The sequence below is a fragment of the Agromyces sp. NPDC055658 genome, from assembly GCF_053618155.1.
The window spans coordinates 1-57,671 of record NZ_JBSHHD010000007.1 but is presented as its reverse complement, the minus strand read 5'-3'; the positions used below and the strand labels follow the sequence as shown (position 1 = coordinate 57,671).

The following is a 57,671-nucleotide window of genomic DNA, read 5'->3' as shown; positions in this document are numbered from 1 at the left end:
GCGGCCGAGGCGGATGAGCTCGGTCGTGTGCGCGGGCGCGACCTCGAGGCCGAGCGATGCGGCCGGCAGCGTCGCGTAGACGGCGCCGCCGAAGACGAGGTCGACCTCGACGTCGCCGCGGCTCGTCGTGAGCGGGATGCCTCGTGCGAGCACGCGGGAGGCGACGTTGCGGAACACGACCCCGGTGGTGACGCCCGCGGAGCGCTGCACGCGCGCCTGCACCCGCCCGCTCGGCACGTCGATGGTGACGATCGCCTCGCCGTCGTCGGGCGCGGAGACCCGCCCCGTCGCGACGGCCCACGCGCCGAGCGCCATCGTGCCATGCCCGCATGCGGTCGAGAACCCGTCCTTGTGCCAGAACAGCACGCCGAAGTCGGCGCCGTCATCGTCGGGCGGGGTGACGAACCCGCCGTACATGTCGTCGTGGCCGCGCGGCTCGAGGCAGAGGAACCGGCGCACCCGGTCGGGTTCGCCGGCCATGGCGTGCACGCGTCGTTCGGCGACCGTCGCGCCCTCGGTCGCGACGCCCTCGACGATGCGGAACGGCTCGCCCGCCGTGTGCCAGTCCTCGGTGGTCCACCGCATCACGCGCCTCCGTCTCCGTCGAGCGCGGCCTGTGCGACCGCGAGGTCCTGCCATCCCATGCCGCACGTCTTGACGACGCGGGGCCGGTCGTGCGCGACCTCCACGACGCCGGTCGCGATGCGTGCCATCGGCACGATATCGGCGGGGGAGAGGTGCCCCTCGTCGAACGCCATGATGACGTCGCCCGCCTCGGTGCGGGCGACCCGGTCGGTCTCGACGATCACCTGCGCCCGACCGAGCAGCTCGCCGGGCAGCTCGCGCACGCCTCGCTCGTGCGAGCCGACGGCGACGAGTGCGGCGCGGTCGCGCACGAGGTCGGCGTCGAAGAGCGGCTCGCGTGCGGTCGTCGCGCAGACGACGAGGTCGGCCTCGGCCACGTCGCCGGCGTCGCCGACGGCGATGTCGAGCCCGGATGCCGCGCACTCGGCCACCGCGCGCAGCGCCTTCGCCCGATCGCGGCCGATGAAGCGCACGCGTTCGATCGGCCGGATCGCGCGCATCGCCTCGACGTGGCGGATGCCCTGCGGACCGGTGCCGAACACCACGAGGCTCGTCGCGTCGGGCTCGGCGACGAGGTCGAGCATCGCCGCCGACATCGCGGGCGTGCGCAGGCTCGTGAGCTCGGTGCCGTCGAGGAGCGCGACGGGGGTGAGGCTCTCGGCGTCGAGCACGACGTAGACCGCCTGGATGCGCTCGAGCCCTCGGGCGGGATTCGAGGGAGCGACGGTCGCGAGCTTCTGGCCCGCGTAGCGGCCGAGGTCGGCAGGCATGAGCAGGAGCTGCCCGTGCCGCACGTCGACGATCGATCGGGGCGGGTCGTCGTCGGGATCGAACCCGGCGCGAAGCGCGGCCTGCAGGGCTCGGACGGCGCGGGGCATGTCGATGCGCGCGCGGAGCGCGGCGGCATCGAGGATCCGCATGGCGGCGATGACATCGGACATGCACCAAGCCTACTATGTGATGCGTAATACATCACCTCGATGCGAGCGCGCGAAGCAGCGCAGAAGGAGCGGACATGCACGCCGACGAAGGCGCCGCCACGATCAACCCCGTCGATCGCACCGAGGCCGGCGCGGCGCCCGGGCCCGCGCGCTCGATGCCGCAGGCGCCCGAGCCCGATCCGCGGATGCCGCGCCTTGCCGGGTCGCCCGGATTCCGCGAGTTCATGCAGCGCGGCTGGGCCGACGCCGACCGCACGCCCGTCATCCCCTCCGGCGCGCCCGCCGCCGCAGCACGGCACCGCGAGCGGCTCTCGGCGGCCGCCGGGGGACGGGTGATCGCGATCGCGGCCGGCCGGGCGCCGATGCGCGTCAACGACAACGCGCACGAGTTCCGCGCCGACAGCGACTTCCTCTGGCTCGTCGGTGCGGGGGTGGAGGACGCCGTGCTCGTGCTCGAACCGGCGGGCGGCGGCCACGATGCGACGCTCTACCTGCCGTCGCCCTTCCGCCCGGGCGACGAGGGCTTCTTCGCCGACCCGCTGCGGGGTGAGCTGTGGGTCGGCCCGATGGCCGGCCTCGCCGAGTACGCCGACGTGCTCGGCGTGCGCACGCGGCGCATCGAGGAGCTCGACCTGCCGAGCGGCGCCCTCCTCGCCGGCACGCCTCCGACGACGGGTCCGGGTGCCGCGATCGCCGCTCACCCGCGGTCGGGCGAGCTCGCGCGCGTACTGGCCGAACTCCGCATGGTGAAGGACGACTGGGAGCTCGCCGAGCTGCGCGCCGCGGTCGACACCACGGTCGACGGCTTCGCGGCCACAGCGTTCGAGATCCCGGCCGCGGTGCGCCGCGGTGGCGAGCGATGGCTGCAGGGCACGTTCGACCGGTACGCGCGCACCTTCGGTGCGGGCACGGGGTACGCCTCGATCGTCGGATCCGGCGCCCACGCGCCCGTCCTGCACTGGGTGCGCGCTGAGGGCGACGTCGACCCCGAGGCGCTGCTGCTGCTCGACCTCGGCGTCGAGCGCCGGTCGGGCTACACGGCCGATGTCACCCGCACGCTGCCCGCGTCGGGCTCGTTCTCGACCGCCCAGCGCGAGGTGCACGACCTCGTCGAGGCCTCCCACCGCGCGGGGCTCGCAGCCGTCGGGCCGGGTCGTGACTGGGCCGACTTCCACACGGCGTGCATGGAGGTGCTCGCCCGGGGGCTCGCCGACTGGGGCCTCCTGCCGGTCTCGGTGGACGAGGCGCTCTCGCCAGAGGGGCAGCAGCATCGCCGATACATCGTGTGCGGCGTCGGCCACCACCTCGGCATCGACGTGCACGACTGCTCGGCCGCGAGCCACGCGGCGTACCAGGGCGCGAAGATGCGGCCGGGCATGGCGCTCACCGTCGAACCCGGGCTCTACTTCCACGCCTTCGACGAGACGGTCCCGCCCGAGCTCCGCGGGCTCGGCGTGCGGCTCGAGGACGACGTCGTCGTGACCGCCGACGGCGGCGAGGTGCTCTCGCGCGGGCTCCCGATCGACGCCGCGGGCATCGAGGCGTGGATGGCCGGGCTCCGCTGACACGTCGCGGGATCGGCTCCGCCGACCGTGCGGCGCCGGTTCGCGGCATCCGCCCCGATCTGGCAGAATAGGGGGTTGGATCGCCGCCCGACCCTCTATCAGGCCGCGGTCCGACCATTTCGAGCTTCCGCCGGGTGTGCACCCCACGCTCCAGGCGATCGGTTCAACCTTTCTACACATTCAGGAGAATCGTGGCTGTCAAGATCCGTCTCAAGCGTCTCGGCAAGATCCGTGCGCCGTACTACCGCATCGTCGTCGCCGACTCGCGCACCAAGCGCGACGGTCGTGTGATCGAGGAGATCGGCAAGTACCACCCCACCGAGCAGCCCTCGTTCATCGAGGTCGACTCCGACCGCGCGCAGTACTGGCTCGGCGTCGGCGCGCAGCCGACCGAGCAGGTGCTCGCCATCCTCAAGCTCACGGGCGACTGGGGCAAGTTCAAGGGCGACGAGAACGCCGTCTCGAAGGTGCAGACGAAGGACGCCAAGGCCGAGTTCGTCGCCGACGAGAAGAAGAAGCCGGTGCTGAAGCCCAAGGCCGAGAAGCCGGCCCCCAAGGCCGAGGAGCCCGCCGAGGCCGAGGCCGAGGCTGCGGAGACCGCGACGGACGAGGCGTAAGGCCTTGCTCCAGTCCGCGCTCGAACACCTCGTCAAGGGGATCGTCGATCACCCTGACGATGTGAAGGTCGTCTCCGCGTCGAGCGCACGCGGCGAGGTCCTCGAGGTTCACGTGAACCCCGAGGACCTCGGCCGTGTCATCGGCCGGGCCGGTCGCACCGCAAAGGCCCTCCGCACGCTCGTCACGGCGCTCGCCGACGGCCGCCGCGTGCGGGTCGACGTCGTCGACACCGACGACTGACGTGGCCGAAGCACCGAAGTCGCAGCTCCGGGTCGGTCGCCTCACGAAGGCGCACGGCCTGAAGGGCGCGATCAAGCTCGAGCTCTACACCGACGACCCCGAGCGACGTTTCACGCCCGGGGCCGAGTTCTCGCTGCAGGTGCCGAAGGAATCGCCCTGGCACGGCAAGCACCTCGTGCTGCGCGAGCTCCGCTGGTACAACGGGCACCCCGTCGGGTTCTTCGAGGGTGTCGACGACCGCACCGCGGCCGAGACCCTCATCAAGGCGATCCTCTGGGTCGAGCACGCCGACGACGAGGCGGCCGAGCCCGACGCGTGGTACGACCACCAGCTCGTCGGGCTCGCGGTCGTCCGCGACGGCGAGCGCATCGGCGAGGTCGTCCATGTCGACCACCTCCCCGCGCAGGACCTGCTCATCGTCAAGACCGCGGGCGGCGAGGTCATGGTGCCGTTCGTCTCCGCGATCGTGCCCGAGGTCGACCTCGAAGCCGGCACGCTCACGGTGACCCCGCCGGCCGGGCTCTTCGAGGAGATCCCCGAGACGGGGCAGCAGGATGCCTCGGCCGACGAGTCGGCCGACGCCGGCGCCGGGCTGCCCGGCGACGAGCCCGCCGCCGGCGACGAGCCCCGCGCGTAGGAGCGGGTCCGTGCGCGTCGACATCGTCACGATCTTCCCCGAGTTCTTCTCGGTGCTCGATCTCTCGCTGCTCGGTCGTGCGCGGGAGTCGGGCCTGCTCGAGATCACCGCGCACGACCTGCGAGACCACACGCACGACCGGCACCGCACCGTCGACGACACGCCGTACGGCGGCGGCGCGGGCATGGTCATGAAGCCCGAGCCGTGGGGCGAGGCACTCGACGCGATCGTCGGCGAGGGCGAGTCCGATGCGCTGCTCGTCGTGCCGTCGCCTGCGGGCGAGCCGTTCACGCAGCAGCTCGCTCGCGAGCTCGCGGCCGAGCCGCACGTCGTCTTCGCGTGCGGGCGGTACGAGGGCATCGACCAACGCGTCGTCGACCACTATTCGACGCGCATGCGGGTGCGGCTCATCTCGCTCGGCGACTACGTGCTCAACGGCGGCGAGGTCGCGGTGATGGCGATGATCGAGGCGGCGGGCCGTCTCGTGCCCGGCGTCGTCGGCAACCCCGAGTCGCTCGTCGAGGAGTCGCACGAGAACGGGCTCCTCGAGTACCCGAGCTACACCAAGCCCGCCGAGTGGCGAGGACTCGAGGTGCCGCCGGTGCTGCGATCGGGCAACCACGGCGCGGTCGCCGCCTGGCGTCACGAGCAGCAGCTCGAGCGCACCCGCCGGGTCCGACCCGAGCTGCTCGCCGGAGGCGATGGCGCCGACGGCGACGCGTGAGCCGTTCTTCACCCGTTCGAAACACCCGGAACGCGTCCGCGTAACACCGCCTTCCTACCGTCGAAGCCGCGGGTGCCCTGATCCCCGCGGGAGGCGGGGTTCGAACATGGCCGTCACGAGTGCGGGTTCGCCCGCGATGCGGGCATCGACCCGCAGCCTGCGACTGGTCGCGGTGACGCACGGCCGGCCGACGTCGGCGAACCGAGCGGCCATCATCCGGCTCGTCGACGCCGTGGCCTCGTCGCGCCCGGCACTCGACGTGTCGATCGCCTTCATCGACGCCCGCGCTCGAGAGCCGATCGAGCTCGTCGCCGACCGCGATGAGGGCGCGGTCATCGTGCCGCTCGTCCTCTCAGCCGGATTCCACGTGCGAACGGGGCTCGAGCTCGGCATCGCCCACTCGCGATCGCACGCCGGGCTGGCCGCCGGGCTCGGTCCCGACGATCGCATCGTCGACGTGCTCGCGAGGCGACTCGACCGGACCGGGCTCGACGACGACGACGTCGTCGTGCTCGCCGCCGCCGGCTCGAACGACCCGCGGGCGGTGCGCGAGTGCTTCGAGACCGCCCGCCGGCTCGGGCTGCGACTCGGTCGGCCCGTCACGGTCGGTTTCATCGCCGCGGGGCTGCCGCGGCTGCGCGACGCGATCGAGATGATCCGCGAGCTGCACCGCGGCCGGCGCGTGGTCGTCGGGCCCTACCTGCTCGCGCCCGGGCAGTTCTACGACGCGATCCTGACCTCCGGCGCGGACGTCGTCGCCGATGCGCTGCTCACACCCGACGCGTCGGCGCCGGCCGAGCTCGTCGACCTGGTGCTCGCCCGCTTCGACGAGACCCGGCCCGACACCCTACCCGGGGCCTGACTCGGGCAGCGCTCCGCCGCACCTGCTCGGGCCGACGGTGCGCGTGGGCCGGGCCGCTCGCACCGGTGACCGCACGGTCCGCCGTCAGCCGGCCCGGCTCGGTGCGTCGTCGGCCTCGAACGCGCGGGCGAGCAGCTCCGCGATCCGGCCGCGACAACCACCGCAGCCCGTGCCGGCACGGGTGTCGCGCCCGATCGCATCGACGGTGGCGTTGCCGCAGGCCGCCGACTCGGCGATGCGCCCGGCCGTGACCCCGTTGCACCAGCACACCGTCGCGGCGGGGGCGAGCCCAGCCGAACCGGTGCTCGGGTCGTCGTCGGGGCCGTCGAGGCGCAGCAGCAGCGAGCGGTCGGCGGGCAGCTCGGCCCGTCGTTCGAACAGCAGCGTGAGCTCGGCGGCGGTGCGCGGCATCCCGACGCTCGCGAAGGCCGTGAGCACGCCGTCCTCGGTGACCATTTTGACGTATCGGTCGTGCTCCGGGTCGGCCCACTGGGCCACCCGCCGACGCGGGCGTTCGCGGTCGTCGTCCCACGGGTCGGCCGACACGTCGCCCACGGCGACCACGTCGAGGTGCTCGGCCTTCAGCATGACGATGGGTTCGCGTTCCGGCGCGAGCGCCTCGTCGGCGGCGATGGGCGGCGACCCCGGCGCGGCCGGGACGGCCCCGAGCGGCGCCAGATCGGACGATCGGGCCGAGCGCGCCGCCGCGACGAAGCGACCGGCGAGCCAGGCCGCCTGGCGCCATCCCGGGCCGATGAGGCCGGCGGGGGCGCCCGGGACGATCCGGTCGGAGCCGTGCCCGGCCGAGTCGGCGATCTGCGCGCAGTCGCCGATCGCGTGGATCGCCGGGTCGGTCCACGTCTGCAGTGACGGGTGCACGACGATGCCGACCGCGGTGCGCAGGCCGGCGAGCGTCGCGAGCTCGTTGCGCGGGCTCACACCGCACGAGAGCACGAGGAGGTCGCCGCGGAGCTCCTTGCCGTCGGCGGTGATCAGCCGGTCGAATCGGCGCTCGTCGTCCGCTCCGCGGAATCCGATCGCCTCGGCGCGGGAGTTCGCGACGACCGCGATCCCGCTTCGGCGGAGAGCTGCCCGGAGCACGAGTCCGCCTCCGCGATCGAGGTTGCGCGGCATCGGGTGCTGACCGTGGTGCACGACGCAGACCTCGGCTCCGGCGTGCGCGGCCGCGAGCGCGAGCTCGAGTCCGAGCACGCCGGCGCCGAGCACGATGATCCGCTTGCGCTCACGTACCGTGGCGAGCACCCGTTCGGCGTCGTCGAGGTCGCGGAGCGTCGTGACGCCGGCCGGCAGGTCGCCGTCACGACCGACGAGCGCGGCGCCGTGCCGCTCGAGCGACGTGAGGTCGCGTCGCGGCCGGTCGACGCCGTCGAGCGTCGGCACGTTGGCCCGGGCGCCCGTCGCCAGCACGAGCCGGTCGTACGGCACGAACTCGCCCGTCGAGAGCTCGACCGTCCTCGCGTCGCGGTGGATCGCGCGTGCGGAGACCCCGAGCAGCACGCGGGCGCCGGCGGCTTCGGCGGCGTCGCGGTCGCCGATGGTCATCGCACCGAGCTCGGTGGCGCCGACGGCGTACTCGGCGACCAGCACCCGGTTGTACGCCTCGACGTCTTCGCCGCCGATGACCGTGAGCTCGAGCACGCCCTCGGCGACGGCGGGGAGCAGTTCGTCGACGAAGCGGGCGCCGACCGGGCCGTATCCGATGAGGACGATGCGGTGAGGTGGGCTCATGCGACGGCTCCGTGCTCTTCGAGGCGATCGTCCCGCGCGGTCGTCGCGCCGACGCGCGGTGCGACGCGGGTGACCCGCACGTGATTGGTCTTGAATTCCGGCATCGCGGAGATCGGGTCGACGGCGTCGGAGGTGAGCAGGTTCGCGGCCTGGTCGTCGCCGAAGTGGAACGGCAGGAACACGCACTCGACGCGGACGTCGGTGGTGATCGCGGCGCGGCATCGGACGCGGCCGCGGGAGTTCTCGATGGCGACGATCTCGCCGTCGGCGACGCCGAGCCGCAGGGCGGTGGCCGGGTGCAGCGACGCGACGAGGACGGGCTGCGCGGTGAGCAGCTCGGGAACCCGGCGCGTCTGCGCACCGCTCTGGTAGTGCTCGAGCAGCCGACCCGTGACGAGCGTGAGCTCGTCGGGTGCCGGCGCCGGCCGGGCGCCCGCGCGGGGGGCGACCGCGACGAGGCGGGCGAGGCCGTCGGGGTGCGCGAAGCGCTCGGTGAACAGGCGCGGTGTCGATGTGCCGCCGCGCGGGTAGGGCCAGTACGCCGGCTCGCCCCGGTCGAGGCTCGCGTAGTCGATGCCCGAGTAGTCGGCGATGCCGCCCTCGGATGCGCGCCGCAGTTCGTCGAAGACGGTCTCGGGCTCCGTGGCGAAGCCGGTGCGGCGGCCCAGCAGGCGGGCGAGCTCCGCAAGCACCCAGAGCTCGTCGCGCACGCCCTGGGGCGGGTCGAGGGCGCGCCTCCGGCGGAGCACCCTGCCCTCGAGCGAGGTCATCGTGCCCTCCTCCTCGGCCCACTGCAGCACGGGCAGTACGACGTCGGCGAGCGCGGCCGTCTCGGACGGGACGAAGTCGCACACGACGAGGAGGTCGAGCGCCGCGAGCCCGTCGCGCACGGCTGCGGCGTTCGGCGAAGAGACGACGGGGTTCGAGCCGTGCACGAGCAGGGCCCGGACGCCGCCGGCCCGCCCGAGCGACTGCAGCAGCTCGACCGCCGGCACGCCCGGGCCCGGGATCTCGTCGGGCTCGACGCCCCACACCCGGGCGACGTGCTCGCGCGCCGCAGGGTCGGTGATCTTGCGATAGCCGGGCAGCTGGTCGCACTTCTGGCCGTGCTCGCGGCCGCCCTGGCCGTTGCCCTGCCCGGTGAGCGTGCCGTAGCCGCTGCCCGGTCGTCCCGGCAGCCCGAGCAGCAGGGCGAGGTTGATCGCGGCGGTCGCGGTGTCGGTGCCGTCGACGTGCTGTTCGACGCCTCGCCCGGTGAGGATGAACGTGCGACCGCCCGCGGCGAGCCGGCGGGCGAGATCGCGCAGCATCGCGGTGGGAACCCCCGTGACCGATTGCACGCGCGCGGGCCACCAGCTCGCGACGCTGCGGCGCACGGCGTCGTACCCCGCGGTCCGGCGCTCGAGGTAGCGGGTGTCGGCGAGCCCCTCGGCGATCACGATGTGCGCGAGTCCGAGCAGCAGCACGAGGTCGGTGCCCGGAGCCGGCTGCAGGTGCGCCCCGCGGCCGTCATCGGTCAGCCGCGCGGTCGCGGTGCGCCGGGGATCGACCACGACGAGCCCGCCGGCGGCCTGCGCACCCGCCAGGTGTCCGATGAACGGCGGCATCGTCGCGGCGACGTTCGTGCCGAGCAGCAGCACGGTGTCGGCCGCGTCGAGGTCCTCGAGCGGGAACGGCAGGCCGCGGTCGACGCCGAATGCGCGGTTGCCCGCTGCGGCGGCCGACGACATGCAGTACCGGCCGTTGTAGTCGATGCGGCTCGTGCCGAGCGCGAGCCTCGCGAACTTGCCGAGCTGGTACGCCTTCTCGTTCGTCAGCCCGCCGCCGCCGAAGACGCCCACGGCGTCGGCCCCGTACCGATCGCGGATGCCTCGGAGCCGTGTCGCGACGAGATCGAGTGCCTCCTCCCAGCTCGCCTCGTGGAGCCCGCCGTCGGCGCCGCGCACGAGCGGGGCGAGCAGTCGCGAGGGCGAGCGGAGCAGCTCGGGCGAGGTCCAGCCCTTCTTGCACAGGCCACCGCGGTTCGTCGGGAATTCGCGGCCGGCGACGATGACCGGCGCGATCGGCTCGGTCGTCGGGGGCGCGGCCGACCGCGAGGCATCCGCCGCGGTGAGGGTCATGGCGCACTGCAGCGCGCAGTACGGGCAGTGGGTGTCGGCGGCGGCTGTCGGCATCGCGGGTTCCTCACACCCGGTGCGAACGAAGCGGACGCACGTAGACGAGGGCGGTCAGGAGGAGGAGCCCGGCGTAGGCGGCGACGAATCCGAGGAACGCCGCCGAGTAGCCGCCCGTCGTCTGGAACGAGAGGTTCAGGGCCTGCGGGATGAGGAAGCCGCCGTACGCGCCGATCGCCGAGATGAGGCCGAGCGCCGCCGCCGCCTTCCGGCGACGGGCGGCGTCGTCGCCGGAGGCGCGGAGCGCGAAGACGACCGGCACCATGCGATACGTCGAGCCGTTGCCGATGCCGGCCGCGGCGAACAGCAGGAGGAACAGCCCGAGGAACGACCAGAAGCCGGCCGCGGGCACGACCGCGACGACGACGAGGGTGATGGCACCCATGGCCGCGAAGGCGCACATCGTGATGCGGGCCCCGCCGAACCGGTCGGCGAGCCGGCCGCCGAAGGGACGGGCGAGCGACCCCACGAGCGCCCCGAGGAAGGCGAGGGAGACCGACGCGCCGCCGACCGCGAAGGTCGAGAACGCGGGGAACTGGTCCGCGATGAGCTTCGGGAACACGCTCGCGAAGCCGATGAACGAACCGAACGTGCCGATGTAGAGCGAAGAGAGCAACCAGAGGTGCGGCTCCTTGAGGGCGGCCGCCGAGCCGGCGAGGTCGGCCTTCGCGTTCGAGAGGTTGTCCATGCGGCGCCAGGCGCCGATCATCGCCACGACGATGAGCGGCACCCAGATCCAGCCGGCGAGCGGCAGTTGCAGGGTCGCGCCGGCGCCGATCGTGATGATGACGGGCACGGCGAACTGCGCGACCGCGGCGCCGAGGTTGCCGCCCGCGGCGTTGAGGCCGAGCGCCCAGCCCTTCTCGCGCTGCGGGTAGAAGTACGTGATGTTCGCCATGGAGCTCGCGAAGTTGCCGCCGCCGAACCCGGCGAGCGCCGCGGCGGCGAGGAGCACGGGGAACGGCGTCGCCGGGTTCACGACGCAGACGGCGAGCGCGATCGTCGGCACGAGGAGCAGCCCGGCCGAGACGATCGTCCAGTTGCGTCCGCCGAACCTCGGCACGAGGAACGAGTAGGGGATGCGCAGGGTCGCGCCGACGAGGCTCGGAATCGAGATGAGCCAGAACACCTCGCTCGTCGAGAGCACGAACCCCGCATCCGGCAGCGCGACCGCGACGATCGACCAGAGCTGCCACACCACGAAGCCGAGGAACTCGGCGAAGATCGACCAGCGCAGGTTGCGGCGGGCGATGCTGCGCCCCTGCGACGCCCACTGCACCGCATCCTCGGGGTCCCAGCCGTCGATCCACCGGCCGGGCCGGGTGACGAGGTCCGGTGCGGGCTGCGCAGCGGTCGGGCTCTGGGTCGAGTGCGGTTCGGTGCTCACGGTGTCGGTCATCGGGGCCTCCGTTGCGGTCGCGGTCGGGGTTCGTGACGTCGACGCTAGTGAGCGGGTGTTTCGACCGGTCGCTGCGGTCGTGAACGCTGCGTCTCCACCTGCTCACCCGCGCGGCGGCGACGTGTGAGGGCGGTCATCAGACGTCGATCCGGTAGCCGCGCTTGACGACGGTCGTGATGAGTCCGGGAACGCCGATGGTGCGGCGCAGGCGGCTGAGCGCGACCTCGAGCGCGTGCGGGTCGGTCGTGCCGGGCAGGCCGGATGCCAGGCGGTCGCGTGCGACGACCGCGCCGTGGGCGAGGACGAGCGCGCGCAGCAGCGCGAGCGCGACGGGGGCGAGCGGCACTCGTCGATCGTGGATGTCGAGCATCGAGCCGCGGAGCTCGAGCGGCCCGTGCCGGGTGTCGAGGCGGATGACGCGCGACTGCTCGAGGTGCTCGCACACGAGGCGGATGAGTGCGCCCATCCGGTAGCGCTCCGGCGTGATCGGGGTGATGCCGGCATCCTCGAGCGGGGCGGCGGTCACGGGACCGACGGCCGCGGCGACGACGGGACCGCACATCGCGTCGACGAGCTCGTCGTACCGCCCGCGCGCCTCAGCGGCGCCGAAGAGCGCGTGCACCGCCGGCGCGCTCGTGAAGGTGATGCAGTCGAGCCCGCCCGAGCAGGCCGCGTCGATGAGCCGGTCGACGCGGTCGTCGTCGGCGTCGGTCTCCACCCAGCGGTACGGCTCGACCGTGAGCACGCGGGCGTGCGCCTCGTGCAGCCGTTCGAGCTGGAACGGCTGCAGGAAGCCGTGCAGCTGCACCGCGACGGTGAGACCCGGCGGATAGCGTTCGAGCACCTCGTCGACGAGCGACTCGGTCGTCTCCTCGGCGCTCATCCCCACGTCGCCGAGGCCCGCGGCGCGGATGCCGCCGCGCGCCTTCGGCCCGCGCACGAGGATGTCGGTCGCGGAGAGCGCCTCGACGAGGTCCTCGCCGAGCCCAGCGGCATCGGCGACCTCGAACCAGCGCCGCACCCCGTACGCGGTCGTGGCGAGCAGCACGTCGGGGCGTGCGGCGATGATCGCCCTGGTGTCGGCGATCACGGGATCGTCGGAGACCGCGTTCGCCATGCGCAGCGTCGGTGCGTGCAGCACCTGGGCGCCCCGTCGTGCGAGGGCGTCGATCAGGTCGCCCGCGCGGCGGTCGCTCGTCACGCCGATCCGGAATCCGGCGAGCTGGTCGGGCCGGAAGCCCGGCGCGCAGTCCGAGGCATCCGTCATGCGACCACCGACCAGCGGGCGGCGCGCTCCATGAGCTCGGCGGCGCTCGCGTCGCCGTCGTGCGCGAGGCGCACGACCTCGCCGACGACCACGACGGCGGGTGAGGCGACCCGGGCCCGTGCCGCCGCCTGCACGATGTCGCCGAGCGTGCCGAGCGTCGTCCGCTGCGCCGGGGTGCAGCCGCGTTCCACGACGGCGACGGGATGCCGTGCCGGGAGTCCGTGCCTCGCGAGGCCGGCCGCGAGCGACGGCAGCGTGCCGATGCCCATGAGGACGACGATCGTGCCGCCGAGCCCTGCGAGGTGGCGCAGCTCGTCGTCGGCGAGCGGGGCGTGACCCGACACGACGGTGAATGCGTGGCTCACCCCGCGGTGCGTGAGCGGGATGCCGGCGGCCGCCGGCACCGAGATCGCACTCGTGACGCCGGGCACCACGTCGACGGGGATGCCCGCGGCATGGCAGGCGAGCACCTCCTCGCCGCCGCGGCCGAGCACGTAGGGATCGCCGCCCTTCAGTCGGACGACGTGGGCGCCGGATGCCGCGTGGCCGACGAGCATCGCCTCGATCTCGTGCTGAGGCACGGCGTGGTGGCCCGGGCGCTTCCCGACATCGACGAGCAGCGCCCCCGGCGCGAGAGCTGCGAGCTCGTCGTGCGGAGCCAGCCGGTCGTAGAGCACGACATCGGCGTCGGCGAGCGCACGCGCGGCGCGCAGCGTCAGCAGGTCGACGGCGCCCGGGCCCCCGCCGACGAGCGTCACCCGGCCGGTCATCGTGCGCCCTCCCGCACGGGGATGCGCGCCCCCGAGACGAGCACCGCCCGCCCGTCGGCGCGCTCCTCGGGGGTCGCCGGGCGGAACTGGTCCCGTTCCGGTACCCGGGCGATAGACGGGTCGGGGGTGCCGGGGGCGTTGACGAACGAGCGGAAGCGCCGGAGCCGCTCGGGGTCGGCGAGGGTCGCCGCCCACTCGTCCTCGTAGTGCTCGACGTGCGCGCCGACCGCGGCTTCCAGTTCTGCTGCGAGGCCGAGCGAGTCGTCGACGACGACCTCGCGCACGTGGCCGATCCCGCCCTCGAGGTCCTCCATCCAGCGGGCGGTCCGCTGCAGGCGGTCGGCGGTGCGGATGTAGTACATCAGGTACCGGTCGATGTACCGGATGAGCGTCTCGTCGTCGAGGTCGCTCGCGAGCAGCTGCGCGTGCGCCGGCTGGAAGCCGCCGTTGCCGCCGACGTAGAGGTTCCAGCCCGCGTCGGTCGCGATCACGCCGACGTCCTTGCCGCGCGCCTCCGCGCACTCGCGGGCGCACCCCGAGACGCCGAACTTGAGCTTGTGCGGGGAGCGGAGACCGCGGTAGCGCAGTTCGAGGCGGACCGCCATGGCCACCGAATCCTGCACGCCGTAGCGGCACCAGGTCGAGCCGACGCAGCTCTTCACGTTGCGCAGTGCCTTGCCGTACGCCTGCCCCGACTCGAAGCCGGCGTCGACGAGCCGGCGCCAGATGTCGGGCAGCTGGTCGAGCCGTGCGCCGAACAGGTCGATGCGCTGGCCGCCGGTGATCTTCGTGTACAGGCCGAACTCCATCGCCACCTCGGCGATGACCGCGAGCTTCTCAGGAGTGACCTCGCCGGCGGGGATGCGGGGGACGACCGAGTAGGTGCCGTCCTTCTGCATGTTCGCCATCGCCCGGTCGTTGGTGTCCTGCAGTGCTCCGCGGCCGCCGTCGAGGATGTACGAGCCGTGCTGGGTGGCGAGGATCGACGCGATCACCGGTTTGCAGACGTCGCACCCCCGGCCGGTGCCGAGCCGCTCGACGATCTCGTCGAACGACGTGAGCCCGAGCACTCGGATCGACTCGAAGAGCTCCTGCCGGCTCAGGTCGAAGTGCTCGCACAGCGCGCGCGACGGGGTCACGCCCGACTTCACGAGCTCCGACTCGAGCAGCTTCTTCACGAGCGGCACGCAGGAGCCGCACTGCGTGCCGGCCCGGGTGCACGCCTTGAGCTCGCCGAGGTCGGTGCAGCCCGGCACGTGATCGTCGCCGGCGACCGCGCCGCGGATCGTGCCCGCGGCGACGTTGTTGCAGGCGCAGACGAGCGCGCCGTCCGGCAGCTCGTCGCCGGCGGGCGGCTCGACGCCGGCTGCCGACAGGTAGGCCGCGGGTTCGGCCGAGAGCTCCGTGCCGAGCAGCGGCCGGAGCGAGGAGTACGGAGCCGCGTCGCCGACGAACACGCCGCCGAGCAGCGTCTTCGCGTCGTCGGTCATGACGAGCTTCTGGTACAGCCCGCGAGCGGGGTCGGCGTAGACGATCTCGAGTGCGTGCTCGGTTCGCGCGAGGGCGTCGCCGAAGCTCGCGACGTCGACGCCCGAGAGCTTGAGCTTGGTCGCGTCGTCGACCGTCGTGAACTCCGCGGTCCCGCCGAGCAGCCGGTCGGCGACGACCTCCGCCATGGCGTTCGCCGGGGCGACGAGACCCGTGCACCGCCCGTCGAAGCTCGCCACCTCGCCGATGGCCCAGACGTTCGGCAGGGACGTCGCGCACGAGGTGTCGACGGCGACGCCGCCGCGCGGGCCGAGCTCGAGGCCGAGGTCGCGGGCGAGCTCGTCGCGCGGGGTGATGCCGATCGCGAAGACGATCACGTCGCAGTCGATGCGACGCCCGTTCGCGAGCTCGACGCCGACCACCGAACCGTGCTCGACGACGACCGCCGCCGGGCGGGTGCCGAGGTGCAGGCCGATGCCCTGGCCCGCCATGATGCGGCCGAGTGCGCGTCCCGCGCCCTCGTCGAGCTGGGCCGACATGAGCCAGCCGCCCGAGTGCACGACGGCCGTGTGCGCGCCGAGCCCGGCGAGCCCGCCCGCGGCCTCGAGGCCGAGCAGCCCGCCGCCTGCGACGACGACCTGGGCGGGCCTGCCTCGCTCCCGGGCGATCGCCGCGGTCTCGGCGACGAGCGCGTCGACGTCGTCGATCGTGCGGTACACGCGGGCGTGCTCGGCCCCGGGGAGGTCGGGAACCGGTGCGCTCGAACCCGTCGCGAGCACGAGCTCGTCCCACGGCAGGACCAGGCCGCTCGAGGTCGTCGCGGTGCGCGCCGAGGCGTCGACGTCGACGACCCGGTCGCCCACGACGAGCTCGACGCGGCCGTCATCCCACATCGCGCTCGGTTCGAGGGTGAGGTCCGTCGCGGCATCCGCGAGCCGGGTGCTGAGCGCGACCCGGTCGTACGGCGCATGGCGTTCTTCGCCGACGACGGTGACGCGCAGCGCGTGGTCGGCGTCGCGGGCGTGCAGGCTGTCGGCGAGGCGATGGGCCGCGGGCCCGCCGCCGACGATGACGACGTCGCGCACCGCGGCACGGCTGTTCTCGGTCATGCTGCCTCCCCGGGCTCGGATGAGGCGAGCGTAGGTGGGGGCGGTTTCGGGGCTGTTACGGCGGGGTAACCTCGGCGCACCGGCGCCGCACGCGCCCGGTCGCCGGGTGTGAGGCGGACGTCATGCGGGTGTAACGGCGACGGGAGGATCGTCGAAACAGGCGGCCGCTAGCGTCGGACGCACGCGCCGGCGCCCCGAGCGCCGCCGAGGAGAGGAGCCGCCATGTCGACGACGATCGAGTCGAGGGTCGCCTGGGTGCGGACCTGCGGCGTCGACGACCTCGAGCCGGGCTGGGGCGAGGTCGCACTGCACGGGTCTCGCCAGATCGCCCTGGTCCTGCTCGACGATCGCGAGGTCTACGCCGTCGACCACCACGATCCGCACACGGGCGCACCCGTGATGGCGCGCGGCATCGTGGGGTCGCGGGGCGAGCGCCCGACGATCGCCTCGCCGCTGCACAAGGAGGTCTACGACCTCGGCACGGGGGAGTGCTTCACCGACGGCTCGCTCGCGCTTCGCACCTACCGCACCCGGATCGTCGGAGGCATGATCGAGGTCGAGCTCGACGTGTGAACCTGTACGCCGTCGGTTCAGCCGCGCTGCGTGAGCACGATCGGGTCGCCGTCGGTGACGGCGATCGTGTGCTCCGAGTGCGCGCCGCGCGAGCCGTCGGCACTGCGGAGCGTCCAGCCGTCGGGATCGGTGAAGATCTCGTCGGTCGTCTCGAGCCACCACGGCTCGATCGCGATCACGAGGCCGGGCTTGAGGGGAAGCCCGCGACCCGGGCGCCCGCTGTTCGGGATGTGCGGGTCGCCGTGCATGGTGCGGCCGACGCCGTGCCCCCCGAAGTCGGTGTTGACGCGGTAGCCCGACGCCTTCGCGACGTCGCCGATCGCCCGGGAGATGTCGCCGATGCGGTTGCCGGGACGCGCGGCGGCGATGCCGGCGGCGAGCGCGCGCTCCGTCGAGTCGATGAGCCGCAGATCCTCGTCGCGAGGGGTGCCGACGACGATCGATCGCGCCGAGTCGGCGACCCAGCCGTTCACCGAGGCGGCGAAGTCGAGGCTCAGCAGGTCGCCGTCGCGCAGCTTGTAGTCGCGGGGGAGCCCGTGCAGCACCGCGTCGTTCACCGAGGTGCAGATGACCTTGCCGAACGGACTCGCGCCGAACGACGGGTGGTAGTCGATGTAGCAGCTCTCCGCTCCGGCCTTGCGGATCATCTCGTGCGCGAGCGCGTCGAGCTCGAGCAGGTTGACGCCGACGGCCGCGGCCTTCGACGTCGCCTCGATGACGCTCGCGACGAAGCGGCCGGCGGGCCGCATCTCCTCGATCTCGGCGGGGGTCCTCAGTTCGATCACGGTCATCCTCTCCGAGTCCATTCTGTCGGCTCCGCCCTGAGTGAACACCCGGCGCGCTCGCAGGCGGTCGGGATTAGCCTTGGCACATGCTCATCCGGCGCCTCTTCTACCGCTGGCAGTTCATCGCGATCGTCGCGCTGCCGGTGTGGTTGCTCGTGGGCTGGGCGATCTTCGGCTCGGGCGGCTGGGGCACGCTCGGGCTCGTCATCGTCGTGCCGATCGCGTTCCTCACGCTCGGGGTGGTCGCCCTGCTCGTGAACGCGAGGCCGACGGTCCGCCGCGAGCGGGCGGTCTCGTGGACCGACGTCGGCGTGCTCGGCGCCTGGCACGCCGCCATCATCGGCACCGGGTTCTACCTCGCCTCCAGCGGCGTGTTCGGCCTCCTCGCGGTGGTCGGTGCGATCGCCGCGTTCTGGGTGGTCCTGTGGGAGCTCGTGCGCGACGGCGCGAGGCGCATGAACGCGTCGATGGCCGAGTTCGAGCGGCTCGCGGCCGAGCAGCGCGGCGGCGCACCGGCGGGGGATGCCTCGGCGCGGCGTCCGCCGTTCCCGTCGACCGGCTCGGGGCGGGGCGACGACGACGGCGATGTCATCATCGTCCACGAGGTGCGCGACTGATCACCGTCGCGGCGCGGTCGAGGCATCCGTCTCGTCGCTTTGGCTGTCGGGCCGTCGGCATGGCACAATAGAGGATTGTGCCGCTGCAGGAGCGATCCTGCCGACGACTCTGCCTCCGGGGAGCATGCGACGCACGGTCACCGTGCGAGGCGGCACCAGACACTTTCCCATCAAGATCCGCGTTCGACCGGTGGCGGGCGCAGAGAGCGAATCATCATGCACATCCTCGACCATGTCGACGCGGCGAGCCTGCGTTCCGACATCCCGGAGTTCCGGGCGGGTGACACCGTCAAGGTGCACGTGAACATCATCGAAGGCACGCGCTCGCGCATCCAGGTCTTCCAGGGCGTCGTCATCGGCCGCTCGGGCGAAGGCGTGCGCGAGACCTTCACGGTCCGCAAGGTCAGCTTCCAGGTCGGCGTCGAGCGCAAGTTCCCGGTGCACTCCCCGGTCATCGACCACATCGAGGTCGTGACCCGCGGTGACGTGCGTCGCGCGAAGCTCTACTACCTGCGCAAGCTGCGCGGCAAGAAGGCGAAGATCAAGGAGAAGCGCGACGCCTGATCCGGCGCGCGTGAATCGCGGCCTGCCGCGAACTTCCGACCGAGCTCCCCACCATAGACTGGTGGGGAGCTCGGGCGGTTAAATGACAGAAGAAGACACCACCACGCGCGCAGATCGCGCGGGTACGGCAACGGCACGACGGCAGCGCAGCTTCCTCCTCTTCCTGAGGGACCTGCTCGTCATCTTCGTGGTGGCGGTGCTCGTTTCGTTCCTCATCAAGACGTTCCTCATCCGATCGTTCTTCATCCCATCGCAGTCGATGGAGGAGACGCTCGTGAAAGACGACCGCATCATCGTGAACCAGCTGGTGCCGGAGCTCACGCCGATCTCGCGCGGCGACGTGGTCGTCTTCAAGGATCCGGGGGGCTGGCTGACGTCGGTGCCCGAGCCGAACCAGCCGCCGCTCGTCGCGGCCGTCGACTGGTTCCTCGCGTTCGTCGGGCTGAGTGCGCCCGACTCGAACGACCACCTCGTGAAGCGCGTCATCGGGCTGCCGGGCGATCACGTCGAGTGCTGCAACGCGCTCGGCCAGATGAGCGTCAACGGGGTGCCGCTCGACGAGCCGTACATCTTCCTGCCGCCGGGCGACACGAAGGCCTCGGAGGTGGACTTCGACGAGGTCGTCCCCGACGACTCGCTCTGGGTCATGGGCGACAACCGCAACAACTCGAAGGACTCGCGCTACAACGCCGACACCCCGCTCAAGGGCTTCGTCCCGATCGAGAACGTCGTCGGTCGCGCGTTCGTCGTCAGCTGGCCGCTCTCGCACTGGTCGTGGCTCGACAACTACCCCGACGTGTTCGAGGGCGTCGACGAGGGTACGGGCTGATGCCGAAGCAGGCGATCCCGAACCTCAAGCTCGAGCGCGAGCTGTTCGACGAGGGGGCCCCGTTCGTGCTCGCCTGCGACGAGGTGGGCCGGGGTGCGCTCGCCGGCCCGGTCACGGTCGGACTGGTCGTCATCGACCGGACGGTCAGGCGCATGCCGACGGGGCTGCGCGACTCGAAGCTCATGACCGAGCCCCGCCGCGAGGCGATGGCGCCCCGAGCTGCCGCATGGGTCATGGCGGCTGCGGTCGGCGAGGCGTCGGCGAACGAGATCGACGCGCTCGGCATCATGGCCTGCCTGGGTCTGGCGGGGGCCAGGGCACTCGCCTCGCTGCCGGCAGAACTCGCCCCCGAGCTCCGCGGGGCGCCGCTCATCCTCGACGGCAACCACGACTGGCTGAGCCCGGCGATCGAGTACCGCGCCCGCGTGCGCACGCGCATCAAGGCCGACCGCGACTGCGCGTCGGTCGCTGCGGCTTCGGTCATCGCGAAGGTGCACCGCGACGGCGGCATGCGCCTGGCCCACACCGAGACCCCGTTGTACTCGTGGGACGAGAACAAGGGCTACTCGAGCCGCGCGCACTTCGCCGCGATCGACGAGCACGGTCCGAGCGACCTGCACCGCCGGACCTGGCTGCACGAGCGCGAGCGCGAGGCGCCGGCGTTGTTCGACCTCGGCGTAGGATGATTCGCGATGGATGAAGACGAGTTCGAAGACTACGACCGCGAGGTCGAGCTGGCCCTGTACCGCGAGTATCGCGACATCGTCGCGCAGTTCAAGTACGTGGTCGAGACCGAGCGACGGTTCTACCTCGCGAACGAGGTCGAACTCGTTCGACGCGACACCGAGCACGACTTCTACTTCGAGCTCACGATGAAGGACGTCTGGGTGTGGGACGTCTACCGAGCCGACCGTTTCGTGAAGAGCGTGCGCGTGCTCACCTTCAAGGACGTCAACGTCGAGGAGCTCGCCACCCGCGAGTTCGAGCTTCCGAAGGAGCTCGCGCTCGACGAGTGAGCCCGCGGGGGCCCGCTCCCCGGCACCGCTCCGAGAGGGCGGGGCCTCTGACTCACGGCTCATCGTCGTCGGATCCGTCGCGTCCAGAGCCCTCCGGTGTCGCGCCGGGCGTGCCCCTCGACCTCGAGTTCGGCGAGCGTGGACATGACATGTCCCGGCGACATACCGCTTCGGCGGGCCAAGTCGTCGACTCCGCGGGCCGCACGCGTGCTGAGCGCATCGAGCACGCGGAGCCCGTCGTGGCTCGGCTCGACGGGTGCGGACGTCGAGACTCGGCCGCCCGACGGGGAAGCCCCGCCGATGGCGGCGCCGAGGCCCGAGGCGAGTTCGGCCATCTGGGCCGCGTCGACGACGCAGATCGCGTCGCGTTCGCGGAAGAGCCGATGGCGGCCTGCTGACGCAGGACTCGTGACGGGCCCGGGCACCGCCCCGAGCGGTCGGCCGAGCTCGGTGGCGTGCGTGGCGGTGTTGAGCGAGCCCGACCGCAGTCCGGCCTCGAGCACGACGGTCGCATCGCCGGCCGCGGCGATGAGTCGGTTGCGCATGAGGAACCGCCACTTCGACGGCGCGGTGCCGCACGCGACCTCCGAATAGACGGCGCCCGTCTCGGCGATGCGTGAGAGCAGTGCCTCGTGACCGCTGGGGTAGTAGCGGTCGATCCCGCCGGCGAGGAACGCGACCGTCGTCCCGTCGCTCGCGAGCGCGGCCCGGTGCGCCGTGCCGTCGATGCCGTATGCGCCGCCCGAGACGATCGCGAACCCGCGGTCCACGAGCCCGGCCGAGGCCTCGGCGGTGACGTGCTGGCCATAGCCGGTGGCCGCTCTGGCGCCCACGAGCGAGATGGTGGCCTGCCCCTCGGCGAGGGCCTCCGGGCGCCCTCGCACCCACAGCGAGACCGGCGCGGCCGCGCCCAGATCGTCGATGCGCCACGGCCACTCGGGATCGCCCGGTACGAGCAGGCGCGCCCCGACGCGCGCCGCCTGCACGAGCGAGCTGGCGAAGGCCTCGTCGTCGAGGCGCGGTCGCCACCGCCCGAGCGCCTGCACGGCCGACTGCAGGGTCGCCGTCTCGCCGTCGCGGCCCAGCACCTCGGCGAGCGCCGAAGCGGGTGCCCCGCCGGCGACGAGGCCTGCGACGGCGCGGGCGCCGGCAGCGGCGACCGCCCTGCCGAGCACCCCGTCGCCGGGTTCGGCCAGGAACCCGAGCAGTGCCCGGGCCTCGGCATCGGCGCGGCGCTCGTCGCCGGTGCGGGCATGTGCGCGGACGGCGTCGAACACGGCGGCGTCGACATGGCGGAACGGGTCGGTGCTCATGCCTCTGCTCCCGTCTTGAAGAAGCTCGCGCGGCCGACGTGCTCGGCTCCGGGCGATCCGGCCCCCGCGAGATCGGCGAGGGTCCACGCGACCTTGAGGATTCGGTCGTAGCCGCGCATCGTGATGGCACCGAGCTCGAGCATCCGGTCGATGCCCTTCGTGGCTGCGCCGCCGGGATGCAGCCGGCCGGCGCCGCGCAGCCAGGTACCGGGCATCTCCGCGTTGGTGCGCCACGGCGTACCGCGCAGGCGTTCGGCCGCCGCCAGCCTCGCCTCGCCGACGCGATGTCGTGCTTCGGCGGTCGAGACGGTCGAACCGTCGCCGGCCAGGCGCATCGCCGCCACGGTGATGCGAGGCACCCGCAGCTGGAGGTCGATCCGGTCGAGCAGCGGGCCCGAGAGTCGAGCGAGATAGCGCCGCTGCACGATCGGCGCGCACGTGCAGTCGCTCGTGCCCGCATTGCCGCACGGGCACGGGTTGGAGGCGAGGACGAGCTGGAAGCGCGCCGGGAACGTGGCGACGGCGTTCGCGCGATGGATCGAGATCGTGCCCGACTCGATGGGCTGCCGCAGCACGTCGAGCACCGCCCTCGGGAACTCCGGGGCCTCGTCGAGGAAGAGCACCCCGTGGGTCGCGCGGGCGGCGGCCCCCGGACGGATCATCCGGCTGCCGCCACCGACGATCGCCGCCGCCGTCGCGGTGTGGTGCGGCGCCTCGAACGGGGGACGGAACGAGAGCGACCCGTTGGGACGGAGGCCGGCGAGCGATCGGATCGACGCGACCTCGAGCGCGGCATCGGCATCGAGATCGGGCAGCAGGCCGGGCAGCCGGGCCGCGAGCATCGTCTTGCCGGCACCGGGCGGCCCCAGGAGGGAGAGGTGGTGTCCGCCTGCGGCGGCCACGAGCATCGCATCGACGGCGTCCGTGTTGCCCGCGACGTCGGCGAGATCGCCGGGCAGCTCGCAGACGACGTCGTCGACGGCGGGGGCCTCGACCGCTGCCACCTCGCGCGGAGGGTACGCGGCGCCGTGCCAGATCGCCGCCTCCAGGAGCGACGCGACCCCGACGACGCGCACCCCGGGGACGAGTGCCGCCTCGGCGGCGTTGGCGGTCGGCACCATCACGAGGTCGTGCCCCGCCCTCGCCGCCGCGAGCACGGCCGGCAGGACGCCGTCGATCGGGCGGAGGCGCCCGTCGAGCCCGAGCTCGCCGAGATGCACGACCCGGTCGATCGACGCCGTCGGCACCTCGCCCGCGGCGCCGAGGCAGGCGAGCGCGATCGCGAGGTCGAACCCCGACCCGTGCTTCGGGAGGGCGGCAGGGGAGAGGTTCACCGTGAGTCGTCGGGTCGGCAGCGGGCACCCGGCGTTGCTGGCGGCCGAACGGACACGGTCGCGGGCCTCGCCGAGTGCGGCATCGGGCAGTCCGATGATGACGACGGCGGGCAGTTGCGAGGAGAGGTCGGCTTCGACCTCGACGATCGATCCCGTGAGGCCGAGCAGGGCGACGGAGCGCGTCCGGGCGACCGACATCAGCTCACCCCCTCGAGGTGCTCGATGACCACCGAACCGGAGGGCGGCGCGAGGACCGAGACGGCGTCGATCCTGATGAGGTCGGCGCGCGCGCCGGTCTCGTCGCACCAGGCCGCCGCGAGTCGTCGGAGTCGCGCGAGCTTGCGCGGCGTGATCGACTCGAACGGGTGGCCGTAGCCGGCCCCCGAGCGTGTCTTCACCTCGACGAACACGAGGGTCGCACCCGCACGGGCCACCAGGTCGACTTCGCCGAGCGCACAGCGCCAGTTCCGGTCGACGACCGTCATGCCGGCGCCTTCGAGATGCTCGGCGGCGAGCTGTTCGCCACGTCGTCCGAGTTCGGTGTTGTGGTTCATCGGCACCACCTCCGCGTCCAGCGTCGACTGTCGAGGACGGCGGTCCGCCGTCGACTGCCGTCGAACCGACGGATCCGTCGCACCCCGAGCTGTCGAGGAGGGGTCGCCCGCACTGTCGAGGACGGGTGCCCCGGCGCGCCCGGCGTCGTCCGGGGACGTGTCGGCGCCCACGTCTAGGCTGGCCGCGAGGAGGACCCGTGCACCCACGACTCGGCTTGTATCCGGCGGCGCGAACCGTCATCGCGCACGTGAGCGACACCCATCTGCTCGCGGGCGGCGCGCCGCTCGGCGGAGTCGCCGACACCGAGGGCGCGCTCGCGCAGGCTGCGACGCAGCTGCGGAGGCTCGGTCCGGCGCTCGACGCCATCGTGGTGACCGGCGACGTGGCCGACCTCGGCGAACCCGACGCGTACGCCCGCGCACGCGCGGCACTCGAGCCGGTCGCCGCCGACGCCGGTGCCCGCCTCGTCTGGGTGATGGGCAACCACGACGAACGTGCGCCCTTCCGTACCGAGCTCCTCGACGAGCCCGCGAGCGACGACCCCGTGCACCAGGTGTTCGACCTCGACGGGCTCCGCATCGTCGCACTCGACTCGAGCGTGCCGGGCTACCACCACGGCGAGCTGGATGCCTCGGCGCTGGCGTGGCTCGACGGGGTGCTGTCGGTGCCGGCACCACGGGGCACGGTGCTCGCGCTCCATCATGCGCCGATCCCGACCCCGCTCGTCCTCATGGACGTGCTCGAGCTCCGCGGGCAGCGCGCGCTCGCCGAGGTCGTCTGGGGTCGCGACGTGCGGCTCATCCTCGGCGGGCACCTGCACTATCCGACGCAGGGAATGTTCGCAGGGGTGCCGGTCGCGGTCGCGGGGGCGACGGCGTACACGATGGACCTCTCGGCGCCGCCGCGCGAACTCGTCGGCGTCGACGGCGGTCGCTCCTTCTCGCTCGTCCATCTCTTCGACGATGCGGTCACCAGCTCGGTCGTCCCGCTGCCACCCGGCCCGGTGGTCACTCGATTCGACGAGGCGTATCTCGCCGAGCTCGAGTCCCTCGAACCGGCCCGACGGCTCGACCGGTTCTCACGCAAGCCGGAATCATGAACCTCGACGCGGCCATCGACGACTACCTCGGCGGCGTCCGTGCGGAGCGAGGCTACTCGGAGCACACCGTCGCCGCCTACCGGGCCGACCTCCTCGACCTGGCGACGTTCGCGGAGTCGCACGGCGTCGGCGATGCGCGCGACCTCGACCTCGCGCTGCTTCGCGACTGGCTCTGGGCGTCGACCGAGCGCGGTCTCGCCCGGTCGAGCATCGCCCGGCGCGCGGCGTCGGCGCGCGGGCTGACGGCGTGGCTCACCCGCCGAGGCGAACTGGCCGCCGATCCCGGCGCGCGTCTTCGGGCGCCGCGCGCCCAGCGTGCGCTGCCGCGGGTGGTCACGGCCGATGCGCTCGCCGCCGCGCTCGCGCGCCTGGAGGCGCGCGCCGTGACGACGGGGGATCCGATCGCGGCGCGAGACGTCGCGATCGCCGAGCTCCTGTACGCGTCGGCGCTTCGAGTCTCGGAGCTCGTCGGCATCGATCGCGGCGATCTCGACCGGCGGCGCCGCACGGTCCGCGTGCTCGGCAAGGGGTCGAAGGAGCGCGTCGTGCCGTACGGCGCTCCCGCAGCGCGTGCGCTCGACCGCTATCTCGATGCCGCCCGGGGCGAGATCCTCGCCGCGGCCGACGAACGGCACGGCGGCGCGTCGTCACGTGCGCCGACGACCGAGGCCGTCTTCGTCGGCGAGCGGGGGGCTCGGTTGGGCACGCGCAGCGTGTACCGCCTCGTCGCCGGCCTGCTCGCGGAGATCCCCGGCACCGGCCCGAGCGGGCCGCACACCTTCCGGCACACCGCGGCGACCCACCTGCTCGACGGCGGCGCCGATCTTCGGGCCGTGCAGGAGTTCCTCGGCCATGCGAGCCTCGGCACCACCCAGATCTACACGCACGTGTCGGCCGAGCGCCTGAAGGAGAGCTACCGCACCGCGCATCCGCGGGCGTGAGCCGCCTTTCGAGGCGATCGTCACGACAGCGGCAGCAGCACCGACCTGGGCAATCCGCCGAAGAACAGGAAGGGCGAGACGTACTCGCCGTCGACCCTGATGCCGAAGTGCACGCAGTCGCCCTCGCAGTGGCCGCCGCGGTCGACGGCACCGATCCGATCGCCTGCGGCGAGCAGGTCGCCCTCCCGCACGAGCGCGGTGATCGGCTCGATGGAGCTGATGACGCCGTCGCCGTGGTCGATCGACACGACGCCCCGGCCCGCGACCATGCCGGCGAAGCGGACGGTGCCGCCCGCGGCGGCGACGACGGTCGCGCCGGGTGCGACCGCGAGGTCGATGCCGCGGTGTCCGGCCGAGTAGGGCGTCGGCGGAGCACGGAACGGTGCGACGACCCTGATGGGCGCCGGCGCGGGCCAGACCCACTGCAACGGCCCCCGACCCGGGCCCGTCGCCCCCGCGGGGGTCGGAGCGCGATCGAGCGCGGAAGCCGTGGGCGAGGTCGCGCCGCCCACAGCGGCGAGCAGGCCCACGACGAGGCAGGACAGTGCGGCGACGGTCCAGGCGGCTCGTCGAGGCCGCGGACGGGCCGGAACGGAACGGTCGAGATCATCCATCCACCGATCGTGCGTCGGCGGGAGGCATCCCCTCGGCGGAAGCGGCGGCTTGTGGACTGCGGTGCCCCTGCCTCGGTTGGGGAGGACGGGTGCCGATGGTAGAGTATCCGGAGCGCCTCGCATGTCGAGGTGACTACGCGTGCCCATTCGGCAGCCGACTCCATTCAGTCCGACCCGCTCATCGCGAGCGAGACCGGCGGAGCCGTGCCGGGCACCAGGGCTCCCGGCCGCCGGCCGGTTGCGACAACTGAGAACAGAAGGAGAACGGCTCATGGCCGTCGTCACCATTCGCCAGCTGCTCGACAGCGGCGTGCACTTCGGGCACCAGACCCGCCGCTGGAACCCGAAGATGAAGCGCTTCATCTTCACCGAGCGCTCGGGCATCTACATCATCGACCTGCAGCAGTCGCTCGCCTACATCGACAAGGCCTACGACTTCGTCCGCGAGACGGTCGCCCACGGCGGCACCATCCTCTTCGTCGGCACGAAGAAGCAGGCGCAGGAGTCGATCGCCGAGCAGGCGACCCGCGTCGGCCAGCCCTACGTCAACCAGCGTTGGCTCGGCGGCCTCCTCACCAACTTCCAGACGGTCTCCAAGCGCCTCGCGCGCATGAAGGAGCTCGAGGAGCTCGACTTCGAGGGCACCACGAGCGGCTTCACCAAGAAGGAGCTCCTCATCAAGAAGCGCGAGCTCGACAAGCTGCACAAGTCGCTCGGCGGCATCCGCAACCTGTCGAAGACGCCGTCGGCCCTCTGGGTGGTCGACACCAAGAAGGAGCACCTCGCGATCGACGAGGCCAAGAAGCTCGGCATCCCCGTCATCGGCATCCTCGACACCAACTGCGACCCCGACGAGGTCCAGTACCCGATCCCGGGCAACGACGACGCGATCCGCTCGGTGAGCCTGCTCACCCGCATCATCGCCGACGCCGCCGCCGAGGGGCTCATCGAGCGCCACCAGAAGCCTGAAGAGGCCGGCAACGTCTCGGCCGTCGAGCCGCTCGCCGAGTGGGAGCAGGAGCTCCTCCAGCAGGGCGCCGCGACCGAGAAGACCGCCGAGACCGAGGCCGAGGCCAAGGCCGAGGCTGCTGAGGTCGTCGACGAGGCCGCGACCGAGATCGCTGCGACCGAGTCGGCCGCCGACGTCGAAGGCGCGGAGGCCGCCGAGGCCGCCGCCACCCCCGCCGAATAAGTCCCCGAAGGAGACAGCCACACATGGCAATCAGCATCGCTGACATCAAGGCCCTGCGCGAGCAGCTCGGCACGGGCATGGTCGACACGAAGAAGGCGCTCGAGGAGGCCGGTGGCGACCTCGAGAAGGCCACCGAGATCCTGCGCCTGAAGGGCGCAAAGGGCAACGCGAAGCGCGCCGACCGCTCGACGAGCGAGGGCCTTGTCGCCGCCAAGGAGTCGCCCGCCGGCTACACGATGATCCAGCTCGCCTGCGAGACGGACTTCGTCGCGAAGAACGACAAGTTCATCGCGCTCGCCGACAAGGTGCTCGACGCGGTCGCCGCCGCCGGTGCCGCCGACGTCGAGGCCGCTCTCGCGGCGCCGGTCGACGGCAAGACCGTCGGCGAGGTCATCGACGAGCAGGCCGCCACGCTCGGCGAGAAGGTCGAGCTCGCGAAGGTCGTCACCCTCTCGGGCGACGAGTTCGCGGTCTACCTGCACAAGACGTCGAAGGACCTGCCGCCGCAGATCGGCGTGCTCGTCGCCTACACGGGTGCCGACGCCGAGACCGCTCGCGGGATCGCGCAGCACATCGCGATGTTCGACCCGTCGTTCATCTCGCGCGACGAGGTTCCGACCGATGTCGTCGAGAAGGAGCGCGAGCTCGTCACCGAGATCAGCCGCAACGAGGGCAAGCCCGAGGCCGCCCTGCCGAAGATCGTCGAGGGTCGCCTCACCGCGTTCTTCAAGCAGGTCGCCCTGCTGGAGCAGGACTACGCCCGCGACAACAAGCAGCAGGTCAAGAAGATCCTGGACGACGCCGGTCTCACCGTGACCGGGTTCGCCCGCTTCAAGGCCACGGCGTAACGCCGACATGAGGGAGTCCGGATCGTCCATTCGATCCGGGCTCCCTTTTCCATGCGCGGATGCTTCGCCGAGCTCGTCCTCGGACGACGCCGCGCCGCGCGCCTCGACCGGATGCTGTGCACCCGGTCGGGTGAAGCACTAGTTTTGACACGGGCACCGGAAGGACGGCGGGGATGACGGAACGCAAGCGCAGGGTGATGCTGAAGCTCTCGGGAGAGGCATTCGGCGGGGGAGCGCTCGGGGTCAACCCCGACGTCGTGAGCGCCCTCGCGCGCGAGATCGCCGATGCGGCGCAGACGGTCGAGGTCGCGATCGTCGTCGGCGGCGGCAACTTCTTCCGCGGCGCGGAGCTCAGCCAGCGCGGCATGGATCGCGGTCGCGCGGACTACATGGGCATGCTCGGCACCGTCATGAACTCGCTCGCGCTCCAGGACTTCCTCGAGCAGGCCGGCGCAGAGACCCGCGTCCAGTCGGCGATCTCGATGACCCAGGTCGCCGAGCCGTACATCCCGCGTCGCGCCGAGCGGCACCTCGAGAAGGGCCGCGTCGTGATCTTCGGCGCGGGTGCGGGGCTCCCGTACTTCTCGACCGACACCGTCGCCGCGCAACGAGCGCTCGAGATCGATGCCGACGTGGTGCTCGTCGCGAAGAACGGCGTCGACGGCGTCTACTCGGACGACCCCCGGACGAACCCCGACGCCACGAAGATCGACCGCATCAGCTACCAGGAGGCGCTGCAGCGCGGCCTCAAGGTCGTCGACTCGACCGCCTTCAGCCTCTGCATGGACAACGGCATGCCGATGCAGGTGTTCGGCATGGAGCCGGCCGGCAACGTCACGGCGGCGATCCTCGGCGCCGACCTCGGCACCGTCGTGAGCAACGGCGTGGAGTCGTCGAACCGATAGAACCCGACCGCGCCGGGCCGCGACGCCGAACGTGGCGCCGCGGCGAGCAACGGTGTGGACCCGGCCAGTCGATAGACTGGCACGAGTAGCGAACCGTAAAGGAGTTCCCGTGATCGCGGATGTACTTTCCGATGCCACCGCACGCATGCAGAAGGCGGTCGAAGTCGCCAAGGACGACTTCGCCACCGTGCGTACGGGGCGGGCGAACCCCCAGCTCTTCCAGAAGATCATGGTGAGCTACTACGGCACGCCGACGCCGCTCGCGCAGCTCGCGTCGCTGCAGAACCCCGAGGCGCGCACGCTGGTCGTCACGCCCTACGACAAGGGCGCGCTGCGCGACATCGAGCAGGCGATCCGCGACACCCCGAACCTGGGCGCCAACCCGACGAACGACGGCAACCTCATCCGCGTGACGCTGCCCGAGCTGACGGAGGAGCGCCGCAAGGAGTACGTCAAGATGGTCCGTTCGAAGGCCGAAGACGCGAAGGTGTCGGTCCGCAACATCCGCCGCAAGGCGAAGGACGACCTCGACGCGCTCAAGGGCGAGGTCGGCGACGACGAGGTCGGGCGCGGCGAGAAGGAGCTCGAGCAGATCACGAAGACGCACGTCGACGCGATCGACGAGGCCCTCAAGCGCAAGGAAGCCGAACTCCTCGAGGTCTGAGGGCTCGGGGGCTGAGGGAGGGCCATGTCAGGCGTCCCAGAAGAGGGTCAGTCGGACGCCGGGGGGCAGGACCGCACCGCGCGCGACGATTTCCGCGCACAGGTCACGGCGCGCAAGGCCGACCTCGAGCGTCAGTTCGAGGCATCCAAGGCGCAGTTCGACGAGGCCCAGGAACGGATCAAGGCGCGCACGGGTCGCAACCTCATCGTCGCGATCCTCATCGGGCTCGTGTTCGGCGGCGCGCTGCTGCTGAGCCTGCTCGTCGTCAAGGAGCTCTTCATGCTCTTCGCCGTCGTGATCGCCGGGTTCGCGAGCTACGAACTCGCGCAGGCACTCCGCAAGGGCGACCTCCGCGTGCCGCGGGCACCGACCGTGGCGGTCGCGGTGATCGCGGTGCCCGTCGCCTACTACGGCGGTGCGGGCGGGCAGTTCCTCGCGGTCGTCGCGGGAGTCGCGATCGTGACGGCGTGGAGGCTCGTCGAGCAGGCACTGCCGTCCCGCCGGACCGACGGCGCGGCGCTCGGGCGAGACCTCGCCGCAGGTGCGTTCGTGCAGGGATACGTGACGTTCCTCGCAACGTTCGCGGTCGTGCTGACCGCCGCCGACGGAGGACAGTGGTGGACCCTCGCGTTCATCGTGCTGGCGGTCGCCGCCGACACCGGGGCCTACGCGTTCGGTCTCATGTTCGGCAAGCACAAGATGGCGCCCGTGATCAGCCCGAAGAAGACCTGGGAGGGCTTCGCCGGCGGCGCCGCGACGAGCCTGGTCGCCGGTGTGCTGCTCGCCCTGTTCATGCTCGGCGAGCCGTGGTGGTTCGGGCTCGTCTTCGGCGGTGCGATCTTCCTCACCGCCACGCTCGGCGATCTCGTCGAATCGCTCGTCAAGCGCGACATCGGCATCAAGGACATGAGCTCGTGGCTGCCGGGCCACGGCGGGTTCCTCGACCGGCTCGATTCGATCCTGCCGTCGGCGGCCGTCGCCTTCGTGGCGTTCCGGCTCTTCGGATGAGCGTGCGCGATACTGGTGCAGTGGATTCGACGTTCCCGCGTGCCAGAAAGCCCAGACTCGGGTACAAGATCGATCAGGTCGAGGAGTTCCTGCAGCTCGCCCGCCGTGCCTACGACGGCACGGCGACGCCGGGTGACGAGCCGATGACGAGCGAGCGCATCCGGCTGACCGCCTTCGCGATGCAGAAGGGCGGCTACTCGACGGAGCACGTCGACGCAGCGCTCGCCCGCCTGGAGGACGCGTTCGCCGCCCAGGAGCGGCAGGATGCGGCCCGGCTGCACGGCGACGAGGCGTGGCTGCGCGAGGCGCGCCTGACCGCGCAGGTGGTCTCCAACCGGCTCGCGCGGCCCGAGGGCGAGCGGTTCGAGCGCATGAATCCGCTCGTGCTCGGCTACAGCGTCCGCGAGGTCGACAAGTTCGCCGACAAACTCACCCGGTACTTCAGAGACGGATGGCCCATCTCCGTCGAGGACGTCCGCTCGGTCGTCTTCGCGACCCAGCGCGGCGGGTACCGCGAGGCGCAGGTCGACCTCGTGCTCGACGCCGTCGTCGACGTCATGCTGGCGGTCCGGTGAGCCCGCGCGCGGCATTGGCCCGTCCGGCCGCCACTCCGCTACACTCGTCGAATCGTGGGTAGGCATGCAGGATCGGGCGAGGCGGCGCAGCCGTCGTCCCCGACCGTTCCCAGAATCACCCGCGGGCCCGTGAAGCAGGCCGCGACCGTCGTCTTCGCGTTCCTCGCCTCGGTCAGCTTCGTGCTGGTGAACATCGTCGACCCGTACAGCGGGGCGACCGCTTCGCCCGACTTCGCGCAGGGCGACCGGTTCGGCGGCGAGGCCGTGCAGTCGATCGCCGCCGGCGGCGACTACGAGGTCACCGTCGACGGGCACGAGCAGTACGTCGTCGAGGAGAAGCCCGAGCCGGTCGTGGAGCCGGCTTCGTCCGGCGCCGGTTGGGCACCGCCCGCGGTGACGCCCGACCCGGGCTCCGCGCAGGCATACGCCGCCGGTGCCGTCGCCGCACGCGGCTGGCCCACCTCGGAGTTCGACTGCCTCGTCGCGCTCTGGAACAAGGAGTCGGGCTGGCGGGTCAACGCCTACAACGCCGGGAGCGGCGCCTACGGCATCCCGCAGGCCCTGCCCGGGTCGAAGATGGCGACCGCGGGGGCCGACTGGGAGACGAACGCGGCGACGCAGATCGAATGGGGTCTCGGCTACGTCTCGGGCCGCTACGGCACGCCCTGCGGCGCCTGGGCCCACTCCGAGTCGGTCGGCTGGTACTGAGCCGGGCCGTCCAGCCGAGGCATCCTCGGCGATGCGGCCTCGATGCGCGGCCGTTCTAGACTTGGACGCATGGCACGCTCGAACCGACCCCGGTCGCGTGCCGCCCGTGCACGCGAGGGGCACCCCGAGCTCGACGTCGATCGGCTGAGCGCCGGCTGGCGCCGCACCGAGGTGCGCGCGGGCCGCGAATGGAACGTGCAGCCCGTCTCCGAGGCGCAGGCCGTCAAGGCGTACGTGTGCCCGGGGTGCGGCCTCGAGGTCGCACCGGGTGTCGCGCATCTCGTCGCCTGGCGGGCCGACGGCGTGCTGGGCGACGCGGCCGACCTTGCGGCGCGTCGGCATTGGCACACGCACTGCTGGAGGTTGGGCGCACGGTGAGCGAGACGGATGACACGATCGAGATCCGATCGGGAGTCGAGCTTCCGGCCCGCCGGGAGGAGATCGAACTGCACACGGCAGACGGCCTGCGCCTCGTCGGCGAGCTGGCGCTGCCCCTCGAGCGCGATCCCGTCGCGACGCTCGTCACGCTGCATCCGTTGCCGACGGCCGGCGGCTTCATGGACTCGCACATCCTGCGCAAGGCCGCCGCGCGGCTCCCCGCGCTGGCCGACCTCGCTGTGCTGCGGTTCAACACGCGAGGCACGGCGTCGCCGCGCGGGCGCAGCGAGGGCGAGTTCGGCGACGGCGTCGCCGAGCGGGCGGATGTCGCGGCGGCGATGTCGTTCGTGCAGCAGCGCGGACTCCCGCACCCGTGGCTGGTCGGGTGGTCGTTCGGCACCGAGCTCGCCCTGAAGTACGGGCTCGAGCACGGCATCGACGGCGCGATCCTGCTCTCGCCCCCGCTGCACCGCACGAGCACGGCCGAACTCGCACGCTGGTCGACCGCGAGCCCCGCGCTCGTCGCCCTCATCCCCGAGCACGACGACTACCTCAGGCCGGCCGAGGCGGCCGAACGCTTCTCCGGGCTGCCGAAGCTGCGGCGCATCGACGTCGCCGGCGGGCGCCACCTGTGGGTGGGGGAGACGCAGACGCGGCGCGTGCTCGACGAGATCGTGGCCGCGGTGAACCCCGAGGCTGCGCCGCTGCCGACTCGGTGGCCTGCGGCGTCCGCCTCCGACGAGGACTGAGCCGGCTCAGCGTTCGTTCTGGCGCGGTATGACGACCTGCTTGATGATGAGCAGGATGGCGGCGGCGACCGGGATGGCGACGAGCGCACCGAGGATGCCGCCGAGCGCGCCGCCGGCGAGGGCGGCGATCACGACGAGGGCGCCGGGCACCTTCACCGCCCGATGCATGATGCGCGGGCTCAGGATGTACGCCTCGACCTGCATGTAGACGATGTAGTAGATCGCCGCCGCGAGGGCGGTGATGGGCGAACCGAGGCCGGGAATCAGGCAGACGAGCACGATCACGATCGAGCCCGAGAGCGTGCCGACGAGCGGCACGAGCGAGAACATGAAGGCGAGGAACGCGAGCACGGCCGGGAACGGCGCACGGATGATCGACAGGTAGATGAAGCTCAGCACCCCGTTCACCGCCGCGAGCGAGACCTGACCCAGCACGTAGCGGCCGACCGACTGCGTGATCTGCTCGGTGAGGTCGGCGAACCTGGCGCGCCGCGACGCCGGCACGAGCTGGTACGTGGCGCGCTTCATCGTGTTCAGCGACGCGGCGAAGTAGAGCATCAGGATGAACACGATCACGACCGCGAAGACGCCCGAGCCGATGGCGATCGCGACCTGCAGCACGCCGCCCGCGAGCTCGGAGAGCTTGTCGGGGTTGGTGAAGAAGTCGGTGAGGCCCGTCGTGACCTGCGCGTTGATCTCCTCGACCTGCAGCTGCGGGAACTGCTCCTGGAGCACGGCGAGCCAGTCCTGCGAGTTGAACCGCTCGATGATGCCGGGGATCTCCTCGACGAGGTCGCCGATCTGATCGACGATGATCGGGACGACGGCGAGCACGAGCGCGGCGACGATGATGCCGACCCCGCTCATCACGATGAGGATCGCGGACCAACGCGGAAGCCCTCGGCGCTCGAGCCAGCTGATCGCCGGGTCGAGGCCGAGGGCCAGGAAGAGCGCCGCTCCGATGTAGGTGATGATCGTCGAGAGGCTGACGATCGAGGTCAGGATGAACAGGCCGACGCCGACACCGAGGGTGCCGACGAGGCCGATGCGGAACGCGTTGAGGATCTTCACGGAACCACCGCGCCCCTTCCGGACTACTTCGTGTCGGCTGCGACCTGCTCGGCCTGCGTCAGCACGCCGCGCAGGCTCTCGAAGTAGCCGGCGACCGCGTCGCGCTCGATCCTAATCTGCGAGAGCCGGTCCTCGGCGTCGGCGACGAGCGCACGAGTGCGCTCCTCTGCGTCGGCGATGAGCTTGCGCGCCTGGTCGTGCGCAGCGGAGATGCGCTCGGACGCCTCCTGCTCGGCCTTCTCGCGGATGCCGGAGATCGCCGAGCGCGCCTCCGTCTCGAGACGCTCGGACTCGGCGCGGCTCTCGGCCGTGCGCGCGCTCGTCTCGGCGAGCTCGGCGTTCGCGTCGTCGAGGAACTTCTGCGTCTGGGCGACCGCCTCCTGGTGGGCGGCGAGCAGCTCCTGCTCGGCCTCGTCGCGCTTGGCGGTGAGCTCGGACTCGAGGTCCAGGCGGCTCTTCTCGATCTCACGTCGCATGCGGTTGACCTCGTGCGTGGTCTTCTTCCGCATGGCGGTGAGCTGGTTGTCGAGATCGATGCGCGCCTGCTCGGCCTCGGCCTCGAAGTCGGCGCGGGCCTGCTCCTGCTCGAGGGCGAGGTCGGCGCGCATCTGGTCGAGGTCGGCGGCGTGCTTCGCGCGGATGCGCTCGAGCTCGTGCTGCAGCTTCAGGCGTGCCGACTCGGCTTCTCGCTCGAGGTCGACCGCCGACTGCTCGCGCTCCTCGGCGAGCGCCGCGCGACCGGTCGCGAGCTCGCGCTCGAGGTCGGTGCGGGCCTGCTCGAGCTCGTGCGCGAGAGCGGCGCGACGCTCTTCGATCTCCGCGTCGATGGCGGCGCGGGCCTCGGCGGACTCCCGCTCGAGGTCGAGCCGTGACTGCTCGGTCTCGCGGGCGAGGTCGATGCGCGCCTGTTCCGTCTCCTTCGCGAGCTCGGCCCGCGCCCGGTCGAGTTCGACGGCGACCTCGGCGCGGGTCTGCTCCGTCTCCTGCGTGAGCCCGGCGGCGGTGGCCCGGGCCTCGCTCGCCTCGGTGTTCGCAGCGAGGAGGATCTCGGAGGCCTTGCGCTCCGCCGCGGAGATGACCGCGGCGGACTCGCGCTTCGCGCTCGAGCGCAGCTCGGCCGTCTCGGTCGCGACCGCGCCCCGGATCGCCGCTGCGTCGCGGGCGGCGTCCTGGCGGAGCTGCTCGCTCGTCTCGTGGGCGCGGGCGACCATGTCGTCGACCTCGGCCCGGGCGTTCTCGACGACGCGGCTCGCCTGCGCGCGGGCCTCGCCGAGCGTGCGCTCGGCGAACTCCTGTGCGTCGGAGCGCATGAGGTGCGCCTCGTCCTCGGCTGCGCGACGGAGCTTCTCGGCGTCGATGTCGGCCTGGGCGATGAGGCGGGTCGATTGCTCCTCGGCGACCCGCAGCGTGTTCTCGAGCTTCGTGCCGAGCCCCGAGAAGGTCGGGCTGCCGACCTCTTCGAGCTCGGCGGTGAGCTCGTCGATACGGGCCAGCAGGCGCTTGTTCTCCTTCACCGTGTCCGCGGACTGGGTGTTCGCGGCGATGATGTCGCGACGAAGGCCGTTGATGGCCTTGTCCACCTCGTCCTTGTCGTATCCGCGGAACACCTGTGTGAACTCGGTCTCTTCGACGGCCATGCTTCCTCCGGGTCGTGTCCCGCGTTTGTGGGGGCTCATGCGGGAATCGTTCTGATTGTACGGGGCTTCGCGATGCCGCGTTTGCGCGTGTCGTTCAGGCGGTGGGCAGGCGACTCCCAGACTCTGCCGGTAGTGTGGAATGTCTTTGTCGGATGCCGCAGCAGCGGCTTGGGAGGTCAGTTCGTGCGCTTCGTCTTCGCTATCGTGGCGTTCGTCGCCGCGGCCGTGATGATCGGGCTCGGTATCGCCCAGCGCACGGTGCTCATGGAGCCCGACCGGGCGTCGATGGCGATCGAGTCCGACGGCGCGACGGCATTCACCGTGCTCGAACCCGACGCGCTCGAAGCGAATCCCGGCAAGCAGGAGATCACCGTCTCCGGCGACGGCGCCATCTTCATCTCGTACGGGCGCAGCGCCGACATGGTCGCCTGGCTCGGGTCGACGCCGTACCAGTCGGTGCACTACGACCCCGAGGCGAAGTCGCTCGTGAGCGAAGTCGTCACGACCGACCCCGCCGACGACCCTCAGGCCGAGACGCCCACCGAGACCCCCGAGCCGGCCACCACGACCCCTGCCCCGACGGCGACCGCGCCGGCGACGCCGGGTGCGACCGCGACGCCGGCCCCGGTCGATCCCGAGGTGCTCGCGGCTGCGACGCCGGTCGGTTCCGACCTCTGGCTCGACGAGTTCACGGGCGACCGTTTCGTGACGACGACGATCGACGTACCCGAGGGCATCTCCGTGCTCATCGCCTCCGACGGGGTGAATCCCGCGCCGGCCCGAGTCGCGCTCGACTGGCCGAGTGACACGAAGACCCCGTGGGCCGGCCCGCTCATCGCCGGGGGCGCGCTCGTGTTCCTCGTCGGACTCGGCCTGCTCATCTCCGGCTTCGTGCGCCACCGTCGGTCGCGCGGCCCGCGCAGAAATCTCCCGAAGGGCCCCCGTGGCAGGCTGCCGAGCGCGCCGAAGCCCTCGAGGCGCAATCAGGTCACGGCTGGTCGGCGCGCGATCGGTCGCGCGAAGCGGGTCGTGATCGTGCCCGCCCTCCTCGTGCCTGCGCTCGCGCTCAGCGCGTGCTCGGCGGACTACTGGCCGAGCTTCGAGAGCGAAGAGGCTCCCGCGACCACGGCGCCGGCGACCCCCGACGCGAGCGTCGCGGCGACGGAGGCCGCCGACCCCGAAGAGCCCGTGGTCGAGCCCGCCGTCACCGTGCCCCAGATGGAGCGCATCATGCGGAGGATCGCGGTGTTCACGAGCGAGGTCGACCAGGCCGGCGACACCGCCCGCCTGTCCGAGCGATTCGCCGGGCCCGCGCGTGCCGCGCGCGCGGCGAACTACAAGATCCGCGCGACGCTCGCCGACCATCCGCTCCCGCCCGCCATCCCGGCGGCGCCCCTGACCCTGACCCTGCCGCAGCAGTCGACCGGATGGCCGCGGACGGTGCTCACGATCGCGAAGAACGCGGACGACGAGACGATCGCCCCGACCGCGCTCGTGCTCGTGCAGGAGACTCCCCGCGAGAACTACCACGTGGTCTCGCAGACCGCGCTGGTTCCCGACACGGAGATTCCCGAGGTGGCACCGGCGTCGATCGGCGCACCGCCGATCTCGCCGGAGTTCAAGGGCCTCGTCATGCCGACCGGCGAGGTCGCCGCCGCGTACGCCGACATCCTGCAGAACGGGGCTGCGAGCACCTTCGCGCCGATGTTCGATCTCGAGGCGTCCGACCTCGATGAAGCGCTCAACGCCGCGACGCGCAAGGCGGAGGCGGAGAAGGCGAACCCAACCGCGACCCTCACGGTCTCGACCGCAGCCGGTACCGCCCCTGCGATCGGGTTCGGCACGATCGACGCCGGAGCGATCGTGTCGGTCAACGTCATCCGCGGCGAGAAGAGCGTGCCGAACGACGGTGGCACGACCGGCTTCCAGGAAGGCGGCAGTGCCGCAGCGCTCTCCGGGTTCACTGGGCAGAGCGCGAAGGGCGTGCAGCGCGCGAGCGACATCCAGTTGCTCTTCTACGTGCCGGGCGTCGGCGCCGGGGAAGGCGCCCAGATCCAGCTCCTCGGCTGGTCCGAGAGTCTCACCGCAGCATCGGAGGTCAAGTAGATGACGAACCCGATTCCGCCCTCAGGCGCATCGCTGCGCGGTGCCGTCGATCTCACGGCGCTCGTGCAGCGCCAGCAGGCGGCCGCCCAGCCGGCCGGCGCCCATGCGCCGGCGTCAGCTGATCGCATCGTCGTCGAGACCGACGACGCCTCGTTCGGCCAGGTCCTCGAGCTCTCGCGCACGCTGCCCGTCGTCGTCGCGGTATGGGCGTCGTGGAGCGAACCGTCCCAGCAGGTGCTCGCGTCGCTCGAGCGGCTCGTGCGTGCTCGCGAGGGCCGGCTCGTGCTCGCGGCGGCCGATGCCGATCGCAGCCCGCAGCTCGTGCAGGCGCTCCAGGTGCAGTCGGTCCCGACGGTCGTCGCCCTCGTCGCCGGTCAGCCCGTGCCCCTGTTCGCGGGCGAGCAGCCCGACGACGTCGTCTCGCAGCTGTTCGACCAGCTCCTCGAGCTCGGCGCGCAGCACGGCGCGGGCGGGCGAATCGAGACCGGTGACGAGGCGGAAGGCGAGGCGCCGCCCACCGAGCAGCCCCTGCCGCCGCTCCACCAGGAGGCGTACGACGCGATCGAACGCCGGGACTACGACGCGGCCGCCGCCGCGTACCGCACGGCCATCGCGCAGGACCCCCGCGACGCGCTCGCGGTCGCCGGCCTCGCCCAGGTGAGCCTGCTCGGCCGGCTCGCCGGCAAGACGCTCGATTCCATCCGCGCCGCGGCCGCCGCCTCTCCCGACGACCTCGGAGCGCAACTCGACGTCGCCGACCTCGACATTTCGGGCGGCCACATCGACGACGCCTTCGACCGCCTGCTGACGCTCTTCCCCGAGCTCGATGCCGACGGTCGCAAGGCGGTGCGGGAGCGGATCGTCGAGCTGTTCGAGGTCGTCGGAACGGACGACCCGCGAGTCGCAGCGGCCCGCGCCCGGCTCGCGAGCCTGCTCTACTGACACCCGTCGAATCGGCGAGCGACGACCCGGCCCCGAGCCCTACTCGTCGAGTTCGAACCAGACGGCGGCGAGCGGCGGCAGCGTGAAGGCCGCCGAGGCCGGTCGCCCCGCCCAGGGCACCGCCTCGGCCTCGACCCCGCCGAGGTTGCCGACGCCCGAGCCGCCGAACTCGGAGGCATCCGAATTGAGCACCTCGCGCCACCGGCCGGTGAACGGGAGGCCCAGCCGGAACCGGTCGTGCGGCCTGCCCGCGAAGTTGACGATGCACAGGAGCGGTCGCCGGTCGCCGTCGTAACGCAGGAACGCGAGGACGTTCTCGGCGGCCGCCCCGCCCTCCACCCACTCGAATCCCGCCGCGTCGTCGTCGAGCTGCCAGAGCGCCGCGGTCGTGCGATACCGGCGGTTCAGCGCGCCCACGAACTCGGCGAGCTGCCGGTGCGATGGCTGGTCGAGGATCCACCAGTCGAGGCCGCGCTCTTCGCTCCACTCGCTGAGCTGGCCGAACTCCTGGCCCATGAACAGCAGCTGCTTGCCGGGATGCGCCCACATGAATGCGAGGTAGGCGCGCGTGTTCGCGAGTTGCTGCCAGTGGTCGCCCGGCATCTTGCGCACGAGGGAGCCCTTGCCGTGCACGACCTCGTCGTGGCTGATCGGCAGGATGAAGTGCTCGCTGAACGCATAGAGGAACGAGAACGTGAGTTCGTGGTGGTGGTGCGAGCGGTACAGCGGGTCGTTCTGGATGTACTGGAGCGAGTCGTGCATCCACCCCATGTTCCACTTGTAGCCGAACCCGAGCCCACCGGATGAGGTCGGTGCGGTGACACCCGGCCACGACGTCGACTCCTCGGCGATCATCACGATGCCGGGATTGCGCTTGTACGCGGTCGCCGTCGCCTCCTGCAGGAAGGCGATCGCCTCGAGGTGCTCGCGGCCGCCGTGCACGTTCGGCAGCCACTCGCCCTCGGCGCGCGAGTAGTCGAGGTAGAGCATGGATGCCACGGCGTCGACCCGCAGTCCGTCGACGTGGAACTCCTCGAGCCAGAACAGGGCGTTCGCGACGAGGAAGTTGCGCACTCGGGGGTTGCCGAAGTCGAAGACGAGGGTGCCCCAGTCGTGCTGCTCGCCGCGCCGCGGGTCGGCGTGCTCGTAGAGGGGTTCGCCGTCGAACCGCGCGAGTGCCCACTCGTCCTTCGGGAAGTGCCCCGGCACCCAGTCCATGATCACGCCGATGCCGGCGCGATGCAGCCGATCGATGAGGTAGCGGAGGTCGTCGGGAGAGCCGAACCGGCTGGTGGCGGCGTAGTAGCCGGTCACCTGGTAGCCCCACGACCCGCCGAACGGGTGCTCGGCGAGCGGCAGGAACTCGACATGCGTGTAGCCGAGCCAGTCGAGATACTCGATGAGCTCGTCGGCGACCTCGCGGTACCCCTTGCCCGGGCGCCACGATCCGAGGTGCAGCTCGTAGATCGACATCGCGCGTTCGTGCGCATTGGTCGTGGCACGCCGGTCGAGCCAGTCGCCGTCGCCCCACTCGTACCGGCTGTCGTCGACGATCGAGGCGGTCGCCGGGGCGGTCTCGGCGCGCCTGGCCATGGGGTCGGCCTTCATGATCCACTCGCCGCCGGAGGTGAGCAGCTCGAACTTGTACAGCGCCCCGGGCTCGAGGTCGGGTACGAACAGCTCCCAGACGCCCGACGCCCCCATGCTCCGCATGGCGTGGCCCGAGCCGTTCCAGCGGTTGAAGGCGCCGACGACCCGCACCGCGCGGGCGCGCGGGGCCCAGACGGTGAACGCGGTGCCGCTCACGCGCCCGTCGACGCCCCAGTGCTCGCGGAAGCGCGCGCCGAGGACCTGCCAGAGCTGCTCGTGTCGGCCTTCGGCGATGAGGTGCAGGTCGAGCTCGCCGATCGTCGGTGCGAATCGGTACGGATCGTCGGCGGTCCATTCCGAGCCGTCGTCGTAGCGGGCCTCGACGAGGTAGTCGGTCGGACCGAAGCGGCCCGCGCCCGCCCAGACGCCGTGCCCGACGTGCTCGAGCGCCAGGGTGGTGCCGTCGGCGAGCACGGCGTCGACGCCCGCGGCCAGCGGTCGGAGCGTGCGGATCGCCGTGAGCGGCCCCGGCTCCTGCGGTGCGTCGAACCCGTGCTGGCCGAGGACCGAGTGGGGATCGCTGTGCCGGCCCTCGGCCACCGCCGCGAGCACCTCGTCGGGCACGACGGGCGCGGTCACCGGGGAGGGGGGCGTGTCAGGCATCCGAGCCTCTTCTCACGTGCAGGATGTGTGCGGGTCGGGTGAAGGCATCCAGCCGGACGTAGTTCGACGGACCCCACTCCCAGCGCGACCCGGTGACGAGGTCGTCGACCTCGAACCGGGCGCCGGCCTCGAGCCCGATCGCCTCGAGGTCGAGGTGCACGGTGGTCTCGCGCACCGAGTGCGGGTCGACGTTGGCGACGACGATCAGCGTGTCGTCCTCGCCGTCGGGCGTGAACCGGCCGTCGAGGTGCTTCGAGTAGACGAGCACCGAGTCGTCGTCGCTCGCGTGGAAGCGGATGTTGCGGAGCTGCCCGAGCGCGGGGTGCTCCGCGCGGATGCGGTTGAGGATGCCGAGGTAGAGCGCGAGCGAGCGGCCCTCGGCTTCGGCCGCGGCGAAGTCGCGCGGCTTGTACTCGTACTTCTCGTTGTCGATCGCCTCCTCGGCGCCGGGGCGCGCGACCGACTCGAAGAGCTCGAAACCCGAGTAGACGCCCCACAGCGGGGCCGCCGTCGCGGCGATGGTCGCCCGCACGGTGAACGCGGCGGGCCCGCCGAACTGCAGGTACTCGGTGAGGATGTCGGGCGTGTTCACGAACAGGTTCGGCCGCATGAAGTCGGCGGTCTCCTGCGACACCTGGGTGAGGAACTCCTCGAGCTCGGCCTTCGTGTTGCGCCACGTGAAGTACGAGTACGACTGCTGGAATCCCGCCATCGCGAGCGCCTGCATCATCGCCGGTCGCGTGAACGCCTCGGCGAGGAAGACGACGCCCGGGTCGTCGGCGTTCACGGCCCCGATGAGCCGCTCCCAGAAGGCGAGCGGCTTGGTGTGGGGATTGTCGACGCGGAAGATGCGGACACCCTGCTTCATCCAGTGCCGCACGATGCGCAGCACCTCGTCGAAGATGCCCTGGGGGTCGTCGTCGAAGTTGACGGGGTAGATGTCCTGGTACTTCTTCGGCGGGTTCTCGGCGAACCGGATCGTGCCGTCGGGCAGCACCGTGAACCACTCGGGGTGCTCGGCGACCCAGGGGTGGTCGGGCGAGGCCTGGAGAGCGAGGTCGAGGGCGACCTCGATGCCGAGCTGATTCGCGCGGCGCACGAAGGCGCGGAAGTCGGCGAGGGTGCCGAGGTCGGGGTGCACGGCGTCGTGCCCGCCGGCGCTGCCGTCCTTCTGCGGCCCGCCGATCGCCCATGGCGAGCCCGGGTCGCCGGGGCCCGGGTCGAGCGTGTTGTTGGGGCCCTTTCGGTTGGTCACGCCGATCGGGTGGATCGGAGGCAGGTACACGACGTCGAACCCCATCGCGGCGACCCCGTCGAGCCGCTTCTGCGCGGTGCGGAAGGTGCCGCTCTTCCAGGTGCCGTCCTTCTGGCGCTTCGCGCCCTCGGAGCGTGGGAAGAACTCGTACCACGACCCCACTCCGGCGCGGCGACGTTCGACGAGCAGGCGCTGCTCGGGCGAATCGGTCGACAGCCGGGCGAGCGGCCGGGCGTCGAACTCCGCGAGCACGGGTGCGTCCACGAGGGCGCGGCGGTCGGCGGGGGATGCCTCGCCGTCTCGCAGCGCGCCGGCCAGCGCCGTGAGGCGCTTGCGCACCGCCCGAGGGCGGTCGGTCTCCGCGGCAGCCCGTTCGACGAGCCTCGCGCCGACCTCGTACATGAGCTCGACGTCGACGCCCGCGTCGATCTTGACGCCCGCGTCGTGACGCCAGGTGGCGATCTCGTCGTCGAACCCGGTGACGTGCCATCGCCACTCGCCGGTCTCGTCGAGCTGGACGAGCGCCTCCCACCGATCGGTGCCGGGGGCGAGCGGGGCCATCCGGTGCCGCTGCTCCACGCCCGAGGGACCGTTGATGACGAGCATCGCCCCGACCCGGTCGTGCCCTTCGCGGAACACCGTCGCGCGGAACGGCACGACCTCGCCCTCGAACGCCTTCGGATGCCAGCGGGGGTCGGGCACGGCCGGGGTGAGCCGCGTCACGGGGATGCGGCCGGCGAGCGCGGTAACGGTGGTCACGTTCCGACCGTAGCGCGTCGGCCCGCGCGCGGCCCCAATCGTTCCGCGCGGGTCGAGGAGGACCACGCCCGCGTTGCGCACGGTTCACACGCCCGACACGAGCGCGACCTAGGGTGGAGCCGTGAAGTCGATCCGGAAGTTCACCGTCCGAGCCGTCGTCCCCGTCCGCCTCGGCGCGCTCGAGGAGCTCGCGGCCAACCTGCGCTGGGCATGGCACGAACCGACGCGCCGCCTCTTCGAGCACATCGACCCCGACGCGTGGTCGCGGTCCGAACGTGATCCGGTCACCTTCCTCGGCGAGGTGGATCCGGCACGGCTCGACGCGCTCGCCGCCGACGACGACTACGTCGCATGGGCCGAGCGCGAACGCGAGGGACTGCGCCGGTATCTGGAAGAGCCGCGCTGGTACCAGGGCCTCGAGGGCGAGCGCCCCGGACTCGTTGCGTACTTCTCGCCCGAGTACGGCATCACTGCGGCGCTGCCGCAGTACTCGGGCGGACTCGGCATCCTCGCCGGCGACCACCTCAAGGCGGCGTCCGACCTCGGCGTGCCGATCGTGGCGGTCGGCCTCTTCTACAAGGCCGGATACTTCGCGCAGTCGATCTCCTCCGACGGATGGCAGCAGGAGCGCTATCCCGTGCAGGATCCGGACGGCCTGCCGCTCACGGTGCTGCGCCGCTCCGACGGCAGCGCGGTCCAGGTCTCGCTCGCGCTGCCGGACGGCGGCACACTGAGCGCCCGTGTCTGGCGAGCGGCCGTCGGCCGCGTCGAGCTGCTGCTGCTCGACACCGACGTCCCGGCGAACAGCGACGAGCATCGCGCGATCACCGACCGGCTCTACGGCGGCGGCAGTGAGCACCGGCTGCTGCAGGAACTGCTGCTCGGCATCGGCGGGGTGCGGGCGTTGCGCGCCTGGGCGGAGCTCGTCGGCGCCCCGGCGCCCGAGGTCTTCCACATGAACGAGGGGCACGCCGGCTTCCTCGGCCTCGAGCGGATCTCGGCCTACATCGGCGAGGGACTCGCCTTCGACGAGGCGCTCCAGCTCGTTCGCTCGGGCACGGTCTTCACGACCCACACCCCCGTGCCGGCCGGCATCGATCGCTTCGACCGCGCGCTCGTCGAGCGCTACGTCACGGCGGAACTGCTGCCCGGGGTCGATCCCGACGCAGCGCTCTCGCTCGGCGTCGAGCCCGGCGCCGACCCTGCGGCGAGCGCATTCAACATGGCCGTCATGGGGCTCCGGCTCGCCGGCCACGCCAACGGTGTCTCCCAGCTGCACGGGCAGGTCAGCCGTCGCATGTTCGGCGACCTCTGGCCGGGTTTCGACGCCGACGAGGTGCCGATCACCTCGATCACGAACGGGGTCCACGCGCCGACATGGACCGATCCGTCGCTCACCGCGCTCGCCGAGCGCGAACTCGGCACCGACGACAGCGAGCACGCCGACTGGCTGAGCCCTGCGGTCGCCGACGCCGATCTCTGGGCGGTCAAGCGGGAGATGCGCGCCCGACTCGTCGCGGATGCCCGGCGGCGGCTCGAGGCGAGCTTCGGCGAGCAGCACGCGGGTGCGCCCGCTCCCGAGTGGATCTCGAACGCGCTCGACCCCGAGGTGCTCACGATCGGCTTCGCCCGTCGCGTTCCGACGTACAAGCGCCTGACGCTGATGCTGCAGGATCCGGAACGCCTGAGGGCGATCCTCACCGATCCCGACCGCCCCGTGCAGTTCGTGGTCGCCGGCAAGTCGCACCCCGCCGACGACGAGGGCAAGCGCCTCATCCAGCGCCTCGTCCAGTTCGCGGCGCAGCCCGACGTGCGCGAGCGATTCGTTTTCCTGCCGGACTACGACATGGCGATGGCCGAGCGGCTGTACCCGGGCTGCGATGTCTGGCTCAACAACCCGTTGCGTCCCCTTGAGGCCTGCGGCACCTCGGGCATGAAGGCGGCGATGAACGCCGCGCTCAATCTCTCGATCCTCGATGGATGGTGGGCGGAGTACGCGGGTGACGACTTCGGCTGGGTCATCCCCTCGTCGGACGCGGCCGGCGACGCGGCCGAGCGCGATGCCCGCGAGGCGGGGGCGCTCTACGACCTCCTCGAGCACCGCATCGTGCCGGCGTTCTACGACCGGCCCGTCGAAGCGGACGGGCGGGCCGGCTACTTCGAACGCGACGCTGATCGGGTGCCGGCCGAGTGGCTGCAGATGCTTCGCACGACGATGACCCGCCTCGTGCCCGAGCTCGGTGCCGATCGCATGGTGCGCGAGTACGTCGAACGGCTCTATCGGCATGCCGGCGAGTCCTTCGAGCGCATGCGCGCCGACGATGCCAGGGGTGCGCGCGAGTTCGCGGCCTGGGCCGCGAGGGTGCGTGCCGCGTGGCCCGGGGTGAAGGTGCTGCACGTCGAATCGGGCGGGCTCGACCAGCCCGCGGTCGGCGACGAGCTGCACGTGCGCGCCGAGGTCGAGCTCGGGGGCCTGGGCACGGACGACGTCGCCGTCGAACTCGTCTCGGGCCGAAGCCTCGCGGACGACTCGATCGGCGACCCGCGCCGCACCGCGCTCGTCCCCGCGGCCGGAGGCGGGTACGAGTGCACCGTCACGCTCGATCGTGCCGGAGCGTTCGGCTACTCGGTCCGGGTCGTGCCGTCGCATCCGCTCATGACGAACCCGGCGGAGCTCGGACTCGTCGCGATCGCATCCTGACGACCGGGCGATGACCGCGACCGGCGGCGGACTCGACGCCGGGTCGCGTCAGCGGGCGCGGGCGATCGGCGCGTAGCGGCCGCCGGTGACGACGAGGAGGTCGTCGGGGGAGAGCTCGAGGTCGAGACCGCGCCGGCCGCCCGAGACGCAGATCGTCTCGCAGATGATCGCCGACTCGTCGAGCACCGTCGGCAGCGGAGTCTTCTGGCCGATGGGGCTGATGCCCCCGACGACGTACCCGGTCTTCCGCTCGGCGACCCTGGGGTCGGCCATCTCGGCGCGCTTGCCGCCGAGCGCGGCAGCGAGCGCCTTGAGGTCGAGCTGCATGGCGACGGGCACGATGCCGACCGCGAGCGCGCCGTCGACGTCGGCCAGCAGGGTCTTGAACACGCGGCCCGGGTCGATTCCGAGCTTCTCAGCGGCCTCGAGACCGTACGCGGCGGCGCGCGGGTCGTGCTCATAGGCGAGCGGGGTGAACGCGACGCCGGCCCGAGCGAGGGCGAGCGTCGCGGGCGTACCCGCCGACGAGGCATCCGCCTTCTTGGTCACCGCCCACCGCCCTCGGCGCGGAACAGTCGCATCGACGGGCCGGTGATGCGCAGGCGCGCACCGGGGGCGAGTTCGCCCCCGCCCGAGGGATCGGTCTCGGGCGTCTCCTCGGCGGAGTCCCACAGCGGCAGGTAGCCGGTGACGCCGTCGACGGCCGGCAGCACCACGTCGGCCTCCGTCTCGCGGGCGTGCACGACGAGCAGGATCCGGTTGAACGCCTCGGTCTCGGGCGTCGACGCCGCGACGAACTGCAGGGTGCGCTCGACCGGCGAGTTCCAGTCGTCGATGCCCATGGTCTCGCCGTCGGCGTTGAACCAGTACATCTCCGAGGCGCTCGGCGTCGTCTCGCCGTCGCGGCCGAAGCGGATCGGCCGGAGGGCCGGGTTCTCGGCGCGCAGGCGCAGCAGGTGCCTCGCTGTGGCGAGGAGCGCCGGTGCATACCGGGGGCGCTCGGCCGGATCCCACGCGAGCCAGGTGAGCGGCGAGTCGTGGCAGTACGCGTTGTTGTTGCCGCGCTGGCTTCGTCCGAACTCGTCGCCCGCGGTCAGCATCGGAACCCCGGCCGACAGCAGCAGGGTGCCGAGCAGGTTGCGGATGCTTCGCCGCCGTGCCGCCCGGACGACGGGGTCGGCCGCCTCACCCTCGACCCCGTGGTTGTACGAGTTGTTGTGATCGGTGCCGTCGCGGTTCTGCTCGCCGTTGCCGAGGTTGTGCTTGACGTCGAACGCGGTCAGGTCGGCGAGCGTGAACCCGTCGTGCGCGGTGACGAAGTTGAGGCTCGCGAGCGGGCCGCGCTCGGGCGAGAACGTGTTCGACGACCCCGCGAGCCGGGTTGCGAAGCGGCCGATGCCGCTGCCCGCCGAACCCGATTCGCGCTCGCGGCGCAGGTCGCCGAGCCAGAAGTCGCGCATGCGGTCGCGGTAGCGGTCGTTCCACTCGCTGAAGCCCGTCGGGAATCCGCCCGTGCGCCATCCGCCCGGACCGACGTCCCACGGCTCGGCGATGAGCTTCGAGGCGCCGATCACCGGGTCGTCGAGCATGCCGCGCAGCAACGGGTGGTCGGGGGTGAACTCGCCGTTGGCATCGCGACCGAGCGTCGCCGCGAGGTCGAGGCGGAACCCGTCGACCTGCAGTTCGCCGCTGAAGTAGCGCATCGAGTCGAGCACGAGCCGCACCGCGGCGTCGTGCCCGAAGTCGACCGTGTTGCCGCAGCCGGTCGTGTCGACGTACCGGCCGTGCGCGTCGTGTCGGTAGTAGTTCGCGTTGTCGATGCCGCGGAAGCTGTAGGTCGGCCCTTCGCGCCCCTCCTCGGCCGTGTGGTTGTATACGACGTCGAGCACGACCTCGAGGCCCGCTTCGTGCAGGCGACGGACCATGCCGGCGAACTCGCGGCGCACGGCGTGCGCGCCTGCGGCCTGCGCTGCGGCGCTCGCGTACGGCGCGTGGGCGGCGAAGAACGCGAGGGTGTTGTAGCCCCAGTAGTTCGGCTTGCCCTGGCGCACGAGCCGCTGCTCGGGGACGAACGCCTGCACCGGCAGCAACTCGACCGTCGTCACCCCGAGGCCCGTCAGGTATTCGAGCGAGGCGTCGTGGGCGAGCCCGGCATAGGTGCCGCGGAGCGGCTCGGGGATCGCGTGGTTGAGCTTCGAGAACCCGCGCACGTGCGTCTCGTAGACGACCGTGCGGTCGAGCGGCACCGCGGGCTTGCCGACGCCGCCCCAATCGAAGCCCGCGTCGGCGAGTCCGCCGAGCACGACGCCGCGCCACGAGCCGTCGTCGGCACGGGCGAGGCCGCGCGCGTACGGATCGAGCAGCGTGTGCACGGGGTTGAACGCATGATCGAACCCGGCGGGACCGTCGACCCGCAGCCCGTAGTGCGCGCCGGGCACCAGCGACGGGGAGGCCCCCGTCCAGACGCCGTCGGCATCGCGGGCGAGCGGCATGCGTTCGGCCGCCCAGTCGAGGTCGTCGGGATCGAACACGACGAGGTCGACGCTCGTCGCGTGCTCCGACCACACCCGGATGCGCCCGCCGTCGGCGTCGGCGCGGACGCCGAGCTCATCGAGGGGATCGGGCGCGGGCATGCGATCTACAGTAGTTCTTGCGGGAGCGACCGCTGGAAGCGCATGCAGGCGGCGCGCCGAGGCATCCATCTCGGATCGGACGACCACGAAGGGCGGGCGAATGGTCTACCTCGACCACGCGGCGACCACGCCGATGCTGCCCGAGGCGATCGAGGCGATGACCGCCGCGCTCGCCGTGGTCGGCAACCCCTCGTCGATCCACAGCACGGGCCAGCAGGCGAAGCGCCTGCTGGAGGAGTCGCGCGAGCGGATCGCCGCGACGCTCGGCGTCGACGGCATCGAGATCGTGTTCACCGGCAACGGCACCGAGGCGGTCAATCTCGCGATCAAGGGACTGTGGTGGCAGCGGCGCGGCGCGGGCGGTGCCGACCGCTCTCGCATCCTGGTTCCGGCCGGAGAGCACCACGCCACGATCGACACGGTCGACTGGCTCGCCGAGCACGAGGGCGCCGAGATCGTCGAGATCCCGCTCGACGAGGTCGGGCGGGTGCGGCTCGACGTGCTCGCGGCGGAACTCGCCGATGCCGAAACGGTCGCGCTAGTCACCATGCTCTGGGCCAACAACGAGGTCGGCACGATCCAGCCGGTCGAGGAGGTCGCCCGACTCGCCGCCCGCGCCGGGGTGCCCCTGCACGTGGATGCCATCGCCGCCTACGGCCAGGTGCCGATCGACGTGCGCGCGCTGCGCCGCGCGACGGAGGCACCGCGTGGCGCCGGGCTCGTCGCACTCAGCGTCTCGGCGCACAAGATCGGCGGGCCGGCGGGCATCGGCGCACTCGTGCTCGACCGCTCCGCAGCGGTCGAGCCGCTCATCCACGGTGGCGGGCAGCAGCGCAAGGTGCGGTCCGGCACCCAGGATGTGGCGGCGGCGGCGGCCTTCGCGGCGGCGGCCGAGATCGTCGCGGCGCGCCTCGACGACGATGCGACCCGCATGGTCGGGCTCCGCGACCGTCTCATCGCCGGCGTGGTCGAGGCGGTGCCGACTGCGCGACTGTCGGGCGATGCCGGGCCCGGGGCATCCGCCCGGCTGCCGGGAAACGTGCACTTCTCCTTCCCCGGTTGCGAAGGCGACTCCCTGCTCTTCCTGCTCGATGCGGCCGGGGTGGCCGTCTCGACCGGCTCCGCCTGCCAGGCGGGTGTGCCCGAGCCGTCCCACGTGCTCATGGCGATGGGTCGGTCCGAGTCCGACGCGCGCGGTGCGCTGCGGATCACGCTCGGGCACGCGTCGACCGAGGCCGACGTCGATGCCTTCCTCGCCGCACTGCCCGCTGCGCACGCCCAGGCGGCGAAGGCCGGGCTCGCCGGCCGGGCGACCTCGTTCGACCGCTGACCGTCGATCGGTGATCGCGTCGGGCGCGCCGCGCATCGACGAGCCGCCCACCGCCTCTTCAGACTGCCCTGCCTACACTGGAGGGGTGAAGGTCCTTGCAGCGATGTCAGGCGGCGTCGACAGCGCCGTCGCGGCCGCGCGCGCCGTCGAAGCCGGCCACGAGGTCGTCGGCGTGCATCTCGCGCTGAGCCGCATGCCGGGCACCCTGCGCACCGGCAGCCGCGGGTGCTGCACCATCGAAGACTCGATGGACGCGCAGCGCGCGGCGAACGTGCTCGGCATCCCGTACTACGTGTGGGACTTCTCCGAGCGGTTCAAGGCCGACGTCGTCGACGACTTCATCGCCGAGTACTCGGCCGGCCGCACGCCGAATCCGTGCATGCGCTGCAACGAGCGCATCAAGTTCGCGGCCCTCCTCGAGAAGGCGCTCGCCCTCGGGTTCGACGCCGTCGCCACCGGACACTACGCGAAGGTCGTCACGGGCGACTCGGGTGCGCTCGAGCTGCACCGGGCGAACGCCGAGGCGAAGGATCAGTCGTACGTGCTCGGCGTGCTCACAGCCGAGCAGCTCGCGCACGCGTACTTCCCGCTCGGCGACACGGCGTCGAAGCAGCTCGTACGTGCCGAGGCGGCCCGGCGCGGGCTCAGCGTCGCGCAGAAGCCCGACTCGTACGACATCTGCTTCATCCCCGACGGCGACACGAAGGGCTGGCTCGCCGACAAGGTCGGCGTCGCCGAAGGCGACATCGTCGACCGATCGGGCTCGGTCGTCGGATCGCACGATGGGGCGCATGCGTACACGGTCGGGCAGCGCAGGGGCCTGCGCCTCGGCACGCCCGCGCCCGACGGCAAGCCGCGCTTCGTGCTCGAGGTGCGACCGAAGGAGAACACCGTCGTCGTCGGCCCGAAAGAGGCGCTCGCCGTCGCCGAGATCGCGGGAGCGCGATATTCGTGGGCCGGGCTCGATCCCGTCGCGTCGGGAATCATCGCCTCGCCCGGCGAGGCGTTCGACTGCGAGGTGCAGATCCGCGCGCACGCCGACCCGGTGCCGGCCGTCGCCCGCATCGATCAGGATGCTCCCGGCTCCGCCGAACTCGTCGTCCGCCCCGCCGAGCCGCTCGGCGGCGTCGCCCCGGGCCAGACCGCGGTGCTCTACGTCGGCACGCGAGTGCTCGGCCAGTTCACGATCGACCGAACCGTGAGCGCGGTGCCGGTCGAGGCATAGGCTCGCCGCCGGGCCGCACCGCCGGGCGCTCCGCGTTGCTGCCGTCGAGATCGACGGCGGGTGCGCCTCGCCCTCGCCCTCGGGGTCGCCGGTCGCATGGCCCGCTTCAGCGGCGTCGTGCAGGGACTCGCGGTCCGGGCGGGGGCCCTCCTCGCCGCGATCGTGGGTGCGGTGGTGAGCGTGGTGGCCGGCAAGAGCGCCTCCGTGCTCGGCTCCTTCGACGCCTTCCCGCGGCTCCCGGTGCCCGACGACGCACTGTCGATCGCCGTCGCCGTCGCCGGCCTCGTGGCGGTCGTCGTGAGCCCGGGCGGTGCGATCCTCGGCGGTGTCATCGGCGTCCGGTACCACCGTCGCGTCGATTCGTTCGGGCTCGACGCGCAGCGGCATCCCGGTCGATCCATCCGGCACCCGCCATCTCCTCGGGTGCCGAGAGCAGGAGTCGGCGCCCCGCGGGCTCGTCGATCTGACCCCCACTGTCGGACGGCCTCCCTAGGATTGGCCTGTGAGCGAGACTCCCGCCGAGAACGACCTTCCGACCGACTTCGAGACGGCCCGCGCCGAGGCCGACGCGCTCACCGCGCGCATCGAGAGCGCCCGGCTCGCCTACTACGGCGACGGCGATTCGCCGCTGTCCGACGCCGAGTACGACGCCGACTTCCACCGACTCGAGGCGCTCGAGCGCGCGTTCCCCGAGCTCTCCGGCCAAGACAGCCCGACGCAGCAGGTCGGCGCCGCGGTCGTCTCCGCCGGGTTCCCCGAGCACGAGCACGCCGAGCGCATGCTGAGCCTCGACAACGTCTTCTCGATCGACGAGTTCCGCGACTGGGCGGCGAAGACGGCCGCTGCGGCCGGGCGGACGGTGCGCTGGCTGTCGGAGTTGAAGATCGACGGGCTCGCGATCAGCCTCGCCTACCGCGACGGCGTGCTCGAGACCGCGACGACCCGCGGCGACGGCCGGGTCGGCGAAGACATCACCGAGAACGTCGACTTCATCCCGGCGATCCCGCGGCGGCTCACCGGCGATGGGTATCCCGGCTTCTTCGAGGTGCGCGGGGAGGTCTTCCTGCGCACGACCGACTTCGAGGCCCTCAACGAGCGCCAGCACGAGCTGCAGTCCGCCTACGAGGCCGATCAGCTCGCGAAGGGCCGGCCGGCCGACCAGATCCCGACCAAGTACCCCGAGTTCGCGAACGCCCGCAACACGGCCGCGGGCAGCCTGCGCCAGCGCCGCGAGAAGAAGACGGGTCTCGAACTCGAGCTCATGCGCGAACGACTGGGCCGGCTCGAGCTCTACCTGCACGGCATCGGCGCCTGGGCGCACCCCGACGTCCGCAACCAGTCCGAGATCTACGGCCTGCTCGCCGGCTGGGGCCTGCCGGTCTCACCGCACTCCCGCGTGTTCGACACGGTCGACGAGGTCGCCGATTACATCGCCGAACGCGGCGAGCACCGGCACTCGGTGGAGCACGAGATCGACGGCATCGTCGTCAAGGTCGACGAGCTCGACCTGCACGACGAGCTCGGCGCCACGAGTCGTGCGCCCCGCTGGGCGATCGCGTACAAGTACCCGCCCGAAGAGGTGCACACCAAGCTCCTCGACATCGTCGTGGGCGTCGGCCGTACCGGTCGCGCCACGCCCTACGCGGTGATGGAGCCGGTGAAGGTCGCCGGTTCGACGGTGCGGCAGGCGACGCTCCACAACCAGCAGGTGGTGCGGGCGAAGGGCGTCATGATCGGTGACACGGTCGTGCTGCGCAAGGCGGGCGACGTCATCCCCGAGATCCTGGGTGCGGTCGAGCAGCTCCGCGACGGCACGCAGGTCGAATGGCACATGCCCGAGCTGTGTCCTGAGTGCGGTACGCCGCTGCGCGCCATGAAAGAGGGCGACATCGACCTGCGCTGCCCCAACGCGCGGTCGTGTCCGGCGCAGGTGCGCGGCCGCATCGAGCACATCGGTTCCCGTGGCGGCCTCGACATCGAGGCGCTCGGCGAGGTGACCGCCGCGGCGCTCACGCAGCCGTCGTTCCCGGCCGACCCGCCGCTGCCGACCGAGGCGGGTCTCTTCGAGCTCACCATCGAAGAACTGGTGCCGATCGAGGTCGTCGTGCGCGATGCCGAGACCGGCGAGCCCAAGGTCGACGAGGCGACGGGCGAGCCGGTGAAGCGCGCCCCGTTCCAGAAGGTGCGCATCACCTACCCGCCGGGCACCGAGCAGCTCACCGCCGCCGAGCGCCGGGCCGCGGGCGTGAAGAAGGACTTCCGCGAGCTCGGGCCGTCGGAGGCGGCCACGAAGCTCCTCGCCGAACTCGAGAAGGCGAAGACCAAACCGCTGTGGCGCCTCATCGTGTCGCTCAACATCCGTCACGTCGGCCCGGTCGCCGCCCGCGCCCTCGCCGACTGGTTCGGCTCGCTCGAGGCCATCCGTGCGGCGAGCCGCGAACAGCTCGCCGAGGTCGAGGGGGTCGGCGGCATCATCGCCGACTCGCTCATCGACTGGTTCGGCGTCGACTGGCACGTCGAGATCGTCGACCGCTGGACGGCCGCGGGCGTGCAGTGGTCGACGCCGGGGCACCCGGGCCCCGGCGCCGCCGCCGAGGCCGGCGGCGTGCTCGCCGGCCTCACCGTCGTCGCCACGGGTTCGCTCGACGGGTTCACGCGCGAGGGCGCCCAGGAGGCGATCATCGCCGCCGGCGGCAAGGCCGCGTCGAGCGTCTCGAAGAAGACCGACTTCGTGGCGGCCGGACCGGGTGCGGGCTCGAAGCTCGCGAAGGCCGAAGAACTCGGCATCCGCGTACTCGACGCCGCGCAGTTCGCCGTGCTCGTGAGCGAGGGGCCGGCGGCGCTCGACGGGTGATCGGCAGGGTGGCGAGGCATCCTCGACCGATCGACGGCGCCGCAGGCGACGCGGGGGCCGCTCGAATAGACTTGCCGGTATCCCCGTCACGACACGTTCGGAGCAGCATGCCTGAAATCAGTGCCGAGCAGGTCGCGCATCTCGCGACCCTCGCTCGCATCGCGCTCACCGAAGAGGAGATCGCGCACCTCACCACCGAGCTCGGCCAGATCATGCAGGCCGTCGAGCAGGTGAATCGCGTCGCGACTCCCGAGGTGCCGCCGACCAGCCACCCGATCCCGATGCAGAACGTCTTCCGCGCCGACGTCGTGACCGACGACGTGCTCAGCCCCGAGCAGGCGCTCGCCGGCGCCCCCGAGCGCGACGGCGACCGCTTCGTCGTCTCCGCGATCCTGGGGGAGGAGCAGTGAGCCACGCCGACGACCTGATCCGGCTGAACGCCGCCGACCTGGCCGGCCGCCTCGCCGCGGGCGACGTCTCGTCCGTCGAGGCGACGCGTGCCCACCTCGATCGCATCGCCGCCGTCGACGGCGCCGTGCACGCGTTCCTCCACGTCGACGCCGACCGCGCCCTCGCGGCCGCCGCCGAGGTCGACCGTGCGCGTGCCGCCGGCGAATCGCTCGGCGAGCTCGCGGGCGTGCCGATCGCGATCAAGGACGTGCTCGTCACCGAGGGCATGCCCTCGACCTCGGGTTCCAAGATCCTCGAGGGCTGGATCCCGCCGTACGACGCGACCCCCGTGCGCAAGGTGCGCGAGGCCGGGCTCATCCCGCTCGGCAAGACCAACATGGACGAGTTCGCGATGGGCTCGTCGACCGAGCACTCGGCGTACGGCCCGACGCACAACCCGTGGGACCTCGAGCGCATCCCCGGCGGTTCCGGCGGCGGCTCGGCCGCGTCGGTCGCGGCGTTCGAGGCGCCCCTCGCACTCGGCAGCGACACGGGCGGCTCGATCCGCCAGCCCGCGCACGTGACCGGCACGGTCGGCGTGAAGCCGACCTACGGCGCCGTCAGCCGCTACGGCTCGATCGCGCTCGCCTCGAGCCTCGACCAGATCGGCCCCGTCACGCGCACCGTGCTCGACGCCGCGCTCCTGCACGACGTCATCGCCGGGCACGACCGGCACGACTCCACCTCGATCGACATGCGCTGGCCCTCGATGGCCGAGGCCGCGCGCAACGCCGACGTCAAGGGGCTGCGTATCGGCGTCGTGAAGGAGCTCGATTCCGACGGGTTCCAGGCCGGAGTCCGCCAGCGCTTCCACGAGTCGCTCGAACTGCTCGAGCAGCAGGGCGCCGAGATCGTCGAGGTCTCCGCGCCCAACTTCGAGTACTCGATCGCGGCCTACTACCTGATCCTGCCGGCTGAGGCCTCGTCGAACCTCGCGAAGTTCGACTCGGTGCGCTTCGGCCTGCGCGTGACGCCCGACGGCGGCGGCACGGTCGAGCAGGTCATGGCCGCGACCCGCGAGGCCGGCTTCGGCCCCGAGGTGAAGCGCCGCATCATCCTCGGCACCTACGCCCTCTCCGCTGGGTACTACGACGCGTACTACGGCAGCGCCCAGAAGGTCCGCACGCTCGTGCAGCGCGACTTCGACGCCGCCTTCGCGAAGGTCGACGTGCTGGCCACGCCGACCGCACCCACGACGGCGTTCAGGCTCGGCGAGAAGCTCGACGACCCGCTCGCGATGTACCTCAACGACGTCGCGACGATCCCGGCGAATCTCGCCGGCGTGCCCGGTATCTCGGTCCCGTCGGGCCTCGCGCCCGAAGACGGGCTGCCCGTCGGCATCCAGTTCCTCGCGCCCGCGCGTGAGGACGCACGCCTCTACAACGTCGGCGGTGCGCTCGAGCAGCTGCTGATCGCAGAGTGGGGCGGGCCGATCCTCGCGAAGGCGCCCGACCTCACGACCCACGAGCTCACCGCGACCGAGGAGGGCGCACTCTGATGGCGCGCGTCGAACTGATGGACTACGAGAAGGCCCTCGAGCTCTTCGAGCCGGTGATCGGCCTCGAGGTGCACGTCGAGCTCAACACCGAGACGAAGATGTTCTCGCCCGCGCCGAACCCGGCCAACGAGAAGTACCACGGTGCCGAGCCCAACACGCTCGTCTCGCCCGTGTGCCTCGGCCTGCCGGGGTCGCTCCCGGTCGTGAACGGCGACGCCGTCGAGAAGTCGATCTCGCTCGGCCTCGCGCTCGGCTGCTCGATCGCCGCGTCGAGCCGCTTCGCGCGCAAGAACTACTTCTACCCCGACCTCGCGAAGAACTACCAGATCTCCCAGTACGACGAGCCGATCGCGTTCGAGGGATCGGTCGAGGTGGAGCTCGCCGACGGGCGCACCTTCCAGGTGCCGATCGAGCGGGCGCACATGGAGGAGGACGCGGGCAAGCTCACGCATGTGGGCGGTGCGACGGGCCGCATCCAGGGTGCGGAGTACTCGCTCGTCGACTACAACCGTGCCGGCGTGCCGCTCGTGGAGATCGTCACGAAGCCGATCTTCGGCGCCGAGGCCGATGCGCCCGAGCTCGCGAGGGCGTACGTCTCGACGATTCGCGACATGGCGCTCTCGCTCTGCATCTCCGAGGCGCGCATGGAGCGCGGCAACCTCCGTTGCGACGCGAACGTGTCGCTGCGCCCGCGCGGTGCCGAGCAGCTCGGCATCCGCACCGAGACGAAGAACGTGAACTCGTTCCGCTCGATCGAGCGGGCGGTGCGCTACGAGATCCAGCGCCAGGCCGCGATCCTCGCGAAGGGCGGCACGATCACGCAGGAGACGCGGCACTGGCATGAGGACACGGGCACCACGAGCCCCGGCCGTCCGAAGTCCGACGCCGACGACTACCGCTACTTCCCCGAGCCCGACCTGGTGCCCGTGGTGCCGACGACCGAGCTCATCGAGTCGCTGCGTGCAGCCCTGCCCGAGCCGCCGGCCGCCCGCCGCCGCCGCCTGAAGGGCGAATGGGGCTTCACCGACCTCGAGTTCCAGGACGTGGTGAACGGCGGTCTCCTGAACGAGGTCGCCGCGACGATCGCGGAGGGTGCGACGCCCGCCGCTGCACGCAAGTGGTGGACGGGCGAGCTCACCCGGCTCGCGAACGCGAGCGAGACGGATGCCTCGGGGCTCGCGACGCCCGAGCAGGTCGCCCAGCTCGCGGCGCTCGTCGACGCGGGCACCCTCACCGACCGCCTTGCGCGGCAGGTGCTCGAGGGCGTCGTCGCCGGTGAGGGCTCGCCGCAGGAGATCGTCGACGCGAGAGGGCTCGCCGTCGTGTCCGACGACGGTGCACTGATCGCGGCGATCGACCAGGCGCTGGCGTCGCAGCCCGATGTGCTCGAGAAGATCCGTGACGGCAAGGTTCAGGCCGCCGGCGCCGTGATCGGCGCGGTCATGAAGGCGATGCAGGGCAAGGCCGACGCGGCTCGCGTTCGCGAGCTCGTGCTGGAGCGAGCCGGCTCGGGCGGAGCATAGCCGAGGCCGATGCTGAGAGCCGGGTCCGAGGCGGAGACG

At 72.0% G+C, this 57,671-nt stretch carries 50 protein-coding genes and 1 pseudogene (1 of these 51 running past the window's edge); 32 read left to right on the top strand and 19 right to left on the bottom strand.

The window, feature by feature from the left end; genetic code table 11:
• Positions 1–585, bottom strand: the 5' portion of a protein-coding gene (locus tag ACWGPE_RS05190) for a proline racemase family protein (protein ID WP_275506845.1). It extends 399 nt beyond the left edge of the window; 585 of the gene's 984 nt are visible here — the first part of the coding sequence; its start codon is at positions 583–585; its stop codon lies beyond the left edge, outside the window.
• Positions 585–1,526: an ornithine cyclodeaminase family protein gene (locus ACWGPE_RS05185; RefSeq protein WP_231430749.1), complete on the bottom strand. Its 942-nt coding sequence runs from the start codon at positions 1,524–1,526 to the stop codon at positions 585–587. The genes ACWGPE_RS05190 and ACWGPE_RS05185 overlap by 1 nt, the downstream gene beginning before the upstream one ends.
• 74 nt (positions 1,527–1,600) lie before the next feature.
• Between ACWGPE_RS05185 and ACWGPE_RS05180 the strand changes: the two genes are divergently transcribed.
• From ACWGPE_RS05180 to ACWGPE_RS05155, 6 genes are all read left to right on the top strand, one after another.
• Positions 1,601–3,091, top strand: coding sequence for an aminopeptidase P family protein (locus ACWGPE_RS05180; protein WP_275506847.1), 1,491 nt, complete (start codon positions 1,601–1,603; stop codon positions 3,089–3,091).
• Positions 3,092–3,282: 191 nt separating this feature from the next.
• Positions 3,283–3,708: a 30S ribosomal protein S16 gene (gene rpsP / locus ACWGPE_RS05175; RefSeq protein WP_231430751.1), complete on the top strand. Its 426-nt coding sequence runs from the start codon at positions 3,283–3,285 to the stop codon at positions 3,706–3,708.
• A gap of 4 nt (positions 3,709–3,712) precedes the next feature.
• Entirely contained in the window at positions 3,713–3,949 is a 237-nt protein-coding gene (locus tag ACWGPE_RS05170; protein ID WP_056651189.1) for an RNA-binding protein, read from the top strand.
• Between the two features lies 1 nt (position 3,950).
• The gene (gene rimM / locus ACWGPE_RS05165) at positions 3,951–4,586 is read left to right on the top strand and encodes a ribosome maturation factor RimM (protein WP_452048284.1); all 636 of its coding nucleotides are present in this window, start codon (positions 3,951–3,953) and stop codon (positions 4,584–4,586) included.
• A 10-nt stretch (positions 4,587–4,596) separates the two neighbouring features.
• On the top strand, positions 4,597–5,310 hold the full coding sequence (gene trmD / locus ACWGPE_RS05160; RefSeq protein WP_452048283.1) for a tRNA (guanosine(37)-N1)-methyltransferase TrmD: 714 nt from the start codon (positions 4,597–4,599) through the stop codon (positions 5,308–5,310).
• A 106-nt stretch (positions 5,311–5,416) separates the two neighbouring features.
• Positions 5,417–6,172 carry a sirohydrochlorin chelatase gene (locus ACWGPE_RS05155; RefSeq protein ID WP_231430754.1) on the top strand — a complete coding sequence of 252 codons (756 nt, stop codon included), beginning with the start codon at positions 5,417–5,419 and terminating at the stop codon, positions 6,170–6,172.
• Positions 6,173–6,256: 84 nt separating this feature from the next.
• Here ACWGPE_RS05155 and ACWGPE_RS05150 read toward each other — a convergent pair whose 3' ends face one another.
• The 6 genes and pseudogenes from ACWGPE_RS05150 to nirB all read right to left on the bottom strand — a co-directional run bounded on the left by ACWGPE_RS05150 (position 6,257) and on the right by nirB (position 16,128).
• Entirely contained in the window at positions 6,257–7,921 is a 1,665-nt protein-coding gene (locus tag ACWGPE_RS05150) for an FAD-dependent oxidoreductase (protein WP_275506849.1), read from the bottom strand.
• Entirely contained in the window at positions 7,918–10,095 is a 2,178-nt protein-coding gene (locus ACWGPE_RS05145; protein ID WP_452048282.1) for a molybdopterin oxidoreductase family protein, read from the bottom strand. Before ACWGPE_RS05145 ends, ACWGPE_RS05150 begins: the two co-directional genes overlap by 4 nt.
• 10 nt (positions 10,096–10,105) lie before the next feature.
• Positions 10,106–11,494, bottom strand: coding sequence for an MFS transporter (locus tag ACWGPE_RS05140; protein WP_452048281.1), 1,389 nt, complete (start codon positions 11,492–11,494; stop codon positions 10,106–10,108).
• A gap of 136 nt (positions 11,495–11,630) precedes the next feature.
• Positions 11,631–12,761 (bottom strand): uroporphyrinogen-III synthase, encoded by a 1,131-nt coding sequence (locus ACWGPE_RS05135; protein ID WP_231430758.1) that lies wholly within the window; start codon positions 12,759–12,761, stop codon positions 11,631–11,633.
• Positions 12,758–13,558: pseudogene (cobA, locus tag ACWGPE_RS05130) on the bottom strand (uroporphyrinogen-III C-methyltransferase); the annotation flags it as partial. The pseudogene cobA and the gene ACWGPE_RS05135, both read right to left, overlap by 4 nt.
• Entirely contained in the window at positions 13,528–16,128 is a 2,601-nt protein-coding gene (gene nirB / locus ACWGPE_RS05125; protein ID WP_231430760.1) for a nitrite reductase large subunit NirB, read from the bottom strand. The pseudogene cobA and the gene nirB, both read right to left, overlap by 31 nt.
• 222 nt (positions 16,129–16,350) lie before the next feature.
• On the opposite strand from nirB, the gene nirD reads away from it, so the two are divergent.
• Entirely contained in the window at positions 16,351–16,701 is a 351-nt protein-coding gene (gene nirD, locus ACWGPE_RS05120) for a nitrite reductase small subunit NirD (RefSeq protein WP_231430761.1), read from the top strand.
• A 17-nt stretch (positions 16,702–16,718) separates the two neighbouring features.
• On the opposite strand, the gene map is transcribed toward nirD, so the two are convergent.
• Positions 16,719–17,486, bottom strand: a complete 768-nt coding sequence (gene map, locus ACWGPE_RS05115; protein ID WP_231430762.1) for a type I methionyl aminopeptidase — start codon at positions 17,484–17,486, stop codon at positions 16,719–16,721.
• Positions 17,487–17,572: 86 nt separating this feature from the next.
• Between map and ACWGPE_RS05110 the strand changes: the two genes are divergently transcribed.
• From ACWGPE_RS05110 to ACWGPE_RS05090, 5 genes are all read left to right on the top strand, one after another.
• The gene (locus ACWGPE_RS05110; protein ID WP_275506851.1) at positions 17,573–18,103 is read left to right on the top strand and encodes a hypothetical protein; all 531 of its coding nucleotides are present in this window, start codon (positions 17,573–17,575) and stop codon (positions 18,101–18,103) included.
• A 216-nt stretch (positions 18,104–18,319) separates the two neighbouring features.
• Positions 18,320–18,667, top strand: coding sequence for a 50S ribosomal protein L19 (rplS, locus tag ACWGPE_RS05105; protein WP_231430764.1), 348 nt, complete (start codon positions 18,320–18,322; stop codon positions 18,665–18,667).
• A gap of 82 nt (positions 18,668–18,749) precedes the next feature.
• Positions 18,750–19,496: a signal peptidase I gene (gene lepB, locus ACWGPE_RS05100; protein WP_231430765.1), complete on the top strand. Its 747-nt coding sequence runs from the start codon at positions 18,750–18,752 to the stop codon at positions 19,494–19,496.
• A complete protein-coding gene (locus ACWGPE_RS05095; protein WP_452048280.1) occupies positions 19,496–20,182 on the top strand; it encodes a ribonuclease HII in 687 nt (228 codons plus the stop codon). The genes lepB and ACWGPE_RS05095 overlap by 1 nt, the downstream gene beginning before the upstream one ends.
• A 6-nt stretch (positions 20,183–20,188) precedes the next feature.
• Positions 20,189–20,512 carry a DUF2469 family protein gene (locus ACWGPE_RS05090; protein WP_231430767.1) on the top strand — a complete coding sequence of 108 codons (324 nt, stop codon included), beginning with the start codon at positions 20,189–20,191 and terminating at the stop codon, positions 20,510–20,512.
• 59 nt (positions 20,513–20,571) lie between these two features.
• Here the strand turns inward: ACWGPE_RS05090 and dprA are convergent, their stop codons facing one another.
• From dprA to ACWGPE_RS05075, 3 genes are read right to left on the bottom strand one after another with little or no spacing between them, the layout of a single operon-like run.
• Positions 20,572–21,825 carry a DNA-processing protein DprA gene (dprA, locus tag ACWGPE_RS05085; protein ID WP_452048279.1) on the bottom strand — a complete coding sequence of 418 codons (1,254 nt, stop codon included), beginning with the start codon at positions 21,823–21,825 and terminating at the stop codon, positions 20,572–20,574.
• Positions 21,822–23,357: a YifB family Mg chelatase-like AAA ATPase gene (locus ACWGPE_RS05080; protein WP_231430769.1), complete on the bottom strand. Its 1,536-nt coding sequence runs from the start codon at positions 23,355–23,357 to the stop codon at positions 21,822–21,824. Before ACWGPE_RS05080 ends, dprA begins: the two co-directional genes overlap by 4 nt.
• Entirely contained in the window at positions 23,357–23,713 is a 357-nt protein-coding gene (locus ACWGPE_RS05075; RefSeq protein ID WP_452048278.1) for a YraN family protein, read from the bottom strand. Before ACWGPE_RS05075 ends, ACWGPE_RS05080 begins: the two co-directional genes overlap by 1 nt.
• A 197-nt stretch (positions 23,714–23,910) precedes the next feature.
• Here ACWGPE_RS05075 and ACWGPE_RS05070 point away from each other — a divergent pair, with 197 nt between their 5' ends.
• Together ACWGPE_RS05070 and ACWGPE_RS05065 are read left to right on the top strand one after the other, a co-directional pair.
• On the top strand, positions 23,911–24,813 hold the full coding sequence (locus ACWGPE_RS05070; protein WP_452048277.1) for a phosphodiesterase: 903 nt from the start codon (positions 23,911–23,913) through the stop codon (positions 24,811–24,813).
• Complete coding sequence (locus ACWGPE_RS05065) at positions 24,810–25,754, top strand: tyrosine recombinase XerC (RefSeq protein ID WP_452048276.1); 945 nt, start codon at positions 24,810–24,812, stop codon at positions 25,752–25,754. The genes ACWGPE_RS05070 and ACWGPE_RS05065 overlap by 4 nt, the downstream gene beginning before the upstream one ends.
• Positions 25,755–25,774: 20 nt before the next feature.
• On the opposite strand, the gene ACWGPE_RS05060 is transcribed toward ACWGPE_RS05065, so the two are convergent.
• The gene (locus tag ACWGPE_RS05060) at positions 25,775–26,368 is read right to left on the bottom strand and encodes a murein hydrolase activator EnvC family protein (RefSeq protein ID WP_452048275.1); all 594 of its coding nucleotides are present in this window, start codon (positions 26,366–26,368) and stop codon (positions 25,775–25,777) included.
• A gap of 271 nt (positions 26,369–26,639) precedes the next feature.
• Here ACWGPE_RS05060 and rpsB point away from each other — a divergent pair, with 271 nt between their 5' ends.
• From rpsB to ACWGPE_RS05015, 9 genes are all read left to right on the top strand, one after another.
• Positions 26,640–27,560 (top strand): 30S ribosomal protein S2, encoded by a 921-nt coding sequence (gene rpsB / locus ACWGPE_RS05055; RefSeq protein ID WP_231430774.1) that lies wholly within the window; start codon positions 26,640–26,642, stop codon positions 27,558–27,560.
• A gap of 23 nt (positions 27,561–27,583) precedes the next feature.
• The gene (tsf, locus tag ACWGPE_RS05050; protein ID WP_231430775.1) at positions 27,584–28,408 is read left to right on the top strand and encodes a translation elongation factor Ts; all 825 of its coding nucleotides are present in this window, start codon (positions 27,584–27,586) and stop codon (positions 28,406–28,408) included.
• A 173-nt stretch (positions 28,409–28,581) separates the two neighbouring features.
• Positions 28,582–29,313, top strand: coding sequence for a UMP kinase (gene pyrH / locus ACWGPE_RS05045; RefSeq protein ID WP_231430776.1), 732 nt, complete (start codon positions 28,582–28,584; stop codon positions 29,311–29,313).
• 109 nt (positions 29,314–29,422) lie between these two features.
• Positions 29,423–29,977: a ribosome recycling factor gene (frr, locus tag ACWGPE_RS05040; protein WP_231430777.1), complete on the top strand. Its 555-nt coding sequence runs from the start codon at positions 29,423–29,425 to the stop codon at positions 29,975–29,977.
• 24 nt (positions 29,978–30,001) lie between these two features.
• Positions 30,002–30,985, top strand: a complete 984-nt coding sequence (locus ACWGPE_RS05035) for a phosphatidate cytidylyltransferase (RefSeq protein WP_275506858.1) — start codon at positions 30,002–30,004, stop codon at positions 30,983–30,985.
• Between the two features lie 20 nt (positions 30,986–31,005).
• Complete coding sequence (locus ACWGPE_RS05030) at positions 31,006–31,560, top strand: DivIVA domain-containing protein (RefSeq protein WP_231430779.1); 555 nt, start codon at positions 31,006–31,008, stop codon at positions 31,558–31,560.
• Between the two features lie 129 nt (positions 31,561–31,689).
• Positions 31,690–32,268 (top strand): aggregation-promoting factor C-terminal-like domain-containing protein, encoded by a 579-nt coding sequence (locus tag ACWGPE_RS05025; RefSeq protein ID WP_231430780.1) that lies wholly within the window; start codon positions 31,690–31,692, stop codon positions 32,266–32,268.
• Between the two features lie 69 nt (positions 32,269–32,337).
• Entirely contained in the window at positions 32,338–32,646 is a 309-nt protein-coding gene (locus tag ACWGPE_RS05020; RefSeq protein WP_231430781.1) for a hypothetical protein, read from the top strand.
• Positions 32,647–32,663: 17 nt separating this feature from the next.
• Positions 32,664–33,395: an alpha/beta hydrolase gene (locus ACWGPE_RS05015; protein WP_231432316.1), complete on the top strand. Its 732-nt coding sequence runs from the start codon at positions 32,664–32,666 to the stop codon at positions 33,393–33,395.
• Positions 33,396–33,401: 6 nt separating this feature from the next.
• On the opposite strand, the gene ACWGPE_RS05010 is transcribed toward ACWGPE_RS05015, so the two are convergent.
• Positions 33,402–34,466, bottom strand: coding sequence for an AI-2E family transporter (locus tag ACWGPE_RS05010; protein WP_231430782.1), 1,065 nt, complete (start codon positions 34,464–34,466; stop codon positions 33,402–33,404).
• 23 nt (positions 34,467–34,489) lie between these two features.
• Positions 34,490–36,142 carry a DivIVA domain-containing protein gene (locus tag ACWGPE_RS05005; RefSeq protein WP_275506859.1) on the bottom strand — a complete coding sequence of 551 codons (1,653 nt, stop codon included), beginning with the start codon at positions 36,140–36,142 and terminating at the stop codon, positions 34,490–34,492.
• 144 nt (positions 36,143–36,286) lie between these two features.
• On the opposite strand from ACWGPE_RS05005, the gene ACWGPE_RS05000 reads away from it, so the two are divergent.
• Positions 36,287–38,209: a hypothetical protein gene (locus ACWGPE_RS05000; RefSeq protein WP_452048274.1), complete on the top strand. Its 1,923-nt coding sequence runs from the start codon at positions 36,287–36,289 to the stop codon at positions 38,207–38,209.
• Positions 38,210–39,151: a tetratricopeptide repeat protein gene (locus tag ACWGPE_RS04995; RefSeq protein WP_231430785.1), complete on the top strand. Its 942-nt coding sequence runs from the start codon at positions 38,210–38,212 to the stop codon at positions 39,149–39,151.
• Between the two features lie 39 nt (positions 39,152–39,190).
• Here the strand turns inward: ACWGPE_RS04995 and glgB are convergent, their stop codons facing one another.
• Together glgB and ACWGPE_RS04985 are read right to left on the bottom strand one after the other, a co-directional pair.
• Positions 39,191–41,404, bottom strand: coding sequence for a 1,4-alpha-glucan branching protein GlgB (glgB, locus tag ACWGPE_RS04990; protein ID WP_452048273.1), 2,214 nt, complete (start codon positions 41,402–41,404; stop codon positions 39,191–39,193).
• Positions 41,397–43,418, bottom strand: a complete 2,022-nt coding sequence (locus ACWGPE_RS04985) for an alpha-1,4-glucan--maltose-1-phosphate maltosyltransferase (RefSeq protein WP_452048272.1) — start codon at positions 43,416–43,418, stop codon at positions 41,397–41,399. Before ACWGPE_RS04985 ends, glgB begins: the two co-directional genes overlap by 8 nt.
• A gap of 121 nt (positions 43,419–43,539) precedes the next feature.
• On the opposite strand from ACWGPE_RS04985, the gene glgP reads away from it, so the two are divergent.
• Positions 43,540–46,119 (top strand): alpha-glucan family phosphorylase, encoded by a 2,580-nt coding sequence (glgP, locus tag ACWGPE_RS04980; RefSeq protein WP_452048271.1) that lies wholly within the window; start codon positions 43,540–43,542, stop codon positions 46,117–46,119.
• 48 nt (positions 46,120–46,167) lie between these two features.
• Here glgP and ybaK read toward each other — a convergent pair whose 3' ends face one another.
• The gene (gene ybaK / locus ACWGPE_RS04975; protein ID WP_452048270.1) at positions 46,168–46,668 is read right to left on the bottom strand and encodes a Cys-tRNA(Pro) deacylase; all 501 of its coding nucleotides are present in this window, start codon (positions 46,666–46,668) and stop codon (positions 46,168–46,170) included.
• Positions 46,665–48,752: a glycogen debranching protein GlgX gene (gene glgX / locus ACWGPE_RS04970; RefSeq protein WP_452048269.1), complete on the bottom strand. Its 2,088-nt coding sequence runs from the start codon at positions 48,750–48,752 to the stop codon at positions 46,665–46,667. Before glgX ends, ybaK begins: the two co-directional genes overlap by 4 nt.
• Before the next feature lie 100 nt (positions 48,753–48,852).
• On the opposite strand from glgX, the gene ACWGPE_RS04965 reads away from it, so the two are divergent.
• The 6 genes from ACWGPE_RS04965 to gatB all read left to right on the top strand — a co-directional run bounded on the left by ACWGPE_RS04965 (position 48,853) and on the right by gatB (position 57,632).
• Entirely contained in the window at positions 48,853–50,082 is a 1,230-nt protein-coding gene (locus ACWGPE_RS04965) for a cysteine desulfurase family protein (RefSeq protein ID WP_452048268.1), read from the top strand.
• An 85-nt stretch (positions 50,083–50,167) separates the two neighbouring features.
• Positions 50,168–51,307, top strand: coding sequence for a tRNA 2-thiouridine(34) synthase MnmA (gene mnmA / locus ACWGPE_RS04960; RefSeq protein ID WP_231430792.1), 1,140 nt, complete (start codon positions 50,168–50,170; stop codon positions 51,305–51,307).
• 502 nt (positions 51,308–51,809) lie between these two features.
• Positions 51,810–54,161 carry an NAD-dependent DNA ligase LigA gene (gene ligA / locus ACWGPE_RS04955; protein ID WP_452048267.1) on the top strand — a complete coding sequence of 784 codons (2,352 nt, stop codon included), beginning with the start codon at positions 51,810–51,812 and terminating at the stop codon, positions 54,159–54,161.
• 107 nt (positions 54,162–54,268) lie between these two features.
• Positions 54,269–54,571, top strand: coding sequence for an Asp-tRNA(Asn)/Glu-tRNA(Gln) amidotransferase subunit GatC (gene gatC, locus ACWGPE_RS04950; protein ID WP_231430794.1), 303 nt, complete (start codon positions 54,269–54,271; stop codon positions 54,569–54,571).
• On the top strand, positions 54,568–56,109 hold the full coding sequence (gene gatA / locus ACWGPE_RS04945; RefSeq protein WP_231430795.1) for an Asp-tRNA(Asn)/Glu-tRNA(Gln) amidotransferase subunit GatA: 1,542 nt from the start codon (positions 54,568–54,570) through the stop codon (positions 56,107–56,109). The genes gatC and gatA overlap by 4 nt, the downstream gene beginning before the upstream one ends.
• Complete coding sequence (gatB, locus tag ACWGPE_RS04940) at positions 56,109–57,632, top strand: Asp-tRNA(Asn)/Glu-tRNA(Gln) amidotransferase subunit GatB (protein WP_452048266.1); 1,524 nt, start codon at positions 56,109–56,111, stop codon at positions 57,630–57,632. The genes gatA and gatB overlap by 1 nt, the downstream gene beginning before the upstream one ends.
• Positions 57,633–57,671 lie beyond the last annotated feature (39 nt).

Coding starts and splice junctions, on each gene's coding strand:
- ACWGPE_RS05150 (WP_275506849.1), bottom strand. CDS start 7,921: ATGAGCCCACCTCACCGCATCGTCCTCATCGGATACGGCCCGGTCGGC.
- glgB (WP_452048273.1), bottom strand. CDS start 41,404: ATGCCTGACACGCCCCCCTCCCCGGTGACCGCGCCCGTCGTGCCCGAC.
- ACWGPE_RS05185 (WP_231430749.1), bottom strand. CDS start 1,526: ATGTCCGATGTCATCGCCGCCATGCGGATCCTCGATGCCGCCGCGCTC.
- ACWGPE_RS05060 (WP_452048275.1), bottom strand. CDS start 26,368: ATGGATGATCTCGACCGTTCCGTTCCGGCCCGTCCGCGGCCTCGACGA.
- ACWGPE_RS05145 (WP_452048282.1), bottom strand. CDS start 10,095: ATGCCGACAGCCGCCGCCGACACCCACTGCCCGTACTGCGCGCTGCAG.
- glgX (WP_452048269.1), bottom strand. CDS start 48,752: ATGCCCGCGCCCGATCCCCTCGATGAGCTCGGCGTCCGCGCCGACGCC.
- nirB (WP_231430760.1), bottom strand. CDS start 16,128: ATGACCGAGAACAGCCGTGCCGCGGTGCGCGACGTCGTCATCGTCGGC.
- ACWGPE_RS05095 (WP_452048280.1), top strand. CDS start 19,496: ATGCCGAAGCAGGCGATCCCGAACCTCAAGCTCGAGCGCGAGCTGTTC.
- ACWGPE_RS04995 (WP_231430785.1), top strand. CDS start 38,210: ATGACGAACCCGATTCCGCCCTCAGGCGCATCGCTGCGCGGTGCCGTC.
- rpsB (WP_231430774.1), top strand. CDS start 26,640: ATGGCCGTCGTCACCATTCGCCAGCTGCTCGACAGCGGCGTGCACTTC.
- ACWGPE_RS05080 (WP_231430769.1), bottom strand. CDS start 23,357: ATGTCGGTCGCCCGGACGCGCTCCGTCGCCCTGCTCGGCCTCACGGGA.
- lepB (WP_231430765.1), top strand. CDS start 18,750: ATGACAGAAGAAGACACCACCACGCGCGCAGATCGCGCGGGTACGGCA.
- ACWGPE_RS05135 (WP_231430758.1), bottom strand. CDS start 12,761: ATGACGGATGCCTCGGACTGCGCGCCGGGCTTCCGGCCCGACCAGCTC.
- gatB (WP_452048266.1), top strand. CDS start 56,109: ATGGCGCGCGTCGAACTGATGGACTACGAGAAGGCCCTCGAGCTCTTC.
- ACWGPE_RS05140 (WP_452048281.1), bottom strand. CDS start 11,494: ATGACCGACACCGTGAGCACCGAACCGCACTCGACCCAGAGCCCGACC.
- ACWGPE_RS05155 (WP_231430754.1), top strand. CDS start 5,417: ATGGCCGTCACGAGTGCGGGTTCGCCCGCGATGCGGGCATCGACCCGC.
- ACWGPE_RS05065 (WP_452048276.1), top strand. CDS start 24,810: ATGAACCTCGACGCGGCCATCGACGACTACCTCGGCGGCGTCCGTGCG.
- rplS (WP_231430764.1), top strand. CDS start 18,320: ATGCACATCCTCGACCATGTCGACGCGGCGAGCCTGCGTTCCGACATC.
- pyrH (WP_231430776.1), top strand. CDS start 28,582: ATGACGGAACGCAAGCGCAGGGTGATGCTGAAGCTCTCGGGAGAGGCA.
- dprA (WP_452048279.1), bottom strand. CDS start 21,825: ATGAGCACCGACCCGTTCCGCCATGTCGACGCCGCCGTGTTCGACGCC.
- ACWGPE_RS05005 (WP_275506859.1), bottom strand. CDS start 36,142: ATGAGCCCCCACAAACGCGGGACACGACCCGGAGGAAGCATGGCCGTC.
- ACWGPE_RS05090 (WP_231430767.1), top strand. CDS start 20,189: ATGGATGAAGACGAGTTCGAAGACTACGACCGCGAGGTCGAGCTGGCC.
- gatC (WP_231430794.1), top strand. CDS start 54,269: ATGCCTGAAATCAGTGCCGAGCAGGTCGCGCATCTCGCGACCCTCGCT.
- ACWGPE_RS05180 (WP_275506847.1), top strand. CDS start 1,601: ATGCACGCCGACGAAGGCGCCGCCACGATCAACCCCGTCGATCGCACC.
- ACWGPE_RS05075 (WP_452048278.1), bottom strand. CDS start 23,713: ATGAACCACAACACCGAACTCGGACGACGTGGCGAACAGCTCGCCGCC.
- ACWGPE_RS05020 (WP_231430781.1), top strand. CDS start 32,338: ATGGCACGCTCGAACCGACCCCGGTCGCGTGCCGCCCGTGCACGCGAG.
- ACWGPE_RS05035 (WP_275506858.1), top strand. CDS start 30,002: ATGTCAGGCGTCCCAGAAGAGGGTCAGTCGGACGCCGGGGGGCAGGAC.
- tsf (WP_231430775.1), top strand. CDS start 27,584: ATGGCAATCAGCATCGCTGACATCAAGGCCCTGCGCGAGCAGCTCGGC.
- ACWGPE_RS05110 (WP_275506851.1), top strand. CDS start 17,573: ATGCTCATCCGGCGCCTCTTCTACCGCTGGCAGTTCATCGCGATCGTC.
- nirD (WP_231430761.1), top strand. CDS start 16,351: ATGTCGACGACGATCGAGTCGAGGGTCGCCTGGGTGCGGACCTGCGGC.
- ACWGPE_RS04965 (WP_452048268.1), top strand. CDS start 48,853: ATGGTCTACCTCGACCACGCGGCGACCACGCCGATGCTGCCCGAGGCG.